Source organism: Coprococcus sp. AF51-11b1 (assembly GCF_027682785.1).
Taxonomy (GTDB): domain Bacteria; phylum Bacillota; class Clostridia; order Lachnospirales; family Lachnospiraceae; genus Allocoprococcus; species Allocoprococcus comes.
The window spans coordinates 230,685-288,355 of the sequence record NZ_JAQCZB010000002.1; the positions used below are offsets into that span (position 1 = coordinate 230,685).

Annotated in this window: 43 protein-coding genes and 3 pseudogenes (2 of these 46 cut by a window edge); 40 read left to right on the forward strand and 6 right to left on the reverse strand. The window is 41.9% G+C overall.

The genetic code is table 11. From position 1 onward, the window contains the following. The 8 genes from PGY05_RS03515 to PGY05_RS03550 form a co-directional block, all read left to right on the forward strand. Window positions 1-461, forward strand: partial view of an ABC transporter permease gene (locus PGY05_RS03515; protein ID WP_055247451.1) — the 3' portion only. The gene continues 481 nt to the left of window position 1, outside the view; the window shows 461 of its 942 coding nt (coding positions 482-942); its start codon lies beyond the left edge, outside the window; its stop codon occupies window positions 459-461. A 35-nt stretch (window positions 462-496) separates the two neighbouring features. Next, window positions 497-1,687, forward strand: coding sequence for a sugar ABC transporter substrate-binding protein (locus PGY05_RS03520; protein WP_055247453.1), 1,191 nt, complete (start codon window positions 497-499; stop codon window positions 1,685-1,687). A 35-nt stretch (window positions 1,688-1,722) separates the two neighbouring features. Then, window positions 1,723-2,709, forward strand: a complete 987-nt coding sequence (locus PGY05_RS03525; RefSeq protein WP_055247455.1) for an ABC transporter permease — start codon at window positions 1,723-1,725, stop codon at window positions 2,707-2,709. A 116-nt stretch (window positions 2,710-2,825) separates the two neighbouring features. After that, on the forward strand, window positions 2,826-4,418 hold the full coding sequence (locus tag PGY05_RS03530; RefSeq protein ID WP_055260329.1) for a response regulator transcription factor: 1,593 nt from the start codon (window positions 2,826-2,828) through the stop codon (window positions 4,416-4,418). Window positions 4,419-4,426: 8 nt separating this feature from the next. Next, entirely contained in the window at window positions 4,427-6,217 is a 1,791-nt protein-coding gene (locus PGY05_RS03535; protein ID WP_173685257.1) for a sensor histidine kinase, read from the forward strand. A 235-nt stretch (window positions 6,218-6,452) separates the two neighbouring features. Beyond that, window positions 6,453-7,481 (forward strand): transglutaminase domain-containing protein, encoded by a 1,029-nt coding sequence (locus PGY05_RS03540; protein ID WP_270475363.1) that lies wholly within the window; start codon window positions 6,453-6,455, stop codon window positions 7,479-7,481. Then, on the forward strand, window positions 7,482-8,504 hold the full coding sequence (locus PGY05_RS03545; protein ID WP_270475364.1) for a DUF3878 family protein: 1,023 nt from the start codon (window positions 7,482-7,484) through the stop codon (window positions 8,502-8,504). It abuts the gene before it with no gap. An 85-nt stretch (window positions 8,505-8,589) separates the two neighbouring features. Then, window positions 8,590-9,207, forward strand: coding sequence for a DUF4317 family protein (locus tag PGY05_RS03550; protein WP_270475365.1), 618 nt, complete (start codon window positions 8,590-8,592; stop codon window positions 9,205-9,207). A 365-nt stretch (window positions 9,208-9,572) separates the two neighbouring features. Here PGY05_RS03550 and PGY05_RS03555 read toward each other — a convergent pair whose 3' ends face one another. After that, window positions 9,573-11,228 (reverse strand): DUF885 family protein, encoded by a 1,656-nt coding sequence (locus tag PGY05_RS03555; RefSeq protein ID WP_270475366.1) that lies wholly within the window; start codon window positions 11,226-11,228, stop codon window positions 9,573-9,575. A 167-nt stretch (window positions 11,229-11,395) separates the two neighbouring features. Between PGY05_RS03555 and PGY05_RS03560 the strand changes: the two genes are divergently transcribed. The 9 genes from PGY05_RS03560 (at window position 11,396) to PGY05_RS03600 (ending at window position 27,538) form a co-directional block, all read left to right on the forward strand. Beyond that, entirely contained in the window at window positions 11,396-14,179 is a 2,784-nt protein-coding gene (locus PGY05_RS03560) for a translation factor GTPase family protein (protein WP_270475367.1), read from the forward strand. Then, entirely contained in the window at window positions 14,169-14,954 is a 786-nt protein-coding gene (locus tag PGY05_RS03565) for a hypothetical protein (RefSeq protein WP_008373342.1), read from the forward strand. The genes PGY05_RS03560 and PGY05_RS03565 overlap by 11 nt, the downstream gene beginning before the upstream one ends. Window positions 14,955-15,435: 481 nt before the next feature. Beyond that, window positions 15,436-16,848, forward strand: coding sequence for a family 43 glycosylhydrolase (locus tag PGY05_RS03570; protein WP_195434652.1), 1,413 nt, complete (start codon window positions 15,436-15,438; stop codon window positions 16,846-16,848). 11 nt (window positions 16,849-16,859) lie between these two features. Further along, window positions 16,860-18,221, forward strand: coding sequence for an MFS transporter (locus PGY05_RS03575; RefSeq protein WP_195434654.1), 1,362 nt, complete (start codon window positions 16,860-16,862; stop codon window positions 18,219-18,221). A gap of 144 nt (window positions 18,222-18,365) precedes the next feature. Beyond that, a complete protein-coding gene (locus PGY05_RS03580; protein ID WP_173690579.1) occupies window positions 18,366-19,286 on the forward strand; it encodes a helix-turn-helix domain-containing protein in 921 nt (306 codons plus the stop codon). Next, entirely contained in the window at window positions 19,279-21,351 is a 2,073-nt protein-coding gene (locus tag PGY05_RS03585; RefSeq protein ID WP_270475368.1) for a beta-glucosidase family protein, read from the forward strand. The genes PGY05_RS03580 and PGY05_RS03585 overlap by 8 nt, the downstream gene beginning before the upstream one ends. Window positions 21,352-21,844: 493 nt before the next feature. Beyond that, entirely contained in the window at window positions 21,845-22,981 is a 1,137-nt protein-coding gene (locus PGY05_RS03590) for an exonuclease SbcCD subunit D (RefSeq protein WP_175305759.1), read from the forward strand. Continuing rightward, window positions 22,978-25,770 (forward strand): AAA family ATPase, encoded by a 2,793-nt coding sequence (locus PGY05_RS03595; RefSeq protein WP_270475369.1) that lies wholly within the window; start codon window positions 22,978-22,980, stop codon window positions 25,768-25,770. The genes PGY05_RS03590 and PGY05_RS03595 overlap by 4 nt, the downstream gene beginning before the upstream one ends. 283 nt (window positions 25,771-26,053) lie before the next feature. After that, window positions 26,054-27,538 (forward strand): AAA family ATPase, encoded by a 1,485-nt coding sequence (locus PGY05_RS03600; RefSeq protein ID WP_173686354.1) that lies wholly within the window; start codon window positions 26,054-26,056, stop codon window positions 27,536-27,538. Window positions 27,539-27,796: 258 nt separating this feature from the next. Here the strand turns inward: PGY05_RS03600 and PGY05_RS03605 are convergent, their stop codons facing one another. The 3 genes from PGY05_RS03605 to PGY05_RS03615 all read right to left on the reverse strand — a co-directional run bounded on the left by PGY05_RS03605 (window position 27,797) and on the right by PGY05_RS03615 (window position 31,400). Then, window positions 27,797-29,395: an aminotransferase class I/II-fold pyridoxal phosphate-dependent enzyme gene (locus PGY05_RS03605; protein ID WP_022220038.1), complete on the reverse strand. Its 1,599-nt coding sequence runs from the start codon at window positions 29,393-29,395 to the stop codon at window positions 27,797-27,799. Between the two features lie 208 nt (window positions 29,396-29,603). Continuing rightward, window positions 29,604-30,935: an MATE family efflux transporter gene (locus tag PGY05_RS03610; RefSeq protein WP_055247477.1), complete on the reverse strand. Its 1,332-nt coding sequence runs from the start codon at window positions 30,933-30,935 to the stop codon at window positions 29,604-29,606. Between the two features lie 3 nt (window positions 30,936-30,938). Next, window positions 30,939-31,400, reverse strand: coding sequence for a MarR family winged helix-turn-helix transcriptional regulator (locus PGY05_RS03615; RefSeq protein ID WP_008373367.1), 462 nt, complete (start codon window positions 31,398-31,400; stop codon window positions 30,939-30,941). 497 nt (window positions 31,401-31,897) lie between these two features. Between PGY05_RS03615 and PGY05_RS03620 the strand changes: the two genes are divergently transcribed. The 6 genes from PGY05_RS03620 to PGY05_RS03645 all read left to right on the forward strand — a co-directional run bounded on the left by PGY05_RS03620 (window position 31,898) and on the right by PGY05_RS03645 (window position 38,578). Beyond that, window positions 31,898-33,058 (forward strand): sugar ABC transporter substrate-binding protein, encoded by a 1,161-nt coding sequence (locus PGY05_RS03620; protein WP_008373370.1) that lies wholly within the window; start codon window positions 31,898-31,900, stop codon window positions 33,056-33,058. Window positions 33,059-33,160: 102 nt separating this feature from the next. Then, window positions 33,161-34,111, forward strand: a complete 951-nt coding sequence (locus PGY05_RS03625) for an ABC transporter permease (RefSeq protein WP_022220034.1) — start codon at window positions 33,161-33,163, stop codon at window positions 34,109-34,111. Between the two features lie 19 nt (window positions 34,112-34,130). Then, the gene (locus tag PGY05_RS03630) at window positions 34,131-35,630 is read left to right on the forward strand and encodes a sugar ABC transporter ATP-binding protein (protein ID WP_008373376.1); all 1,500 of its coding nucleotides are present in this window, start codon (window positions 34,131-34,133) and stop codon (window positions 35,628-35,630) included. A gap of 10 nt (window positions 35,631-35,640) precedes the next feature. After that, entirely contained in the window at window positions 35,641-36,612 is a 972-nt protein-coding gene (locus PGY05_RS03635; protein WP_008373378.1) for an ABC transporter permease, read from the forward strand. Between the two features lie 140 nt (window positions 36,613-36,752). Next, window positions 36,753-37,856 (forward strand): GntR family transcriptional regulator, encoded by a 1,104-nt coding sequence (locus PGY05_RS03640; RefSeq protein WP_022220032.1) that lies wholly within the window; start codon window positions 36,753-36,755, stop codon window positions 37,854-37,856. Between the two features lie 140 nt (window positions 37,857-37,996). After that, window positions 37,997-38,578, forward strand: a complete 582-nt coding sequence (locus PGY05_RS03645) for a cation:dicarboxylate symporter family transporter (RefSeq protein WP_330672942.1) — start codon at window positions 37,997-37,999, stop codon at window positions 38,576-38,578. Between the two features lie 64 nt (window positions 38,579-38,642). Here PGY05_RS03645 and PGY05_RS03650 read toward each other — a convergent pair whose 3' ends face one another. Further along, the gene (locus tag PGY05_RS03650) at window positions 38,643-39,743 is read right to left on the reverse strand and encodes an endonuclease/exonuclease/phosphatase family protein (protein ID WP_270475371.1); all 1,101 of its coding nucleotides are present in this window, start codon (window positions 39,741-39,743) and stop codon (window positions 38,643-38,645) included. A 258-nt stretch (window positions 39,744-40,001) separates the two neighbouring features. On the opposite strand from PGY05_RS03650, the gene PGY05_RS03655 reads away from it, so the two are divergent. The 7 genes and pseudogenes from PGY05_RS03655 (at window position 40,002) to PGY05_RS03685 (ending at window position 45,825) form a co-directional block, all read left to right on the forward strand. Next, on the forward strand, window positions 40,002-42,125 hold the full coding sequence (locus tag PGY05_RS03655) for a CocE/NonD family hydrolase (RefSeq protein WP_270475372.1): 2,124 nt from the start codon (window positions 40,002-40,004) through the stop codon (window positions 42,123-42,125). Between the two features lie 360 nt (window positions 42,126-42,485). After that, complete coding sequence (locus PGY05_RS03660) at window positions 42,486-42,647, forward strand: hypothetical protein (RefSeq protein WP_195368611.1); 162 nt, start codon at window positions 42,486-42,488, stop codon at window positions 42,645-42,647. A gap of 33 nt (window positions 42,648-42,680) precedes the next feature. Continuing rightward, a complete protein-coding gene (locus tag PGY05_RS03665) occupies window positions 42,681-42,818 on the forward strand; it encodes a hypothetical protein (RefSeq protein ID WP_173692168.1) in 138 nt (45 codons plus the stop codon). Next, window positions 42,806-43,195 (forward strand): annotated as a pseudogene (locus tag PGY05_RS03670) (HD-GYP domain-containing protein); the annotation flags it as partial. The gene PGY05_RS03665 and the pseudogene PGY05_RS03670, both read left to right, overlap by 13 nt. A gap of 144 nt (window positions 43,196-43,339) precedes the next feature. Further along, complete coding sequence (locus tag PGY05_RS03675) at window positions 43,340-44,737, forward strand: alanine/glycine:cation symporter family protein (protein ID WP_175305748.1); 1,398 nt, start codon at window positions 43,340-43,342, stop codon at window positions 44,735-44,737. 269 nt (window positions 44,738-45,006) lie between these two features. Continuing rightward, window positions 45,007-45,078, forward strand: a pseudogene (locus PGY05_RS16655) (hypothetical protein); the annotation flags it as partial. 6 nt (window positions 45,079-45,084) lie between these two features. Next, window positions 45,085-45,825: pseudogene (locus PGY05_RS03685) on the forward strand (dihydrodipicolinate synthase family protein). 98 nt (window positions 45,826-45,923) lie between these two features. On the opposite strand, the gene PGY05_RS03690 reads toward PGY05_RS03685, so the two are convergent. After that, a complete protein-coding gene (locus PGY05_RS03690; protein WP_195601977.1) occupies window positions 45,924-46,484 on the reverse strand; it encodes a DUF1653 domain-containing protein in 561 nt (186 codons plus the stop codon). 164 nt (window positions 46,485-46,648) lie between these two features. Between PGY05_RS03690 and PGY05_RS03695 the strand changes: the two genes are divergently transcribed. The 10 genes from PGY05_RS03695 to PGY05_RS03740 all read left to right on the forward strand — a co-directional run. Then, complete coding sequence (locus tag PGY05_RS03695) at window positions 46,649-47,059, forward strand: peptide deformylase (RefSeq protein WP_270475374.1); 411 nt, start codon at window positions 46,649-46,651, stop codon at window positions 47,057-47,059. Window positions 47,060-47,121: 62 nt separating this feature from the next. After that, the gene (locus PGY05_RS03700; RefSeq protein ID WP_270475375.1) at window positions 47,122-47,301 is read left to right on the forward strand and encodes a hypothetical protein; all 180 of its coding nucleotides are present in this window, start codon (window positions 47,122-47,124) and stop codon (window positions 47,299-47,301) included. Window positions 47,302-47,536: 235 nt separating this feature from the next. Further along, the gene (locus PGY05_RS03705) at window positions 47,537-48,469 is read left to right on the forward strand and encodes an AEC family transporter (protein ID WP_270475376.1); all 933 of its coding nucleotides are present in this window, start codon (window positions 47,537-47,539) and stop codon (window positions 48,467-48,469) included. A 143-nt stretch (window positions 48,470-48,612) separates the two neighbouring features. After that, window positions 48,613-49,701 carry a hypothetical protein gene (locus PGY05_RS03710; protein WP_044999117.1) on the forward strand — a complete coding sequence of 363 codons (1,089 nt, stop codon included), beginning with the start codon at window positions 48,613-48,615 and terminating at the stop codon, window positions 49,699-49,701. A gap of 44 nt (window positions 49,702-49,745) precedes the next feature. Further along, window positions 49,746-51,017, forward strand: coding sequence for a cytosine permease (codB, locus tag PGY05_RS03715; protein ID WP_270475377.1), 1,272 nt, complete (start codon window positions 49,746-49,748; stop codon window positions 51,015-51,017). Window positions 51,018-51,246: 229 nt separating this feature from the next. Next, window positions 51,247-53,325, forward strand: coding sequence for an efflux RND transporter permease subunit (locus PGY05_RS03720; RefSeq protein ID WP_195548863.1), 2,079 nt, complete (start codon window positions 51,247-51,249; stop codon window positions 53,323-53,325). A gap of 122 nt (window positions 53,326-53,447) precedes the next feature. After that, the gene (locus PGY05_RS03725; protein WP_195255541.1) at window positions 53,448-55,028 is read left to right on the forward strand and encodes a glucose-6-phosphate isomerase; all 1,581 of its coding nucleotides are present in this window, start codon (window positions 53,448-53,450) and stop codon (window positions 55,026-55,028) included. A gap of 91 nt (window positions 55,029-55,119) precedes the next feature. Beyond that, on the forward strand, window positions 55,120-56,232 hold the full coding sequence (locus tag PGY05_RS03730) for an iron-containing alcohol dehydrogenase family protein (protein WP_055247576.1): 1,113 nt from the start codon (window positions 55,120-55,122) through the stop codon (window positions 56,230-56,232). Further along, the gene (locus PGY05_RS03735; RefSeq protein ID WP_270475378.1) at window positions 56,222-57,364 is read left to right on the forward strand and encodes a YkvI family membrane protein; all 1,143 of its coding nucleotides are present in this window, start codon (window positions 56,222-56,224) and stop codon (window positions 57,362-57,364) included. The genes PGY05_RS03730 and PGY05_RS03735 overlap by 11 nt, the downstream gene beginning before the upstream one ends. A 121-nt stretch (window positions 57,365-57,485) precedes the next feature. Next, window positions 57,486-57,671, forward strand: partial view of a DUF3841 domain-containing protein gene (locus PGY05_RS03740; RefSeq protein WP_008373458.1) — the start only. It continues 372 nt past the right edge of the window; 186 of the gene's 558 nt are visible here — the first part of the coding sequence; the start codon lies at window positions 57,486-57,488; the stop codon falls past the right edge of the window.

A 57,671-nucleotide genomic window follows, 5' to 3' on the forward strand; every position in this document is an offset into this window, starting at 1 on the left:
TGGGAATGCTGTTAGGAGTCTTTATTATCTGCTATATTTTATTCGAAAAAACAGCAATTGGAAAAGATAATAAAGCAATTGGAGGAAATCCAGCCGCTGCAAAGCAGGCAGGCGTAAACGTTAATAGAACCAGAATGATCGCTTACATTATCAGTGGTATCACGGTAGGTATTGCAGGATTTATCCTTATGGCAAGAGCCGGAAGTGTAAGTACTTCAACTGGTCAGGGAATGGAAATGAACGTTGTCACAGCATTGGTACTTGGAGGTGTGCCATTGTCCGGAGGTTCTAAAGTAAAAATGATCGGAGCTGTGGTCGGAAGCTTTTCTGTTATCCTTTTGAGAAATGGATTGATTATCCTGGGTGTTAACGAACGTGTGGTTGAAGGAATTCAGGGACTGGTACTGTTACTGTTAGTATTCCTTACATATGTAAAGAACAAAGATGGTGTACTGGAGTAATAGATGAAACAAGGAGAAAAAGAGGAGGAAAAGAAATGAAAAGAATTAAACGAGCAGTAGCTGTTTTATTAGCAGTTATGATGGTATTCTCTGTAATCGGTTGTGGTGGTTCTTCAGGAAGCAAGAAATCAGACAGCAGTTCAAAAGAGACAAAAGATGCAAAGACAGAGGAAGTCTGGGGAGACAAATCAGGTCAGGATGAAATTTGTGGAGATCCGGATGGTAAATACACAATTGGTGTAGTTATCCATACAACAACAGATTTCCTTTGCGCAAAATACAAAGCATACACAGATTATCTTGGAAAAGCATATGGTGTAAAATTTAACTATTACATTATTGAAAACTTTGCAGATGAAACATATCTTTCTGCAATTGAAAACCTCTGTGCACAGGGTGTTGATGGTATTATCACAACAAACTTCTCAGGAACAGCAGTCCTTCAGGGATTAAAAATTTGTGAAGAAAATGAAGTTTATCTTGGTGTAGGCTGGTCACAGATTGATGAAAGCATCAAAGATCAGGTTTACAAGAGTGATTACTTTGTTGGTGGATCTTATGAAGCAGATTACGATGCAGGATATGAAATCGTAACAAGCCTTATTGATTCAGGATGCAAGAACATTGCAGCAATTGGCTATGAACCTGGAATTACCTGCCATGACAGAAGATGGGAAGGTATGATGAAAGCATTTGAAGATCATCCGGAAGTTAAAAAAGCTGGTGAATACAGAGGCCTTGAATTCACAAAAGCAGTAGAAGATTTCCTTGCAGCAGATGATTCTATCGATGGTATTGCAATTACACTTCTTGGTATTGAATACTGCTCAGAACCAATCAAATCAGCAGGACGTGAAGGTCAGGTTAAGATCGCATTCTGTGACCTTTCAGAAAACTGTCAGGGAAGCCTTGACAATGGTGAAACAGTATGTGCAATCGGTGGACAGTATGCTGATGCAGTATTCCCGTTCGTACTTATCTACAATGCACTGGAAGGAAATGCTCTTGACAAAGTAGAAGTACCGGTTAACTTTATTGTATGTAAATCTGGTCAGGAATTCTCTGATTATATGACATACCTTCATAATGATGGTGTATATGCATGGACAACAGATGAAGTTGATCAGCTGATTAAATCAAAAAATAAAAATGCATCTTCTGATGAGCTGCTTGAAATGGGCAAGAACTACAGTATTGAAGATACAATTGCAAGACATGGAAAATAAATTACTACTTTAACGGATATGGAAAGGGAAGGCGTATGAAAACGAAATCAGATACAGTTAAAAATGTATGCAAAGTCGTTATGCTCCCGGTATTTGTATATCTTCTGTTTTTCATATGCTCCGGCGGAGCATTTGGAAAACCGGCGAGTCTTATTATGAACCTGAAGCAAACGCTGGCCCCTACGCTAATTTCATTCGCAATGTGTTCGAACATGTTGTGTAACAGAATGGATCTTAGTGCAGGTGCGGTTGTAATGCTCTCGGCAATGTTCGGAGCAAAAATGGTATATCTTTACGGAATCGGATTGATACCATTTGCATTGATTGTGGTTGGAGCGGGCATTGTACTTGGAACAATCTCAGGTGTTATGTATATGTTACTGAGAGTTCCGGCAATTGTTACAGCACTTGGTGTTTGCATGGTATATGAGACATTATCCAACCTGGCAAGTATTTCATGGGTAACAGCTATTAACGGAGAAATTACAACACTTGGAAGATTTCCGTATTGTTTGATTATTTTTGCGATCATGTTTGTACTGTTCTACATCATTTTCAACTATACAAAGTTTGGATATAATGTAAGAGCATGTGCAAGTTCACAGAGAATTGCAAAAAATTCAGGTGTCAATACCAAGAAAACAGCATTCCTCTGCTATGTAGTTTCATCATTATTCCTTGGAGTTGCGGCACTTTTGAAGATTTCTATACAGGGATCAATTGATACGCCGATGTACATGTCAAGTACGAATATTATTTTCAACTGCATGCTTGGAATTTATGTGGGACTGGCACTTGAACAGTATTGTAATCTGGTAATCGGAATCTTTATCGGAAACTTTATTTTAAATATGCTGACGACAGGACTTCTCAGCATGGGACTTTCAGCTTCGCTGCAGGATACAGCATCTGGAATCTTCCTTCTGGTTATTATGATCTTTACTTACAACAACCAGAGAGTAATGAACTTTATCAGTGAACGAAAGCTGAAAAAAGAGCTTGTGAGAACAAACGCACAATAAAAAATAATTTAAATGACACCCGGAGTATACGCATCCTGTCAGCTTGCGATACTCCGGGTGTCGCTGTATAATCGGAATAGACAGCATTTGACAGGGCATAATGGGAGGAAGAAAATATGATAAAAGTATTGTTAGTGGATGATGAAAAGCTGGCACTGGAGTATTTGGAGCATATTATTGATTGGGAGTATCATGGATTTGAATTGATCGGGGTAACGACAAATCCAGAACAGGCACTTGCAATTTACAAGACACATAGACCGGATCTGGTGATATCAGATGTAAAGATGCCTGGATTAAATGGATTGGAATTAGGGGATGCAATTCGCGAATATGGTGGAAATACACATATTCTGTTCCTTTCAGCATATAAAAATTTTGATTATGTAAAACAGGCAATCCGGTTAGGAATTGATGATTATATCTTAAAAAGTGATCTGGAGGAAGATGGGTTTTTAAGAAAAATACTAAAATTAAAAGAAGAAATTATAAAAGAAAAAGCAAAAAAGCAGTATACAATTACAGCAATTTTAGAGGAATTATTTAGAAAAAATATTTCAGAAGAGGTATATAAAGATATTCTTGATGAAAATGATTATATAGGTTTGCATAAGAAATATTATTATATTATCGTTTCTCAAAGAAAGGTTCCGAAGATTTTAAAGAAATATATTCCACTTGATAACAATCAGATGACATTGGATAATCGGCTCATAAAAAGAGCGTGCGAAAATGTATCTGAAAATACTGGGATTCATGTAGGGGCCAGGTTTCCGGTAAACGAAGATGAATATCTGATTTTGCTTGAATTCGGAAAAGGAATTGTTTCACAAAAAGAAATAAATGACAGAATTTATGATTTTGCAAGAAAGCTGTATGAATATATTAACAGAGAAGAAAAACTGTATCATGTATATTATTGTTTGCATGGAAGTATGGTAAGGCAGTTCCGATCTAATTTTACAAATTATCAAAGACAACTGGAAAATAATATTTTAAAAAATGAAGTAGAGTTACAGGAGCTGCGTTATGACGGAAAAGAGGAAAATGAGAAGAAACTGTCAGGAATTTCATCAGAAGAAATTTATCAGTCTTTACAACAGGGAAAAACAGAAGAAATTGAAAAAATAGAAAACCGATTGCATGAAACAGAAAAAAAACAGAATGTTACAGAATACTTGGAATATATAGAACATATTTTGGAGGCTCTTAGTTTGTTTGATGGAAAACTGATTGGAGAAACAAGCGGTCAGAGATTTTTGATGACCGAGGGATGCAGTTCTTATGATTTTAGAAAAGTAACAGATCTTCAGGCATATATTGAATACAAGATAGAAGAAATTTGTCGAATGAAAAATGAGAAAGAAAAAATGATTTATTCCGATGTGACAATCAATGCAATGGCTTATATCAATCAGAATTATGGTGATGCAAGTATTACAGCAGCGGAAGTTGCGGAGCATGTTGGTGTGACATCTTCCTGGTTATCAACGAAATTTAAAACAGAAACTGGAATACGGGTAAATGATTTTATCAATAATGTCAGAATAGAAAATGCAAAGAAAATGTTCCAGGATAAAGAATATATGGTTTATGAAGTATCAGAAAAGACAGGTTTTACTTCCAGTCAGTATTTCAGTAAAATTTTCAAAGAATATACAGGACTGACACCGAACCAATATCGCAGGAAATTATTAGCCGGAGAGTAGAAGAGGTCATGAAATTAAGAAATAAATTGGTTATAGCACAATTATGTGTGTTTTTAGTAATTATGGGAATATTGCTCACGGCATTACCGGAACTGGTATATAGAAATATCAGTGTGAAAGACAGAGAGGATACTATGATTCTGAATGAGCAGATCATGTCTCAGTTAGATCAGAATTTTGAAGAACTGGTAAGATTTACAAAGATTGTGGCAGAAGAACCAGAACTTATTCAGAAAATAGATCAATATATGTCGGAGCCGAATGAAGCAAATAATGCGAAAATAAGTCTTTTTTTATCCCAGCTTGGTGTAAAAAATAAAATTCAGTCATATGGAATCATCGGGATTTATCTGGATGTCCAAAAGGCGGATGAAATATATGATTTTTCAACAGTAGGATTTTCGAATAAAGTAAAAGAACATATTTGTAGTGAAATAAAAGAATTAGATTTAAAAGGGAAAAAGACAAGTTTTTTGAATCCTTTTGCTTATGACGGGGAATCAGATACAGCATTTGGAAATATATTTAACATGGTTTATGGATATACGATGGAATATATATATCATGGGCAGAAAGGCAATCTTACTGTTATAGCATCTTTTGACCAGTTGTACTATATTGCAAACCAGATGAAAGATTACAGTAACGATTATCTGTTTCTTGATAAAAATAATCAGATTTTACAGCCAAGTGTTAAGGAAACACAAATAGATGTAAACGCAACTCTGAAAAACATGAAGTATGGAAAAAGCTATAAGGAAGGTTATTGGCAGCAGGAAGATGGGATTACTACAGTACGTTTTTCAGAAGAAGATGGGTGGAAGATTATTTGCAGGCAGAGCAGAAAAGATATTCTGGACAATAACCGTTCGCTGATTTTTCTGGTAGAAATACTGATTTTATGTTTTGGGCTTGGAATTGTGTTAGTTATGATTCCGATTGTAAATCATTTTACCGGTCCGCTTACGGATGTATCAAAACAAATGAATGAAATAGCAGAAGGAAATCTGGATGCACGAATCGAGGTGAATTCAACAGATGAAATAGGAGAAGTAGGCGCTTCGTTTAATGTTATGGCAAAACGTTTGCAGGAAAATATTGTTGAAATGGTCGAACAGGAAAAGAGAGAGCAGCAACTGAAGTATGGTTTGATGATTTCGCAGGTGGATCCGCATTTTATTTATAATACCATGAATATGATTACATATCTGGCACAGAAAAACCGGAATGAAGATGTGATTGCAGTGAATAAAGCTATGATTCAGATTTTAAGGGACAGACTACGTATAGAGGTGGATAATGTTTATGATACAGTAGAGCAGGAAATTAAAGTAGTGAGAGAATATTTACTGATTCAGAAATATCGATATACAGGAATATTTAAAAGTGTTATTGATATCGAAGCGGGGGTTGAGCCATATCTGATTGCAAAAAATATTTTGCAGCCACTTGTAGAGAATGCGTTCTTTCATGGAATTCTATGTAATACGGATGAAGAAGGCGAAGTAATAGACGGATGCATTACGATTCGTATCAGAATGGAAGAAGATGAAGTTGAGATTATTGTAAAAGATAATGGTGCAGGGATGTCTCAGGACAAACTAGATGAATTAAGCAAACCGCAGCGTAAACTGTCAAGTATGGAAAGAGGAGAACATATCGGTATAAAAAATATTAAAGAAAGACTGGACTATATTTATGAAAATAAATACAGATTTCAGATATGGTCAAAAGAGGGCGAAGGTACGATCGTCACGATCCGGATTCCGGCAATTGTATCAAGTGAAACTGAGAAATAAAAGAATGGAAGAGGTTCTATGTAGCAGTAAAAACTGTTATATGGAGCCTTTTTATATAAGTAATGAAGGGAATTTATGTGTCTGAAAGAAGCGGAAAAGGGCCAACATTTTGTGATTTCGTTAAGAAACGGGTATAAACATTTTCTATTTTCGTTAAAAACTAGCGTAAAACATTTCGTGTTTTCGTGAAAAAATGTATAATAGGAGAATCGAAACATTGCGCAGGAGGACTTTCATGGAACCATTCTATTATACCAAAATGACGAAACAGCAGCAGGCAGCATACCATGTAATCATGCAGGGAGCGAATGCACTTGCGGATGAATTTCAGATACCGCGCATAGAAAGTGCGGAGCTTTATGATGTCTTTTTCAGGCTTCGGCTGGATCATCCGGAGATTTTCTGGATGACAGGATATAAGTATAAATACTATCAGGACTCTCCGAATCTGATCTTTGTACCGGAGTATCTGTTTGACAAAAATAAAATCCGGGAGCATCAGAGGGCAATGTCCTCCAGAGTAGAAAAACTTGCGCGGGTGGCAAAAGATTTGTCTGAATGGGAAAAGGAGAAATATATTCATGATTTTATCTGTGATAATGTGACTTATGATAAGCTGAAAAAGGCGTATTCCCATGAGATCATCGGTCCACTTGGACATGGAGTTGGCGTATGTGAAGGGATTGCAAAATCTGTGAAAGTACTCTGTGATGCGCTTGGAATCTGGTGCATGATCGCAGTCTGTGGTAACAATCCGGAAAAAGGGATCAAGTACCGTCATACTTGGAATATCGTAAAAATTGGTGGTATATATTATCATCTGGATGCAACTTTTGACAATACACTTGGTAAACACAGTGCGGCAGGACAGGAGATCCGCTATGATTATTTCAATCTGGACGACAAGAAGATTTTCCGGGATCATGAACCGCTGATCGCACCGGCACCGGTCTGTACGAATGGGGATCATTTTTATTATCGGGAGAAGAAACTTTCCTTTACAAAAGAAGAAGATGTCTATAAACGGTCGCTGCAGGCGGCTAAGAAGGGCAGGACATTGACCTTTCAGTGGAGAGGTGGCTATCTGACAAGAGAAGTTTTGGAGAAACTTTTGGATCTGCTCCGGAAAGCCGGAGAAGAGAAGCAGAAGGCTGCCAGGATCAGCCTCAACTGGTCACAGGCAGTGATCCGTGTCAGTTATGTGGAGGACAGAGGACTTGCCTGTGTGGATATGGAAGAGGCAAATGAAGGAGAAAAGGAATAGATGAGTGAACTGGAAATACAGGAAAATATGTCAGCAGAGGAAGCGTTCATGGATACAGAAAGTGCATATGAAGAAATTCCGGAGGCCTTCCAGAAGCTTGCCCAGTTACTTGGTCAGGATCAGTTTGAACTTCTGTTTCCAGACAAAGATGTGGAAAACCAGGATGAAATGCGTCTGGTGTATCTGATGAATGATGCAGTGGAAAGCTTTCTGGTATTCTCTGGTGCAAGAATGACCGGACATTATCAGAAAGATTATGAAGGAGAGCTGGACGCAACTTTAAGCCAGGAGGATGGAGAATATGTACTTGTCGTATATCAGGGCGAAACGGTTGTGACCATTTTCTTCCAAGATCTTTCGCTGGAGATGAATCTCTATAATTACGGAGATATAGGACATTTTTGGTTGAAAGGGTATGAGTATCTGCGGATTCTGGAATATCGTCTGGCGATTCTGAGTGATAAATGTGAATATCTTGGAGAAAAGGCAACAAGTGATACAGAACAGAAACTTGCAAAACTGGTACATTTTCCTCCGCTGAACTATACCTGTTATCCGGCAGTTCCAGCAAAATATATTGTCCCGATGGAAGATCCGTGGAATCCGACCGAAGAGGCAATGGATGTAATGGAAGAGCTCGTTAAAGAAGTAGGGGATAAAAGTCTGTTGTGGTGGTTGCAAAGATACCGGAGATATCATGGAAAAAGAATGAGCAGATGGATTGCCCGACTATTACATCGAGAGAAACATGCGGCGGTTGTAGACTTGCTAAATAAAAAACTTGCCAAAGAAGCGGAAAATTATCCACGGAGGGATTTTGGGGAGAAATTTAATCAGAACTATCAGAACATTTTGAAAAAAGCCGAAAAAAGAAAAGCAGAGCTGGAGTCAAACGGACAGAAAGTTACACTTGTACGTGAGGAGCCATTTGCTGCGGCGAGAGATTCGGTAGATTTCAAAGTGTACCTGATGATTTGGAAAGAAAAACAGGGGAACCGTGTTGCTGAAATAGAAGAATTTTAGCAATGGATGATATGAGAACTTAGAAAATAGAAACAGGTCAACGGAGTGAGACTCAATTGATATTCAAAGAGAGGAACAAATACAAATGATTAACCGAGAAGATATGCTGGAATTGACGCGGCGGATGACGCCTGCAAGAACATCATTCACAAGAATAGCAGGCTGTTATGTAGATGCAGACGGAGATTTTGACGGAAGCTTTAACATCAACTTCCTCAAACTCTCTCCGTCAGAAAAAACAAAAAATCTCGCAATCGCCAAAACAATTCCATTTGCAGAGACAAACACAAAACTGAAAAAATACGAGATCCAGCCGGAAAATCAGAAAGCCGGAAGTATGTGGCAGCTTTTGATGGCGCTCAGAGACTGTGAACTTAAAAACGATGCCCTGATGGATACTCTTTATGATATCATCATGGAAAACATCCGGATCACCACCCCTTACGCGATCTATGTTTTCCATGATAACTACGATATCCCAGCCAAAGCCACCGACAAAGAACGCCTCGGAGAATCCGAAGAGATGTTCCCTTACCTCATCTGCGCCATCTGTCCCCTTGTCGGCGAATACGAACCCGGATCCCCAACATCCGGCTTCCTCTTCCCCGCCTTTACAGACCGCAGCGGTGACCTGAACCACATAAATATCTATGGCATAACTAAAAAGAAACGTGAAGAACTTGGTAGACTTATATCTTTATAATAATGTGTTGTTGGAAATATTTTAAAGATACAAATTTTTAAAAACTAAAACAAATCATTATACTCAAATTTATGAATATGGTTAAAACCCTAGACAAACAAATCACCATTAGCCATGCGCAGCGAGCTGATGTTCCATAAGGGAAAATTTTCAAGTTGCAGGAGTACCAGAAAAAACGGATAAATAAATGAATCGGGTCAGATTCCCTTGAGCACTATGGAGATGAGACTCAGTATATTGTGGAAGCCATTGCTGACACAATATACGCTTTCAGAGGCTCATCGGAATGCCCAGTGCGTGGGAAGCATACCCGATTCATTTATTTATCCGTTTTTTCGTCCCCCTCCAACACCTTAAAACCTACCTTATTCATCCATCAGCAAGCTCCGGAACTCCGTAAAGAAACGTCCCTGCTCTTCTTTGGTCATCTTAACCAGCATCTCCAGGCTTTCCATACTGATCCGCCCGGCTGAGAACAGCAGTTCCGTATAATCCCATTTCGTATATCCATACTCTTTTTCCCAGTCGCAGATTTTCTTCATTCCATAATAATAGCATGTGAAATATCCCGGCGCATTCTGGTGTGCCTGTACCTGGGCGCGGGCAGTTACGCGGTCAAAGCCAAGCTCTTCTTCGTAGATTTTTACAGCATCTTTCAGTGTCGCTCCAAAATAATACAGCTGCAGATCAACCAGGATACGGACAGAGGCATGATGACGGCGGAATGCAACGAACAGAGGGAAGAACGGGTCTTCTGCAAAGATAAAGGTAAATGCGCGTTCAGTCCGAATACAGGTTCCCTCTTCCAGAGGTACACTTTTTGCTCCTATTTTTACAGTTTCCGGTGTCGGATCGATCGCTGCACGGATAAACTGGACATGGTGTCCCGGATAAGTTTCGTGCATGGTATTCATCTTGATCCAGCCATCGGTAATGTTCTGATAATTATACTGATTCAGGAACATCTGGCCGCGGAGCGGTTTGACACGGAAATCACCACCCTCATAACCGCCCCAAGGGTAAGAATCCTTATAGCAAGGCGGAAGAGGAACGCACAGACAGGTTTCATCTTCCGGAAGACGTACATATTCATGAGCGACAGCACGGGTACGTTTCAGATAATTTCTGGCACGTGTATACATTTCCTCGGCACTGTCACAAGGACCGGCATAGCGGAAAAGCACATCGCTGACTTCTTTCATTGTCTTCGGAGTTCCTTCCGGAAGCTCTAATTTGGAGGCGATTTCGAATACTTCAGCACGGGTCTTTTCAATTTCTTCTTTATGCCATGCAAGCAGTTCGTCGAGAGATACACCAAGACGGTTTTTCAGAAGGCTGCGGTAAGCTTCCGGATCCATCTTGATGGTCTTTGAGAGATCATCCTTTAACAATTCTTCAGAGTCAGACTGGCAGTCAGAACCGAGTAAATCTGCCATTTCCTGAAGCTGATCGATAAAAATCCGGAAGGACTGTGATAAAGATGCAATCTGTTCTTCTGTGAAATCCGGGAAATATTCATTTAACAGTTTCTGGTCGCGCTGCATATCCAGCCTTGCGAGGGCAAAGGCAGAAGAAAGGGAAGCTTCATTTTCTCCGTATTGTGTGTGGATCAGATTAAGGATCAAATCCTGATTTTCATGAAATGCCTGTAATTTTCTGGTCAGGACATCGAGACGTACTTCATTAGAACGCCTGTCACAGCGAGCAATTTCCTGAAGATAATAGACAAAATCCAGGAGAGGTGCTTCCGGATTGTGTTCTTTTTCTTCGATAGTAAATTTAAGAGAATCCAGGAAGTCATTCAGATGATGCTTCACCAGACGATAGACATTGTCCGGTGCATCCAGGTTTTCAACCTGTGTTTTTAAATCGTTCCATTTTTCGCAGACCGACCTGATCTTTTCGGGAGTCGGGAGAAAAAGGATATTTTCAAAAGAACGGTGGCTTTCGAGTTGGTCATGCAAAATGGCAAGTTCTCTGTCAAGTTCGCGGTAAGTATTGGTTAAGTCAGTATTTTTCATGAGTAAATGGCACTCTCCTTTTTTAGAAATTTGTTCTGATTGTATCTTACCGCAGAAAATGTCAAATGAAAAGCAGGACAGATAAAAAGATTCGCGTGTCGACTTATGCCCCTTTCTGTGATATGATAATCAAGAGATTATTATGAGCAGAAAGGGGCATTTTTTCGATGGCAGCAACATCTGAAAATAAGCCAAAACAATATATATCTGTCGGGATTCTGGCGCATGTGGATGCCGGAAAGACGACGCTTTCGGAAGGAATCCTTTATCTTACCGGTCAGATCAGAAAGCTTGGAAGAGTTGACCATGGAGATGCGTTTCTGGACATGTATACGCTGGAGAGAAGCCGGGGGATTACCATTTTTTCCAAGCAGGCGAATTTTGTGCTTGGAGACAAGCAGGTGACTCTTCTTGATACACCGGGGCATGTGGACTTTTCAGCAGAAATGGAGCGTACCTTGCAGGTTCTTGATTATGCAATCCTGGTTGTCAGCGGAGCGGACGGTGTGCAGGGACATACACGAACCCTGTGGAATCTTCTTGCAAGGTATCAGGTTCCGACCTTTATTTTCATAAATAAGATGGATCAGGACGGTACGGACAGACAGGACAGATTTACTGAATTAAAGCGGAAGCTCAGCGGAGAGTGTGTGGATTTTACAGAAGCGGGTGAAGAATTCCTGGAAGAGCTGTCTATGTGCGACGAGACGGTAATGGAAAGCTATCTGGAAAATGGAGAGATCACGGCGAGCCAGATTCAGACGCTGATCCGGGAACGAAAGGTATTTCCATGCTATTTCGGTTCGGCACTGAAGCTGGAAGGTGTGCAGGAATTACTGGACGGACTGGGAAAATACATGGACGGACCGGTAAGCGGGACGCATGCTGAAGAGGCATTTGGAGCGAAGGTATATAAGATATCCAGAGATTCACAGGGCAGCCGTCTGACACATGTGAAGATCACAAACGGAGTACTGAAGGTCAAAGAGATCCTGGAATATATGGCAGAGGAAGAACCTATGCAGGAGAAAGTTAACCAGATCCGGATTTATTCCGGGGACAAGTACGAGATGGTGCAGGAAGCAGAAAAAGGCTGTATCTGTGCTGTGACAGGACTTACCCGGACTTATCCGGGACAGGGGCTTGGGATGCAGCAAGGTTCTTCGGCACCGGTACTGGAGCCGGTTCTGAATTACCGGGTGGAGCTGCCGGAAGGCTGTGATGTACACCGGATGCTGCAGAATTTCAGACAACTGGAGGAAGAAGATCCGATGCTCCGTGTAGTCTGGAATGAAGAGGCAGGAGAGATCCAGGTCCAGCTGATGGGCGAAGTGCAGACGGAGATTCTGCAAAGCCTTGTAAAAGAACGGTTTGACGTGGATATTTCTTTTGGAAGCGGGAATATTGTTTACAAAGAAACGATTAAAAATACAGTTGAAGGAGTAGGGCATTTTGAGCCGCTGCGTCATTATGCGGAAGTGCATCTGATACTGGAACCGGGAGAGCCGGGAAGTGGAATCTCGATCGATACGATCTGCAGTGAGGATGTGCTGGACAAGAACTGGCAGCGACTGATCCTGACGCATGTGCTGGAAAGAGAGCATCGGGGCGTTCTGACGGGATCGGTGCTTACTGATGTGAAGATCACACTTGCCAGTGGACGTGCACATCTGAAGCATACAGAGGGCGGAGATTTCCGCCAGGCTGTGTACCGTGCGATCCGCCAGGGACTGATGCAGGCAGAGAATGTACTGCTTGAACCGTATTATGCATTTCGTCTGGAAATTCCGTCAGAGATGACAGGCCGTGCACTTACGGATATTCAGCGGATGAATGGAGAATTTGACGGACCGGAGACGGAAGATGATATGGCTGTGGTCACCGGAAGTGCACCGGTGTCTGAAATGCAGGATTATCAGAGAGAAGTAACCACATACAGCAGAGGAAGAGGGAAACTGTTCTGTACGCTGAAGGGATATTTTCCATGCCATAACCAGGACGAGGTTGTAGAGGCGATTGGTTACGATCCGGAGCGGGATGTGGAGAATCCGACGGGCTCTGTATTCTGTGCTCATGGAGCGGGATATAATGTACCGTGGCAGGAAGTGCCGGAACATATGCATATTGAGGCACAGCTTCCGAAGATCCTGGAAGAGCGGAAAAGGCTGGCAGGAGAGACAGAAAAAAGTCTGGATGAGACTGTACCGGTAAATTTACGCAAGGAGAAAAGCGGATCAGCAGAAGCAGCAGCCAGAGGCGGCAGGCATTATGCGCGTAATGCCAGAGAAGACAGGGAACTGGAAGAGATTTTTATCCGGACTTACGGACGGGTAGAGAGAAAAGCCGATCGTCTTCCAAAGACTGTGACTGCAGGGAAAACGCCAAAAGCAAAGAAAGATGAAGAAGGCGTACAGGAATATTTGCTGGTAGATGGTTATAATGTTATTTTCGCATGGGATGATCTGAAAGAACTGGCAAAAGAGAATATTGAAGCAGCAAGAAATAAACTGATGGATGTGCTTTGCAATTATCAGGGGTTCAAGAACTATCCTCTGATCCTTGTATTTGATGCCTACAAGGTTGAAGGCGAAGCAATGGAAATCTTCAAATACCACAACATTCATGTTGTGTATACAAAAGAAGCTGAGACGGCGGATATGTACATTGAAAAGGTAGTACATGAAGTCGGAAGAAAGTATCATGTGACGGTAGTTACATCAGATGGTGTGGAACAGGTGATCACACAGGGACAGGGAGGTACGATCATATCTTCCCGGGAGTTCCTGGAAGAGGTGAAGATCGTGAACCGGCAGATTCAGGAAGAATGGGAGCTGCACAAAGAGAGTGCGAAAAATTATCTGTTCGATCATATGGACAGAGAGCTTGCCGGTCATATGGAAGAGGTCCGCATGGGCCGGAAAGAATTGGGTGAGAAAGCAAATGATCAATAAAGAGGAATTTCTGAAAACCTGTAATCTGACAGAGGATGACCTTACGGCTGCCCGAATTTCCTGGGAGGAGCTGACAGAGATCTATGAAGATTATATGTCAAAAACGAAATTGTTCCGTCATCTGGGAAAAGAATTTGTAGATGAATATATTTATGATATTGAGCGGGCAGGGATCCATTCCTACCGTTACAGAACCAAGAATCCAATGCACCTTCTGGAAAAGATCATCCGGAAGCGGAAAGAAAATTATGCAAAATTTGAACATATCAACAAATCGAATTACCACAAATACATCACAGATTTGATTGGTATCAGGGTTTTCTTCCTTTACCGGGAGGACTGGATCCATTTTCATAAGTTCATCACTTCGATGTTTGAAAATGATCCGAACAATTATATAGAGGACAGGCTGCGGGATTTTGATGAGGATCCGGAGCACTGCTATATCGCAGAACGTCCAAAAGTATATAAGCGTTCCGGGGATACAAGGATTTATGACAGTACGCAGATTGAAGTGCGGACAGGCGGGTATTACCGTTCACTGCATTATATCATCAAGTATCACGGATACTATCTGGAAATCCAGGGCAGAACGCTTTTTGAAGAAGGATGGAGCGAGATTGACCATGATATTGTGTATCCGTATTACAAGGATGATGAGATGCTGACGGAGTTTTCCGGACTGCTGAACAGGCTTTCGGGAATGGCAGATGAGATGAGTTCGTATTTCAGAAAGATGAAAGAACTCAGAGAAGAAGAACCGGATAAAAAATAAAGGATCTCTTATAAAAAATTAAAAATATCATATCACGTTATGGGTGGTATCTTTTTGTGAACTATGTGCGGAAAGGTACATTCTTTTTTGATATTAAATGATTGGAAATTTGTTTATAATAATGAGAGCGTAAGGATAAAAAGAAAATACTTGCGTATAATTAGCCTAGATTATTCACGGCTATGCCGTGTGAAGTGCGTGTGAAAAAACTCTTGTTTTTTCACACGCACTTTCTTTTTTTGACTTTTTTCAAAATCATCTGATATTTTCTGCTTTTCAAAATGCGATTAGTGAAAATGCATAAAAATAAAACTATAAAATTGTTAAAAACGACCAACAAGCACAAAACATGTCCAAATTTGACAGTGAGAAAGGTCTAAAATGACAGAACAAGATTTAAAATTCAAGATAGAATCATATTGCAAACGAAAAAGAAACGTTAAAACAAAGAAAAATAATAAAAAAGCGAAAGGAGAAGCGTATGAAAACGCAATGTCATAATCCATATCTCCCGTTGTGGGAACATATTCCGGATGGGGAACCGCATGTGTTTGAAGACAGATTATATGTATTCGGAAGTCATGATCTGGAGAATGGGAATGAATTTTGTGAGCAGGATTATGTATCATGGTCGGCACCGCTGGATGATCTGTCTGACTGGCATTATGAAGGCGTGATCTACCGAAAAGATCAGGATCCGTATAACGTAAATGTGCTTCCTTTATATGCGCCGGATGTAGTACAGGGGCGTGATGGAAGATATTACTTATATTATTGCATCAAATTCCAGGATTCCATCAATGTGGCTGTCTGTGATACACCGGCAGGGCAGTATGAATTTTACGGACGTGTCCAGTACAAAGACGGTCAGGCGATGATGGAAAATCAGACCTATGATCCATCTGTGATCTGTACAGAGGAAGGAAATTTCCTGTATTTTGGATTTGCACCATGCATGATCAATATCCCGCGTTATAAAGACCAGGATCTGAAAGGCGGAAGCGTACTTCAGTTGGAAGACGATATGATCACCGTAAAAAAAGGACCGCAAGTGATCATTCCGAGTCTGAATTATGGAAAAGGAACTTCATTTGAAGGAAACGAATACTTTGAAGGGCCATCTATTCGAAAAATAAACGGAAAATATTATCTGATCTATTCTTCCGTAAATACGCATCAGCTCTGCTATGCAATCAGTGACAGGCCGATGGAAGGATTTGAATTTGGTGGAGTCATTGTAAGCAATGGGGATGTCGGATACAACGGAAGAAAAGAAGAAGACAAACTGATGTCTGTTGGAAATAATCATGGTGGTCTGGTGGAGATAAACGGACAATGGTATATGTTCTATCACCGTCATACTTTCCTGAATCAGTATAACCGACAGGGATGTGCAGAAAAGGTGTATTTTGATGAGAACGGACAGATTCCGCAGGTAACGATTACGACAAGCGGAATGAATCCAGGACCTCTTTCAGGAGATGCATCTTATCCGGCAGTTTATTGTTGCAATCTGACGAATGGACACATGGGAGCATTGTCTTCCATTGGAAGAACCAACCAGGAAGTTGATTTCCCTTATATGACAAGTGTAAATGAAGAACGTTATATCACGAACATTAAAGATGGAACGAGAATTGGATATAAGTATATCAATCTGGAAGAAACCGGAAAAATTGAAGTCGTTTATCAGACAGATGCCCCGGGTGAACTGGAAATTTACACAGAAGAGAATGGAGAAAGAAAGGCAGTTATTTCTTTGAAGCCATGTAAATGGTGGAAAACCGCTGAAACAGAAGTAACATTTACCGAAGAAAAGAAATTGTATCTGGTATACAAAGGGGAAGGAGTACTTTCTCTTTTGACATTAAATCTAAAAGGAAAAAGGAACTAGGAGGAAGAAACATGAAAAACAGTAAACCAACATGGAAAGAGATTCTTGCATTTGCTGTCGGAGATGGTGGATGCAATCTGGTATGGACAACAATCGGTTCTTACCTGACATTATATTACACAGACAGTGTAGGACTTGCAGCAGCAGCGATTGGTACGATGATGCTTCTCACAAGACTTCTGGACGGAATTTCAGATCTGATCATGGGAAGCATTATCGACCGTACACATACCAAATGGGGAAAAGCAAGACCGTGGATCTTATGGACTGCAATCCCAATGGGACTTGGACTGGTTCTGATGTTCAGTGTGCCGTCCGGACTGAGCAGCGGAGGAAAGATGGTTTATGCGGTCATTACCTATATCCTGATGGCAGTTGCTATTTATACCGCATGTAACCTGGCATATAATACACTGCTTTCACTGGAAGCACCGGATCCGAAAGACCGTGTAACAATGAGTTCTATCCGTTTCTTTGTTACAATGTCAGTGGTACTTTTCATCAACTACAACTGCAATAACCTGGTAGGAAAATTCGGATGGACCGGAATGGCAGCAATCTTTGGTGTAATTGCTACAATATTGCTTTTGATCACATTTGCAGGAACAAAAGAGCGTACACATGCAGAAGAAAATACTTCTAAGAAACAGAAAAACAAAATCAGTGTCAGAGAATCATTCAAGCTTCTTTTCGAGAACAGATATTTCTGGCTTCTGACGGTTGTATTTGTTATCAACTATACAGTTCTTGGTGTAAATAACGGACTTCGTATTTATTATGCAAGAGATGTCCTTGGAAATGTAGGACTGATGGGAACACTTACATTATGCTTTATTTTACCAAAACTGATCGGTAACCTGATTTACCCTTATATCAATAAAGTACTTGGAAAATGGAAGAGCATGATGATCGGATATGCAATTGAACTTCTTGGGGTACTGATCATGGCATTTACAGGAACTTCATTTACAACAGCAGTCATCGGACTTGTCTGCCTTGGAATCGGTGGAATTCCGCACAATGCAGGACTTTTCGCAATGGTTGCAGACGTTATTGATTATGGTGAGTGGAAGACAGGTGTCCGCCTTGATGGTATGACAAACTCTGTTACATCCTTTGGTATGAAAGTCGGAGCCGGTCTTGGATCCGCAATTGTCGGATGGGGACTTGCATGGGCAGCATACGATGGAAGCCTTACCGCTAAAGGAGTTGCTCAGGCAGCAGTAACCATTTCAGGAATCAAGACTGTATTTACAATGGTTCCAGCAGTTCTGATTGTTATCGGAATGGTTGCACTGTTCTTCTGTAATCTGGATAAGATCTATCCACAGATCGCAAAAGGACTGGAAGAAAAAAGAGCGAACGAAAAATAGAAAATTGTAAAAATTACAGAGGATAGTCGTCAGGATTGGCGGCTATTCTTTGCGCATATATTTCAGTATGGGAGAAAATCCTGTATAATGATTTGTAAGAATGTTTAAGTATATTTTGAGGAGAAATGAACACGGGAGGTCCATATGCCACATTCCATTTATGAGTCAATAACAAATAATCAGAGTTTTCCTGTAAATATATTTGTTGCGCCAATTCAGAGCAGTACCTATCACTGGCATAATGAATATGAAATGATCGGAATATTAAAAGGGAGTATCTGGATGCAGGTGCAGTCGGAGCAGGTCAGATTAAAAAAGGGGGATATCTATCTGGTGAATCCGAATGTGATCCATGCGATAAAAGGAGTAGAAAATGAAGAAAATCTGTGTATGTTCGTGCAGATGAGGCGTGAGCTTTTGGCGTTTGATGAGGAGGACAATAAAGAGGTACGGTTTTATCTTGATAGTACAGACGAGGAAGAGCCGGAAAAAGGATTCGCATATTTTTATAAAAAGATGGCTGAACTGGTATATGAATCTATGCGCGAGGACAGACATCAGGTATTTCGGATAAGGGCACAGGTGTGTACCATGATCGCAGATCTCTTTGATCAGGTTATTTATGATATTAGGTTTAAAGATGCAGCTGCACAGAATGATCAGGAACTGACGGTAAAGGCGATTACGCTTATGGAAGAACATATGGGAGAAGAAAAGGTAATGGATCTGGTATGTAAAAAGATCGGGCTCAGCCGTAAATCTCTGGATCGCAATCTGAAGACAACACTGGATCTGACCGGGAAAGAACTTCTGGAAAATCTGCGTATAGAGCAGGCAAAGAATCTTCTGAAGAATACGGATAAAAATATGAATTACATTTTGGATGCATGTGGATTTGGATCGGAAAAAACGTTTTACCGAGTATTCAGGGAAGAAACCGGGTTTACGCCGAAAGCCTTTCGTGAGAAAGGACAGGTGGAAGAATATGATGAGGCACTGAAGGGGTATCTGAATTATGAGACTTCAGAGGTAAAAAGGATTTTGAGGGAGATTCTGAATGGATAAGAAAATGGACTGGAAGGCATATCGGCTGACATATACAAAACAGGCGAAGGATATTTTGAAAACGCTGTCACTGGAAGAAAAAGTTTCTTTGATGAGTGGGTCAGAAATCCGTTCTGAGGTTCGGGGAGCAATTCGGAAAAAATTAAAAGTACATTATAATGAACATCCATATCGTGCAGGTGGTATAAAAGAGAAAGACATACCGGCAATGCTTTTTGCAGATGGGACGAGAGGTGTTGTATGCGGATGCAAAAAAGCAACATGTTTTCCGGTGGCGTCCATGAGAGGAGCAGCTTTTGACCCGGAGCTGGAAGAAGAGATCGGGCGCGCCATTGCAGAGGAAGTTCTGGACGTTGGTGCAAACTTTTTTGGTGGCGTATGTGTGAACCTGCCCTATCATCCGGGATGGGGACGGGCGCAGGAAGTATATGGAGAAGATCCGTATCTTCTTGGCAGGATGGGAAGTGCACTGGTCCGCGGAGTACAGGAGAATGGCGTGATCGCCTGTGTCAAACATTTTGCCTTTAATTCTATGGAAAATGCAAGATTTAAAGTGTCAATCGAATGTGATAAAAGGACAGAAAGAGAGATTTTTTTCAGCCATTTTAAAAAGTGTATTGATGCCGGAGCCGGTTCTGTGATGAGTGCTTATAATCGCTATCAGGGAGCGATGTGTGGGGAAAATGAATATTTGCTCAGACAAGTGCTTCGGAATGAGTGGGATTTTGACGGATTTACGATCTGTGATTTTGTGTGGGGAGTGAAAGATACCGTTGCAGCGGCTTCAAGCGGGCTTGATATTGAGATGCCGATCACACATTTTTATGGAGAAAAGCTTCTGGAAGCAGTAAGAGAAGGAGAAGTTACGGAGCAGACGATTGATGAATCAGCACTCCGGATTATCCGGACTTTACTGGCACATGAACATTTTATAGAAGAACACAAAAAAGAAGGAAGTTGTGATTACAGAAAGCATCAGGAACTTGCCCTGAGGTGCGCAGGAGAAGGAATTACGCTTCTGAAAAATGAAGATCAGTTACTTCCGATAGATTGTAAAAAGGGAAAGAAGATCGTAGTTTTGGGAAGTTACGCTGACAGAGAAAATATTGGTGACCGGGGTTCCAGTCAGGTCTATGCACCGTATGTGGTGACGATCCTGCAGGGAATTACGGAATACCCTGCAGATGCGGAAGTGATCTATTATTCCGGAGAAAGTGCATCCCATTGCAGGCGGCTTGCAAAAGAGGCAGATGTGGTTGTGAGTGTAGCGGGAAATGATTATCTGGATGAAGGAGAATGTGTGGCAAATGAATCGGTAGATGTGACGGTTCAGAATGAGGGCGGCGACAGGACAGACTGCCTGGGATTAAAAGAGGAACAGCTGAGAATTATTGATGCAGTCGGAAAAGTCCGGCAGGATGCAGTGGTGGTTCTGGTTGGCGGAAGCATGATCCTGATGGATGAGTGGGAAGATCAGGTCGGAGCGATATTGATGGCGTACTATCCAGGAATGGAAGGTGGAAAGGCAGTCGCAGATGTATTATTCGGGAAAACGAATCCGGGTGGAAAACTTCCATTTGTGATTCCGAAGAAAGAAGAAGATCTGCCGGAGATTGACTGGGATGCAGAAGAGTTCCGATACGATTACTATCACGGATATACACTTCTGAATAAAAATCATGTGGAACCGCTTTATCCGTTTGGATATGGACTTTCTTATACAACATTTACGCTTACCGGCATGAAGGCGTGGAGAGATGAAGAAAATCTGTATGCGTCTGTGATCGCGAAAAATACAGGGAAGCGGGAAGGCAGCGAAGTGGTACAGATGTATGTGGGAGCAGCTGATTCCAAAGTAGAAAGACCGGAGTATGTGCTCAAGGATTTTCAGAAAATACGGCTGGATGCCGGAGAAGAAAAAGAAGTGAAACTGGTTTGCCCGATTCGAGAGATGGCATATTTTGATGAGGGTAGAAATGAATTTGTGGCGGAATTTTCAATTCCGTATGAAGTGTATGTGGGAACGAGCAGTTTGAGAGAAGATTTGTGGGTAAGGAAAGTTTGAAAAAGGGATGTGCGGGTTTATTGTACTAATTAGTACAATAGCCCTTTTTAAAACTTTTTGTCAGAATGAAAAATTGAATCATAAATATCTGTTTCCGGTTTAATATTTTCAAAATAAATCCAACATATAGAGAAGTGGGAAGCGAGCGTTGCTTACTTCCCACTTCCCGGTTATAATTGGAATAACAGAAATTAAGTCAGAAAGGATGGATTCAATGGAATATATAACATCTCTACAGGCAGCAGATAAATGGAATCTTTCAAAACGTCAGGTAAATGCGCTGTGCAAAAGCGGACAAATATATGGTGCAGTAAAAAAGGACAGCGTTGGATGATACCGGAAGATGCAACTTTTGAAAAATATCTCAATCATTACGATGTGATTTATCTGGATATTACCTTGTAGGAATTAATTACAAAAAAGCAACGAAAGAACATACCTGTAAAATAGAAGAGATTATTCTTTAATCAGGCATTTATGGAGGAAGAAAACCATGCGATTTCTTCATTTATCAGACCTGCACCTCGGCAAGCGTGTGAATGAATTTTCCATGCTGGAGGATCAGGCATATATTTTAAAAGAGATACTGAACATTATCGATGAGCAGAAGGTGGAAGCGGTTCTGATCGCGGGCGACATTTACGACAAGGTGATTCCGTCCGCAGAGGCGGTGAGGCTTCTGGATGATTTCCTGACAAGGATCGCCGCGAGGGAGCTGCCGGTGTTTCTGATCAGTGGAAACCATGATTCTGCAGAAAGAATTGCTTTCGGTTCAAGACTGATGAGCAGCAGACAGATCTATCTTTCACCGGTATTTGAGTCGGATGTAGAACCAGTAACGATAAGTGACCGGTACGGTGAGATCAATATTTACATGCTTCCATTTGTGAAGCCGTCTTTGGTAAAAAGAGTGTATCCGGAGGAAGAAATTATCACCTATCAGGATGCTGTAAATGCGGCAGTGCAGCATATGCAGATCGACACAGACAAACGAAATATCCTGCTTGCGCATCAGTTCGTGACCGGTGCGGCAAGATGTGATTCAGAAGAACTGTCTGTAGGCGGTGTGGATGATGTGGACGCATCTGTCTTTGACGGATTTGATTATGTGGCGCTTGGGCATCTCCATGGCCCGCAGAAGATCGGGAAAGAGACAGTGCGGTATTCGGGGACGCCGCTCAAATATTCTTTTTCTGAAACCAATCACAAAAAAGCAGCAGTCATCGTTGATGTAGAAGAAAAAGGCAAAATAAATATTCAGCAGATTCCATTTTTGCCGAAACATGATATGCGGGAAGTCAGAGGCACGTATATGGAAGTGACTGCGCTGGATTTTTACAAGGATATGAACACGGACGATTATCTTCACATTACGCTGACTGATGAAGAGGATATCCCGGATGCGATCGGGAAGCTACGATGCATTTATCCGAATATCATGAAGCTGTCTTATGACAATCTGCGGACGAGAGCGGCAGGGACAGTGAGAGGAACGGCGGAAGTAGAGGAGAAATCCCCGATGGAGCTTTTAAGAGAGTTCTATGAGCTTCAGAACAACCAGCCCATGACGGATGAACAGGAAGAGATTGCCAGAGGAATGATGGAAGAAATATGGGAGGATGAGAGATGAGACCGATAAAACTTACGATTTCTGCATTCGGACCGTATGCAAAAGAGACAGAGATCATTCTGGATGAACTTGGTGAGCGGGGGCTTTATCTGATAACCGGCGATACCGGTGCCGGAAAGACCACAATTTTTGATGCAATCGCATTTGCACTTTACGGGGAAGCGAGTGGAAATGAAAGAGAGCCGGGGATGCTTCGGAGTAAATATGCGGATCCGAAGACGCCGACCTTTGTGGAATTGGAGTTCTTCTATCAGGGGCAGAACTACCATATCCGGAGAAATCCGGAGTACATGCGTCCAAAGGACAGGGGCGAGGGCATGACGCTGCAAAGAGCGGATGCGGTACTGGAATTTCCGGATGACAGGCTTCCGGTCACAAAGGCAAAAGAGGTCACGAAAGCAGTGACAGAACTGATCGGGCTCGACCGCGGACAATTTACTCAGATTGCAATGCTGGCGCAGGGAGATTTTATGAAGCTTCTGTTTTCAAAAACTGAGGAGCGGAGCAAAATTTTCCGGGAAATTTTTCATACCAGACCGTATCTTGCATTTCAGGAGAAAATGAAAAATGCAAGCGGCAGACTGCAGGAACAGTATGAGGATGTCAGCAAAAGCATTTTGCAGTACATGAAGGATATCAGCTGTGATGAGGATGACGTGCTTGCTGCGGATGTGAAAAAGATCCGTGAGAGCAAAGCGGTGGTTCATGCGGACAAGGTTCTGGAACTTTTGGAAACTCTGACAAATCAGGATGCAGATTCGGTGAAAGAAAAGAAGAAGAATTTAACGAAGATCGAGAAAGATCTGGAAGAGCTGAACCAGAGAATCGGAAAGGCAGAGGCAGTGATCCGTGCAAAAAAGGAACTGGAAAAAGCGGAGCAGACGATAGCAGAGAAGACACCAACGCTGGAAGAACTGGAAATGGCACTGAAGAAAGAACAGGAAAAAGTGCCGGAAAGAGAGCAGTTAACAGAAGAGATCGGAAAGAGGCAGGAAAAGCTTGCAGAGTATGACGAATTGAAAAAACTTCAGAAGCAGATTAAAGAGCTTGAAAAACAGATTGAGATATTAAAGGGCCGGGAAAGCCAGTATCAGGAAAAGAAAGCGCAGATGCAGGCGCAGCTGGAACAGAAAAGGAATTTACTGGAACAGCTGAAGGATGCGGAAATTAAAGTTCTGAAAGTTACAGCAGAACAAAAAGAGGTTTCAGTAAGAAAAGAAACGGCAGAAGACATTCTTATTCAATATAAAAGATACCAAAGACAGAAGAAAAGTGTGGAAGAGGCGCAGAAAGCATACCTTGTCATGCAGGAGGAATGTACAGAGCGAAAGACACAGCTTGCCTGGATGGAGAAGGCATTTCTGGATGAGCAGGCGGGGATTCTTGCAAAGGTTCTGAAAACGGGAGAGCCGTGTCCGGTGTGCGGATCGGTCCACCATCCATGTCCGGCACAGATGATGGAGGGTGCACCGGAAAAAGAAGAGCTTGAAAAATACCGGAAAGAGACTGCTGATGTGGAGAAAAAGACGAATGATGCAAGCTTTAAGGCAAATGAAAAGCTGGTCCAGTTAAAAGCGCTGGAAGAAGAAATCCAAAAGAGTGTGAAAAGTTTTGACAGCAGCATACAGGAAGAAGAGCTTGAAAAATCGCTGGCGTTGATCGGTCAACAGATGGATGCCCTCGAAAAGTCAGAAAAGGAATTACAGAAAAAGCTGGAAGTAGCTAAAGAAACAGTGGCACAAAAGCAGAAGCTGGAAGCTGAGATTCCGGAACTGGAGCAGATGCAGAAAAAGCTTCAGGAGGAAGAACAGGAACGAAAGAATCAGCTCCTTGTGTCTGAGAGAGATAAAGCAAATGCAGAAGAGCAGGCTGTGAAGGTGCGTGGCAAACTGGAATTTCCGGAGAAAGCAGAAGCAGAACAGAAGATCAAAGAGCTGGATAAGCAGAAAAAAGAGATCGATAAGAATCTGAATGCTGCCCAGAAGGCATTCCAGGACTGCAGTCAGTCGGTAGAAGTGGCAAAGACGAAGAAGAAAACGCTGGAGAAGCAGATTGCAGGTAATAAAGAAACCGATATGGAAGAGCTTGGGCAGGCACGACAGGAAGTATCAGGTGCGAAAAAAGAGCTTCAAAAACAGATGGAAGAGATCAGGATCCGTTATGAGAACAATCTGAAAATCAGGAATGCGATTGACAAGCAGAGTGCGAAACTTCTTGAGCTTGAGCGGAACTGGACACAGGTGCGTGAAATTTCCGATACGGTAAATGGAAAGATCAAAGGCGGATCCAAAGAAAAGATCAAGTTTGAGACCTACATCCAGACCAATTATTTTGACCGGATCATTGCCCGTGCAAATACGCGGTTTATGGTGATGAGTGGAGGACAATATGAGCTGAAACGCCAGACTGATACGGATGACCGGAAGAGTCAGAGTGGTCTGGAACTGAACGTAATCGATCACTACAATGGTTCTGAGCGAAGCGTGAAGACGCTTTCCGGCGGGGAATCCTTTAAAGCTTCTCTTTCGCTGGCACTCGGACTTTCTGATGAGATCCAGGCATCGGCAGGCGGAATCCAGCTGGATACCATGTTTGTCGATGAAGGATTTGGTTCACTGGATGAAGAGTCACTGGAACAGGCGATGAAAGCACTGAATGGTCTTACGGAGGGCAACCGTCTGGTGGGAATCATTTCCCATGTACAGGAATTAAAAGCAAGGATTGAGAAACAGATTGTGGTGACAAAGGAAAAAGCAGGCGGAAGCAGAGTGGAACTTAAGATTGACTGATCTGTGCCGGAGAAGAATTTCATGCTGAGATGAAGCGGAGCACCAATGGAGGTGGGGAAAATTCACCGAAACTGGAAGGAGAAGATGATTTTTATGAGCTGTTTTTTGCAGGACTGGAGCAGAAGGAAAATAAAAATCTAAATGAATAAAAATACTATGAAGAAATGGTTTTGACTTTCAGATATGCAACAAGTGTGTTAAGATAGGTACAGACTATTCATAAAATGTGCAAGAATATACAATTTGAAAAGAGCGAATATAAAAGGAAAAAGGAGTAAAAATCATGCCAGTTTTTGATTTTAAACACACACCAGATGAAAAAAAGGCCCAGGAATGTACTTATACAACATTCCGCTCGAATGAGACAGAAGCGACAGCGGAGAAGCCGATGCTGGTTCTGGATAACAGCAACCGGAAATGGAAGCATCATTCCTGTGGTGTTTTCACCAACCCGATTAAAAAGACATCCTTTGAATTTGACGAGGAAGATGGAACTGTAAGTGCGGACATTCTCCAGATCGATGCGAGATTTGTAAGCCTGATCAAATGGCTGGGCGAGAATCACATCAATGTCCGTCTTTCCGGTGAAAACCGTGCAGACGGCTATGCAGTATACAAGATCCGGGAGATCGCATTCGGTGGGGCAACCAAGCTTTCAGCTGAAGATGGTTTCCTGCAGTTCATGATCGAGCGTCTTTTCGCAAGCAGTGCGCCGACAGAAGAAGCAGTGGATGAGGAAATGGAAGAGGACGGCGACAGCATGAAGCTGACAAGCCTGCAGAGTATCACCGATTTTATGAACTGTGCAGGAAGAACCCTTCCGGACAATATCCGTCTGTGGGCAAGAAGAAACCTTGCTGTTGCAAGATCACACGAAGTGTCACCGGAAGAAAGAAGACATGCGCAGAGAGCTCTTTCAATCATGATGAATATTCAGTGGAAGAGCAATTATTTTGAATCCATTGATCCGGATGAGGCAAGAAGAATCCTGGATGAAGAGCTTTACGGAATGGAACGTGTCAAACAGAGAATCATCGAAACAATCATCCAGATCAACAGAACGCACACTCTTCCGGCGTATGGAATCCTTCTGATCGGACCGGCCGGAACCGGTAAATCGCAGATCGCTTATGCAATTGCACGTATCCTGAAGCTTCCGTGGACAACTCTGGATATGAGTTCCATTAACGATCCGGAACAGCTTACAGGAAGTTCCCGTGTATACGCCAATGCGAAACCGGGAATTATTATGGAAGCATTTGCGGCAGCCGGAGAATCCAACCTGGTATTCATCATCAATGAGCTGGACAAAGCAGCATCCGGAAAAGGAAATGGGAATCCGGCGGATGTACTTTTGACACTCCTTGATAACCTTGGATTTACGGATAACTATATTGAGTGTAATGTTCCGACAGTTGGCGTATATCCGATTGCAACTGCCAATGAAAAAGATCAGATCAGTGCACCGATCATGTCCCGTTTTGCAGTTATCGATATCCCGGATTATACACCGGAAGAGAAGAAGATCATCTTTTCCAGATTTGCACTTCCGAAGATCCTGAAGAGAATGAGCCTTCGTCAGGACGAGTGTACGGTGACAGATGAAGGTCTTGATGTGATAATTGAACTTTACTCCAATACATCAGGAATCCGTGATCTGGAGCAGGCAGCCGAACATATTGCGGCAAATGCACTGTACCAGATCGAGGTAAATCATGTAAAAGAAGTTGTGTTTGACGGAGAAGCAGTGAGAGCATTGCTTTCATAAGAAAATTAAAATATGAAAATGTAAATGATGATACCAGGGTCAAAAGATTCTATTTCTGTTAATATTTATAGATGCAGTAAAATTGCAGAAGGAGCCGGAAAAGAAAAATAGGGTACGGGTGATTTTGCACTATGGAGATGAGATCCAGTCAATTGTGGAAGCCATTGCTGACACAATTGACGGTTTCGGGAGCTCATCGGAATGCCCAGTGCAACGGAACCCGTACCCTATTTTTCTTTTCCGGCGGTGCTTATCATTCTACCCCTGTCTATAATAACTCAGGAAATCAGAAATTTTTCCCACAGCTTCTTTCAGAACTTCAATTCGTGGCAGATATACTACCCGGAAATGATCCGGCTGTTTCCAGTTAAATCCACTTCCCTGTACGATCAGGATCTTCTTATCCTGCAGCAGATCCAGTGCAAATTTTTCATCATTTACAATGTTGAACTTCTTTACATCGATCTTCGGGAACATATAAAATGCAGCCTGCGGTTTGACGGCAGTGATTCCCGGAATGTCAGTCAGTGCCTTGTAAATATATTCGCGCTGTTCGTAAATACGTCCGCCCGGAACGAGGTAGTCGTTGACGCTCTGATTGCCCCAGAGAGCGGTCTGAACGACAGACTGTGCCGGAACATTGGAGCAGAGACGCATATTGGAAAGCATCTTGATTCCTTCGATATAATCTTTTGCGATTGCTTTATTTCCGCTGAGAACCATCCAGCCAATACGGAATCCGGCGATCATATGGGATTTGGAAAGACCGCTGAAGGTGACGCAGAACAGATCCGGTGCCAGTGAAGCAATGGAAATATGTTCTTTTCCGTCCATAACAAGGCGGTCATAAATTTCATCTGAGAAAATGATCAGGTGATGTTCCCTTGCGAGATCAACAATCTTCTGCAGCACCTCTTTCGGATAAAGTGCTCCGGTCGGGTTGTTCGGATTGATGATTACAAGAGCTTTGGTACGGTCTGTGATCTTACGGCGCATATCTTCGATGTCCGGATACCAGTCAGACTGTTCATCGCAGATATAGTGAACAGCCTTTCCGCCGGCAAGTGTGGCACAGGCGGTCCACAGAGGATAGTCTGGTGACGGAATCAGGATTTCATCTCCGTTGTCAAGAAGAGCTGACATACACAGATTGATCAGTTCGCTGACACCATTTCCGGTGTAAATGTCACTGATCGTGACATTTGGCAGCTTTTTGATCTGGGAATACTGCATGATTGCTTTACGTGCAGAGAAAAGTCCCTGAGAAGGAGAATATCCTTCGCAGTCAGAAAGCTGCTGACTCATATCATAGATAACTTCATCCGGTGTACGGAAGCCGAACGGAGCCGGATTACCGATATTGAGCTTCAGTACGTGGGTACCGCGTTCTTCCATACGGGCAGCTTCTTCAACAACCGGTCCACGGACATCGTATAATACATTATCGAGTTTGGACGATTTTTTGAATATATGCATGGCAGAACTTCCTGCATTATCGTTATCATTTTTGTCGGTTATTGTCTTTTTCATCGGTGTAGTTCCCCTTTTTGAAGAGTTTGAAGTTCCGACAGAACCAGAAGTCTTAGTGGTAGACGGAGCTTTTGGGGCAACGGAGTTGTTTTCCCGAGCAGTAAAGTTTTCCTGACTGTCACCGAGCAGCCAATCGGCATCTACGTGAAGCGTATCTGCCAGAAAATGGAGGATATCATTTCTCGGAACAGTTTTTCCGCTCACGTACTGGCTTACATGGCTTTTACCTAATTTTACATTATTTTCTGCGGCGATATGAACCAGATCAATCTGTTTCAGGTTCTGTGCATACATCGCCTCTTTAAGTCTATCTGAGAAAGTTGTCATTTGAGAATCTCCTTTCAAACTAAAAAGTTCAATTTAAGAATAAAACAGTGAAGTTCAAAACTTAAATTGATTATAGCACTTCGAATGATTTGGTTCAATAACAAATATTATTTTTGGTTCAAAAAGTTTGATTCTAGCAACGGCACCCTGAAAAAAGGCGGTATCCCGCCAAAATTCAGATGCTCTGGTAACTTAGTTGCCGAGTAGTTCACAAATAATGATAAGTATTACGTTTCAGGACGATAAAAGTTCCGGTAACGCATAAAGTTAAAAGTTCAGCAATTGCAACCGAGCACCAGACTCCGTTGATCCCGAGAAGCAGTGGAAGTAGCAGAACCACTGCCATCTGGAAGACCAGTGTTCTGAGAAACGAGATCAGCGCAGAGAGCAGACCGTTGTTCAACGCGGTAAAAAATGCAGAGCCATAAATATTGAACCCGTTGATCAGGAACGCAAAGCTGTACAGACGGAACCCACTGCGTGTCAGTTCAAAAAGCCCCTGGTCATAACCGACAAACAATGTGGCGAGTGGCGTTGCGATGAGCTGCGCGATGATAAATAAGGAAACAGCCCAGGTTCCAATCAGCCGGATACTCTTGTGGAAAAGATTCTTTAGTTCATCCTGATTGTTGGCACCGTAGTGATAGCTGACGATCGGGGCACTTCCAATCGCATAACCAAAGAAGATCGAAACAAAGATAAAATTGACATACATGATCGTTCCGTAAGCTGCAACGCCGTCTTCACCGGCAAATTTCATGAGCTGCATATTATAAAGAGCATTTACAACAGAGCTGGAAAGATTGGTCATAAGCTCGGACGAGCCATTGGTACAGGTCTTTAATAAGATTCTGCCATGAAAATGTGTTTTTCCAAGCTTTAATAAGCTGGAGTTTTTCCGTCCGAAGTAGAATAACGGGAAAAGTCCTCCGATAAACTCTCCGCATACAGTCGCAAACCCGGCACCTGGAAGTCCGAGGTGGAGTACAGCTACAAATAAAAAGTCGAGAACCATATTGGTCACACCGGCGATCACGATCACGCGAAGTCCCAGATGTGGCTTTTCGGCAGTTACAAAAAAGCTCTGAAATACATTCTGCAGCATAAAAGCAGGCAGCGAAATGCAAAGAATGCGTCCATATAAAATGCAGTTGTCAAGAAGAGTACCGCTTGCACCGAATAAAATGGCAACCGGTTTTACAAGGAACATACTCAGGATTGCGATAATGATTCCTCCGATAGCAGTGATATAGACGAGCATGGAAAAATACTCATTGGCATTTTCAATCTTTCCTTCACCAAGCGTCTTTGCAACAATGGCACTACCGCCGGTTCCGATCATGAAGCCGAGAGCGCTGATGCCCATCAGAAAAGGCATGATCAGATTAACCGCTGCAAAAGCGCTTTTTCCAACGAAGTTGGAGACAAAAAGTCCGTCAACCACACTGTAAATGGATGTGAAGATCATCATTATAATAGAAGGAAACACAAATTGTAGAAGTTTTTTATAAGTAAAGTGTTCGGATAATTGAATTTTCATAGTTTATAGATCCTCCTCAAGGTTAGAAAGTCTAGAACGTAAGGTCTGATTATATTTGGCATTCAGGCGCAGAAGCTGTTCACATTCTTCGGGACTGAAAGAAGCTAAAGTATCATTTTCAATCTGGATGAGAGGAAGCAGCTTTTCCTGAATAAGCTTCTTGCCGGAAGCTGTAAGATGGATATGCATACTTCGTCCTTTTCCGGGTGAGAGGGTAAGATAACCGTCGGTCTGCAGTTTTCGTATAGATGAATTAACCGTCTGCTTTGGCATGCAGGAAGCTTTGCAGATATCACGCTGCAGGCAGTTATCGCCCATTTCAAAAATTGTATAGAAAATCTCAAAAGCGCTGTCTGACAGATGCAGTCTGCGGGCAGCTTCGTGGTAAATTTCATTTGCTTCTTTATATATGTGATTGTATTCTTTTAAATATTTGCTGATAAGTACAGTAGAATCCGTGCTCATGGTTCACCTCATTTAAATAATTATGTAGATTTCGAAATCAGATGATAGTAAGTCTGAAATCGTACTCGATATATTGTAGTCTGAATTCGGACTTATGTCAAGTGGATAATAAAAGGAAATAAGCTGTGCATAATGCATAAAATCTATAAATTTTTAAGGAAGGATTAAGGCTGTGTATGTATAATATCAAAAAAGAAAAAAAGGTATGTAATCATGTGATTTGTATACATTTACAATACAAGTATAGAGAAAATGAAAGTTGTATTGTCAGTTCATGAAAATTTTACACATAACGCACAAAAATCTAGTTTTCACTGAAAAAAAACGATCACTATAAGGACATAATGCACAAAATGAATAAAAACATTACATTTTTGGTGGATAAAATACACGTTTAAAATACAACTTTGAACAAAAACTTTCTTGTATTTTCTTGAAAAGCACAGACTCAAATAATATAATCAAATCATCAAGAAAACGGAGATGGAGGAGAAGATATGAAAAAAGTTTTCAAAAAAGTAACAGCAGCTACAATGGCAGCTACAATGGTAGTCGGACTTGCAGCATGTGGTGGTAGTGGAAGTGGATCTTCTGACAAGAGTGCTTCAAAATCAGGCAAGATCAAAATTGGTGTTTCTATTTGGTCTTCAACAGACGTACTTGGATCACAGTGTAAGAAGATCCTTGATGAAGCAGCAAAAGCTCTTGATGTCGAAGTACAGTATGTTGACCAGGGACATGTTTCTGAAAAAGTTACAGCATCTGTAGAACAGCTTGCAGCAGCAGGATGCCAGGGAATCATCATCTGTAACTCATCTGATACAGAAATGACATCTGCTATCAAGACATGTAATGACAACAAAGTTTATCTTGCACAGTTCTTCCGTGTGATCAGTGAAGAGAACAGCGCAGATATTTATCAGGTAGCTAAAGATTCTGATTACTACATCGGAGCTGTACATGAAGATGAACCGGCAAACGGTGAAGAACTTGTAAACATCCTTCTTGAAAAAGGAGATCGTAACATCGGTCTTATTGGCTGGGAGCAGGGAGATGCTACATGGCTTGGAAGATGGGAAGGTTACAAAGCAGGCGTTGAAAAATGGAATAAAGAAAACCCGAACGATAAGGCAACTCTTTCTGAACCACAGTATGCAGGTACAACTTCAGAAGGTGGATCAAAAGCAGCAGAAGCTTTAATGGCAGCAGATCCAGATCTTGATGCACTGATCCCAGCTGGTGGTGGTGGAGATCCACTTCAGGGAGCAATCGCAGCAGTTGAACGTGCAGGCAAGACAAGTGATATTGATATCGTTTCTACAGACTTCCTCCCAGACCTTGGAGAAAGACTTGAAAATGGATCTATGGCTGGTGAATCTGGCGGACATTACTGTGACCCGCTGATTTCCTTCATGATGGTTTACAATGCAATCAAAGGAAACTACAAAGACTTCGGTGGCAAATTCGAAGATGTTCCATTCCCATATCTGTATGTATCATCACCAGATGACTACAAAGCATATGAGAAATATTTCGTAGACCAGCTTCCATACACAGATGAAGAACTGGTTGATATGTCTAAACTCAGCATGGAAGACTTAAAGGCAACAGCTGCTAAGTTATCTATTGAAGATGCAGCATCACGTGCAGGTAACTAGGATAGACAAATAGTAACGACTATTAACTCAGAAAGGGTGACGTCGCAAAGGCGATGCCACCTTTTCTAAATCAGAAATGACAATTATGAAGAGGTAGATAATATGGGCACTAGTAAAAAACTTTCAGGGAAAGTGATGGGATATCTGATCTTAATCGGTCTGGTCGTACTTTCCTGGCTGATCTTTAAAATCTTGACACCACATAACTTCGGTTCCTTTTCCAATATGCTCAATTACTTTCAGGCGAGCCTGATTGCTACCGTAGGTGCAGTTGGTTTTTATTTTGTAATGGTAATGGGAATGTTCGATTTCTCAATTGGTGCAAACATCATGCTTTCCGCAATCGTTGGATGTGTATTTGCAACCAGATTCAACATGGGCTATTTGGGACTTATTATTGGATGCGTTCTTACAGGCGCAATCGTTGGAATACTGAACGGTATCTTCTATGTAAAGCTTCGTATTCCATCAATGATCGTAACAACCGGTCTGGCTCTTATTTATGAGTCAATCGCAAACTATATTGCAGGCGGTGTTGAGCAGACGCTTCCGGCAAATATTCGTGCATTTGGTCAGATGCCATGGGATATTATTCTTGCATTAGTGGCTTGTGTAGTAGCTTACATATTCTTAAACTATACTAAAATCGGAACTTATACCTATGCAATCGGAAGTGATGAATTCGTTGCAAAGAATATGGGTATTAACGTAAATAAATATAAAGTACTTGCATTTATCTTAAGTGGTGCGTTCCTTGGGGTTATGGCAATCCTGACAATCAGCTATGGTTCATCTATGGTAGCTGTTACCGGAATGGCATCTATGAGCCGAAACTTCGTTCCGACCATGGGATGTTTCTTCGGTCTTGCATTTAAGAAATACGGAATGCCGCTTCCGGCAATCATCATCGGTGAGTTCGTAATCAACATCATTTTCTTCGGTTTCATTGCTCTCGGAGCACCGACTGCAATTCAGGATGTTATCACAGGACTTGCACTGCTTATTATCATTACTGTGACAACAAAGGCTACTAAGGGCGAAATCGTCAAGTAATGAAGGGAGGAAGACAGCAATGAGTGAAGTAAGATTACAGGTAAAAAATCTTTGTAAAAACTTCGGTATTACAAAAGCAGTTCAGAATGTATCCTTCAATGTAAATAAAGGAGAGGTTCATGCACTGATCGGAGAAAATGGTTCTGGTAAATCAACTCTGACCAACATGCTGACCGGTATCTACAGCATTGGAAGCGGACAGTTCATTTTGGACGGAAAAGAAATCCATCCGAAGAATCAGGTAGAAGCAAATAATGAAGGTGTATCTATCATCGTACAGGAACTTGGAACTCTGTCAGGGCTTACAGTTGCAGAGAATATTTTCCTTGGACATGAGGATCAGTTCGTACATTTTGGAATTAAAAATACAAATGCTATGAACAAGAAAGCAACAGAGCTTTTAAAGAAATATGGTTTTGACAGAATCAAAGCAGCTGATATGATCGATCATTACAATTTTGAAGACCGTAAGCTGGTTGAGATTGTAAAGGCTACATACTTTGATCCGAAGATTGTTGTTATTGATGAGACAACAACTGCTCTTTCACAGGAAGGACGTGAAGAGCTTTACAAACATATGGAAAGAATCAAAAAGAGTGGAAATACAGTTATTTTCATTTCTCATGACCTTCCGGAAATTCTTGACAAGTCTGATACAATTACAATTCTTCGAGATGGTGTTTACATCGATACCGTTAAGAGTAAAGATGTAACAGAAGATGATCTGAAGAAGCTGATGGTAGGACGTGAAGTAACAGGTGATTATTATCGTGCAGATTATGGCGAAAAAGTATCTGACGAAGTTGTATTATCAGTAAAGAATGTTACTGTTCCTGGATTGATCGAAGATGTAACATTTGATCTTCATAAAGGTGAAATCCTTGGATTCGGTGGACTTTCAGAATCTGGTATGCATGAAATCGGAAAAGCTATTTTCGGTGCATCTTATGACCGTACAGGTAGCGTAACACTGGCAGATGGAACACAGATTAATGATATTCCGACTGCGATCAAACACAGCATTGCGTACACATCAAAAGACCGTGATAATGAATCTGTTGTTCTGAATCAGAGTATCGGAGACAATATCTGCCTCCCATCACTGGATGAACTGGCAGGAAAGTCACATCTTTTAAGTGATAAGAAGCGTAAAGAATTTGCAGACAAATATGCAAAACAGATGTCTGTAAAGATGGTAGATGTAAACCAGTTTGTATCAAATCTTTCAGGTGGTAACAAACAGAAAGTCGTTCTTGCAAGATGGATCGGAAAAGATTCTGACATTGTTGTACTGGACAGCCCGACACGTGGTATTGATATCAAAGTTAAACAGGATATTTACCAGTTAATGAATCAGATGAGAAAGAATGGAAAATCCATTATCATGATTTCGGAAGAGCTGATGGAGCTGATCGGTATGTGCGACCGTATCGTAATTATGAAAGATGGAAAAATCAGTGGTCAGCTGGATAGAGATAAGAACCTTGATGAAAACGGTCTTATTTCTATGATGGTATAAGGAGGCAGCTATGGGAAGTCAAGTAAGTGCAAAAACAAATGATAAAGAGCAGCAGCTGAAAAAGGCATCTAAAATGGCCTTAATTCGTTCGCTCCTGCCAATCGTAGGATTGGTTGTTATTTTCCTGTTATTCAATGTCCTGACAGATTTCCGTATGATGGGAAATATGTCACTGGTACTTTCACAGGTATATGTAACTATGATTGCAGCTATGGGTGTTTTCTTCATTATGACAATGGGAGGTCTGGATTTCTCTCAGGGATCTATCCTCGGTATTTCATCCATCGTTGTATGTATTCTTTCACAGAAAAGCATTCCACTCGCAATTATCGGTGGCATTGCATCTGGTGCGGCAATTGGAGCTCTGAATGGTTACTTCTATGTATTCCGTAAGATTAAATCCTTCATTGTTACAATTTGTACCATGTTCTTATTCCGTGGATTTATCAAATACTTTACAACAAATGCACCTGTTGCGGGTTCTGCAAAACTGATCAACTATGACAGTACAGGACTTAAGATTGCATGTACGGTAGTTATTTTGATTATTGGATTCATTGCATTCCGTTATACAAAGTTCGGAACTTATCTGAAAGCAATCGGAGCCGGTGAAAAAGCAGCAATGTTCTCTGGTATCCGTACAGATAAGATGAAATTCCTCATCTATGTACTTGCAGGTGCAATTACAGGATTTGCGGCATTTATCAATGTAATCAAAGTCGGATCGGTTACATCTTCAGGTGGTAACCAGCTGGAAACACAGATTCTGATCGCGCTGGTATTAGGTGGTATGCCGATTTCCGGTGGCGCAAAGGTTCGTTTTGAAAATATTGTTGTTGGATCTTTACTGTACATCGTACTGAACAGTGGACTGACAATGATGGGATTCACAACACAGATGATGCAGCTCATTCAGGGTGTTGTATTCCTGATCTTCGTGGCAGTATTCGCAGACAGAGAATCTATCCAGGTAATCAAATAATAATTTACATATTGGGGAACTGACAGTTCTCGTTTACGAGAAGAATTTTCCGGATGTATACAGATCGGAAGTCAGGATTTGCAGTCCAAATAAGATTGCGGATCCTGATTTTTGGTCTATGTGGCAGAAATGGAGAGTTTATGCATAAGACAGAACAGGAAGGACTTAAATACCAAAAATTATATAATTGGGCACACACACTGATCACCAGTGGTGTGATTAAAAATATGGATAAATTTCCGTCAGAGACAAGCCTTCAGAAGAAGTTTGGATATTCCAGGCAGACGGTAAGGACTGCATTGCAGCAACTGGAGGAAGAAGGCCTGATTACCCGTGTGAGGGGAAGCGGAACCTATGTTTCTTATGACAGCAGTGGAGTAAATGGAGAAAGACCACAAATAGGTCTTCTTTTGAGCTATTATTCTGATTATCTGTTTCCGCGGGTATACGACGGGATTGAAGCTTCGCTGACAGAAAAAGGATATGGAATTGAGGTTGCGGTAACGAAGAACCGCCTGAATGATGAGGCGATTTATCTGGAAGGTCTGCTCAAAGGAAATGTCAGTGGTCTGATCATTGAAGGATCGAGATCGGCATTTCCAAATCCAAACATTCGTCTTTATAAAGAAATCAAAAGAAGAAATATTCCGACACTGTTTATCCACAATCATTATGAAAATATGCCATTTGACAGTGTAGAAATGTCGGATTCCAGATCAGCTTACGAGTTGACCAGGATTCTGATCGAGAACGGGCACCGAAGGATTGGCGGAATCTTCAAGTATGATGACAGGCAGGGGATTGAGCGGTACAAAGGATTTGTTCAGTGCCTGTCAGATTACGGCGTGAAATTTGATGATGACTGTATTCGTTGGTATTCGACGAAGGATATGGAGGAGAAACTGAGCAAAAAGGGACTGCTTAGGATGTACAGACGGACGAAGGATTGTACGGCGATGATGGTCTACAATGATGAGGTGGCGGATTATTACATGGAGTTCCTGGAAGAGAGAGGGCTGCATGTGCCGGAGGACATTTCGCTGGTATCTTTTGATGATGCAGAGCTTCAGGATTCGAGTACCAGTATCCAGCTGGTGACAGCGGTGCATCCAAAGTATCAGCTCGGACGTATCACAGCAAAACATCTTCTGCGGATGATGGAGGATCCGGAATGGCAGCAGAAAAATTATTCGTACCGGTTTCCTGTAAAGATTAGAGATGGAAATTCAGTGCGGAAAATATAGAAAGAGTGAAAAGCAGGTGACGAAATCCGGAAGGACTGTCATCTGCATTTTCAATATAAAATTTTATCCCATAATCGTGAAAAAAGTAAAAATTATTTCAGACAGTACTTGAGATTTGTCAAAAGAAAGGAAGACAGATCATGATCTATGAACAGATCATTCGGATTGCGATCGGAGAAAAGGGAGAGCCATTATTAAAGGTGATTGATTCCTGTAACGAGGTGTGTCTGAAGGTAATCAGTACTGTTATGTATTTTACACTGATCGGTGTATTTTGTACCATTGTTCCGGTTGTAGAAGCAAATGGAACGAGTACGATCGTATCACTGGCAACACAGCTGATCATTCTGTATGTTGCATTTTATGGATTTGCATTTATTGTGTACGGCGGTGCAGTAAAATTTTTTGGAAAGACAAGTCCGTTTAAGTTTTTCCGCGCGATCATGCCGGCAGCACTGAATGCATTCGGAACCTGTTCAAGCTCAGCAACCATTCCGATCAGTAAGAGTTGTGTGGAGAATGAACTTGGTGTTTCCAACCAGATTTCCAGTATTGCAATCGCATCCTTTGCGGCACTTGCTACGATGGCAGGACTTCCGGCAGGTGTTATGGGCGTTTATATCAGTATCAATACGCTTTGCGATATGGGAGCAACCTGTGTAAATGTTATTGGTGATATGGCAGGCTGTGTGGTATTGCAGGAGAAGATTGATCTGGAGTAGGACGAAAGAAAATAGACGAAAACATAGGCAGCTGGTCTGAAAAGATCAGCTGCCTTTTTACATATTATTCATTTAATAATTTGAATTTCATATACACCGGATCGTGATCCGAGTAGCTATATCCGGTATTTACATTTTTATATTCTGTGCATTCAATATTATCGGAAGTAATAAATCCGTCCAGCGTCACCGTGTAGGTCACACCAGGTACATATTCCATATCTGCATTCCGTGCACTGTCCCAGAGAGCATCCTTTTCACTGTCAGAAAGATTGTCCAGGCAGAATGAAAAGTGTTCCGGAAGCTCTTCGCGTGGGAATGGATAAGCCCAGGACTCACAATTTTCTGCATCTTTTTCGGATGCCTTAAGGTCATGGTTGAAATCACCACCGCAAAGTACATAATTACCGGCTTCGTATTCCTTTTCCATATCTGCACTTAGCATACGGATCTGTGCTTCGCGAATCGCATCACTGTTGCCGTAAGCAGACATGTGCAGCAGGAAGATAACCAGTTCTTTCCCGTTATCTACAGGGACTCTGGAAATGCTGTAACAGCGGTCAAGGTCAAAGAACTTGCTGAAGCTTGTCGATATCGGAAAGCTTCTTCTCAGAGAATCTGTAACCGGATATTTGGAGAAAAGAGCAAGTCCGGAACGGCTGCGACCATGCGGCTGTGTGAATGGATAAAAAAGGAATGCGGAATCGTAATTCTGTGCAAATACCGTAGTGTAACTTGGAATCGTATCCTTTAAAATTGAATATTCATCTACATGGTAGCTTCGTGTAGAGTTCAGATCAACTTCCTGGATCAGTGCGAAATCCGGATCTTTGGAAGCAACCAGTTCTCCGGCACCCTGAATATCAGATTCGACACTCTCCTTACTTTTTGCCCAGGAAGATTTTCCGCCGTCCATAAAGAAGCTGAAGTCCGGCGTGTAGGCTCCGAAACCAACATTGTAGGTCAGAGCGGAATATTCTTTCTCGGTTGTCAGTGTGTCAGCTGCGGCTGTTCCATCGGAAGTTTTCTCGATCTTCAAATCCTGATTATCCGGAATGCGGTGATAGCTTGCAAAGAGATAGATCAGATATGCAATCAGCGCAACCAGAATGATAAGCAGGAAGATTCCGAGAACTTTTAATATCTTTTTTATGTTCTTTTTCATAATATCCCCTTTTTGTTTGTTAAATTTCAGATAAATCTATGTAAAATATAAGTTTACTATAGCATGTCTAAAAGATTATTTCTATAGAATTGAGAAAAGAAAACAGGTATAGTAAACTATAAAATAAAGCGAAATATCTCATTGAAGTTCTTCTTGCATCCCGTTATAATAGGAAATGGAGAAATGAAATCACAATAATATTGGGGAAATAATATGTGATTAGATCCGAGTATTTATTTAATGTTTGGGAGGTTTACCATGAACGAAAAGAATTACAGCAAAGTACCAGTATTTGAGAACGGACTTGCACAGCCGGTATTTCCACTTACAGATGGAAAGACAGGAGAAAAGTATGATCCGGCAACATCCAGTATCGTAAGATATTGTGTTTATGTGGAAACGGATTACGATGTGGACGGAGATGGAAAAAGAGATCTTGTGAAAGCTGTTGTCCAGGTACCAAGAAGTGCAGTAGAGGGGAATTATAAGGCTGCAACTTTATATGAGGCACGTCCATATGCGGCGGGAGTCCAGGAAGATGGATATCCGCATATGAAAGAAGTGGCAGAAAAAGAATATCATCCGGTTAATTTTGCAGATCTTGACAAAAAAGTGGATGCGCATGTTCCGCAAGGATGTATCAGTGCAATGGATCTTTCTTTAAAAGCAGATCCGGCAGACTGGTATTATCCGGATAAAGGAAATAATAACATTATGGTTTTTGAAAATATCGACACCTTTGATTATTATCTTGTACGTGGATTTGCAGTTGTTTTAAGTGCGGGATTTGGTTCAAAAGGATCTGACGGATTCAATTATGTTGGTTCAGACTATGAAAGAGACGCTTTCAAAGCAATTGTAGAATGGCTGCATGGAGACCGTATCGGATATGCAGACCGCGAAGGAACGGTTGAGACAAAGGCAGACTGGTCCAACGGAAAGGTTGCCATGACAGGAAGATCTTACGCCGGAACCATGCCGTTTGCAGTGGCAACAACAGGAGTAGAAGGACTGGAGACAATCGTACCGATCGCAGGAATCGCGGACTGGTACAGCCAGCAGAACATGCAGGGCGCACAGCGGTACTGGCCGAAAGAAATGCTGAACAGCTTCCTTGCCTATTTTTGTTCCAGCCGCTACAATGATGAGACATTAACCGAGAAGCAGCGGGAGGATATGGCAGCATTCCATCATGAGATGAGTCTTCAGCAGATCAAGGGTGGATTTGACTATAATCCGGAATTCTGGGGTATGGGAAATTATCGTCTTCATGCAGACCGGATCAAATGCAGTGCACTCATCGTACAGGGACTGAATGACGAGAACGTGTCTACCAAGCAGTATGAGATGATGTACAAATCTTTCCAGAAGGCAGGAAAGAATGTAAAAGCAATCCTTCATCAGGGTGCACATATTACACCAACGATGCCGAAGCGATATGGAATCCTTGTGGATGGTAAATTCTATGATGATATTATCAATGAATGGATTTCTCATTATTTATACGGAGTTGAAAATGGTGCAGAGAACAGACCGGCAATCCTGGTGCAGATGAACTATGACCAGAGAAAATGGGAGACAGCAGATTCCTGGGAGACAGCATATAAGATGAATCTTACGTGCGAAGAACAGGGAACAACTGTAATCGATACAGACTGGGAAACAGCGGGTGTCAGTGCAGAGAACTTCGATGATGTGATGGGTGTGAGATCAAGCAATATGGCACAGCGTTATGTGACGGATCCATTTAAAGAGGCAGTGACATTACAGGGAACAACCTGCGTAAGATTAAGAGCAGCGTTAAAAGATGGAGATGCAGAAGCAGATTTCAATCCGGTAAACAGTAATGATGCAGATACTCTGACGATGAAGCTTGGAATGCATGAAATGTCAGGACGTATGGATGATGTGAAGCTTACTCTTCTTCTTTGTGACGTGTGCGATGAAGAATTTGACAGCATTCAGTCTGTAGATCCGCAGAGAAATACAATTCCGGTCAATGTGGTAAAAGAAGGCGGAATTATCAGCGGAGGAGAGGTTCCGGCATGGAATGAAGCGGAGTTTGCTACTGTACATAAGAAATACCGTGTGATCACACGGGCATTTGCAGATCTGTGCAATCCGGAAGCAGGATATGAACCGGAGACAGCACAGAACAGTATCGAACTGAAAAAGGGTGAATACCATGATTACCATATTTATCTGAATGCGACAAGATATACGGTAGAGCCTGGACATAGTCTGGCACTGGTCATTACGACAGAAGATCCGATCAACTGTCTGATCCACAAGACCTATTCTGTGGAAATCGAGAATGCATCAGTGACAGCGGAAGTTCCGATGACTGAAGCGGTAGAAAATCGCGTGATGACGAGAAAATAAATTACATAAAAGGATAGTTATATAAGTATTTCATGAAGGATCACCAATTCCCGGAAACAGGTTTTGGTGGTCCTTTTTTCATTTCATAGGAAATTCTGAAGAAACTTCCTATGAAACAAAAGGCACTGCGTGCCGGAAATGCGCACTCGCACGAAGGTGAAGAATGTCGCAAGAGACTGTGCTCGGCGCGAGAATGTGCCGAGGCACAGTCTTTCTTACAATAATGCAGATGTAGCCTATGCTTCACAAAAATTTTTTCACATATATCGGGATAATTCTTTTTATTTTTTGTAAATATTGTAAAATAATTAGAAATGGAAATAACAGGAAACTGCGTAGTAGAAGTCTGGAGGAAAAGACATGAATGCGGAAGAACGAATGACAAAAGGACAATTAGAAGAAGAAATCCAATATTTTCGGAAGATCTTTCAGGAGATCCGTCTTTTCCCAATTGGAAATATATCAGATATTGATGAAGAATGGAGAAAAATCAACGAAGGGCAGAGCTGCTATCATTATTGAAAACGGGAAACACCCTGTGATAACTGTGTAGCGATGCGTGCAGCGACCACGAAAGAAGAAAAAGGAAAGCTGGAGATTGTAAATGGCAGAATTTATCAAGTGATCGCACGTTATATAGAAGTGGATGAGAAGCCATATGTGCTCGAGCTGATCCGTTGCCTGGAAAGCTGACTAAAGAAGAATTTGAGACTATGAAAGAGCATACGCTGATTGGTGCTTCTATGCTGGATAAGCTGGAGCATTATAAGGATGAGAAGATGATCAAGATCGCGTACCAGATCTGCAGATGGCATCATGAACGTTATGATGGTAAAGGGTATCCGGATGGTCTGATCGGAGAACAGATTCCAATTGCGGCACAGGTTGTATCTGTGGCAGATGTTTATGATGCACTGGTGAGTAAGCGTGTATATAAAGATGCGTATTCACATGAGCAGGTGATGAAGATGATCCTGAACGGAGAGTGCGGAGCGTTCAATCCGCTTTTAATGGAAGTTCTTGTGGAAATCCAGGATAAAATAAAAGAAGAAATACGTTACGAGGCATAAAAAAGAAGAAACGTCCGCCATGAAAAAGCAGTTGTATTTCCTTGACGAATTGTGTATAATAAATAAAATATTCATTTTATATACCAAAAATAAGAAAATGAAAGATGAAGAGGAAAATCTTTCAATCCTGGAGGGGAATAAGGGATGTTATCTACAATTGAGTCGGTCAATAATGTAGTCAATAATTTTATCTGGGGTGTGCCGGCAATGATCTGTATCATCGGAGTAGGACTTCTGCTCAGTGTCAGAACCGGATTTATCCAGATCAGAAAATTTCCATACGCTATGAAGGTGACGATTGGGCGCATGCTTCGGAAAAAAGATGCCACAGATGGTGCAATGACACCATTTCAGGCGGTCTGTACCGCGCTTGCGGCGACAGTTGGAACCGGGAATATTGCAGGAGTTGCAGGAGCGATCGCAATCGGCGGACCGGGAGCAGTCTTCTGGATGTGGATCTCCGCACTTCTTGGAATGTGTACTAAATTTTCAGAAGTAACACTTGCCGTACATTTCCGTGAAAAGAATGCAGAAGGGGATCTGGTCGGTGGGCCAATGTATTATATTAAGAATGGTCTGAATAAAAACTGGCACTGGCTTGCATATTTGTTTGCTGCATTCGGTGTGCTGACAGTATTTGGAACTGGAAATGCGACACAGGTCAATACGATTACGACAGCAATTGATTCCGCATTATTCAATTACGGGGTGATTGGAGTGGATGCAGCAAAGACGGTCAATCTTGTGATCGGAATTGTGCTTGCGGTGTTGATTGCACTGATCCTTCTCGGTGGAATCAAGAGAATCGGACAGGTAACGGAAAAGCTTGTACCGTTCATGGCGGTTATCTATGTTCTGTTAGCTGCCGGAGTGGTTCTGTTGAATTTAAAAAATATACCACATGTATTTGTTTCAATTTTTGAAGGTGCATTTACACCGACATCTGTTACCGGAGGGGCAGTCGGAAGCTTCTTTATCAGTATGAAAAAAGGTGTGTCCAGAGGAATTTTCTCTAATGAGGCAGGTCTTGGTACCGGATCGATTGCACATGCATGTGCAGATACAAAAAAACCGGTGAAACAGGGATTCTTCGGAATCTTTGAGGTATTTATAGATACGATCGTAATCTGTACACTGACCGCACTGGTAATCCTGTGCAGCGGAGTTCCGATTGGTTACGGGGAGGCAGCAGGTGCGGAGCTTACGATTCTTGGATTTACTTCTACATATGGGAGCTGGGTATCGATCTTTACCGCGGTTGCAATGTGCTGCTTTGCATTTTCAACGATTATCGGATGGGGACTTTATGGAACCAGATGTATTGAATTTTTATTTGGAACGAAGATCAACAAACCGTTTATGGTGCTGTATTCACTGGTTGCGATCGTCGGAGCAACGATGGATCTTGGACTGATGTGGAATATTGCAGAGACATTTAACGGACTGATGGCAATCCCGAACTTAATTGCAGTCTTTCTGTTATCAGGAGTTGTGGTAAAACTTGTAAAAGAATATTTTGCAGGGGAAGGAAAAGGCGTATAGAAAAATGAAATACCTGGCAGAAAGTGAATTTTGCTTTCTGCCAGGTTTTTTTAATTTCCCAAATTAACACCATACACTTGAAAGTGGGCTTCAATTCGGTGTTTGGCTTCCCATAAAATCTGAACAACTTCTTTTTCTTTTTCCCCAGAAATACGGAAAGTTGGCATGGATACACTTAAAGCTGCGATTGGCGTATTATTGTAATCCAGTGGTAAATGGTGATCCGCAAAAAGCAGCACAGATGGATCGGTACATAGAATGGAAGAGCAGAAGAATATGTATTTGGATATTCCGTATTTAATGATCTTTCTTCAAGAGATCTGCAGACCAGACATGGATAGTGGCTGATTGCAGAATTGTCCAAAGGAATTACTCTGGAGGCTGGTGACATTATTGCAACCGGTACACCAGTTGTTACAGTTTTTGATGAAAAAGAAAAACCGGATTATGAAGGGAATAAAAAGGTAATTGATTTCCTGATTGAAGGAGGCGTTGATGGAATTTTTGTGTTGGGATCGTCCGGTGAATTTACAGGACTTACGAAACAGTAGAAACATGATTTCTTCAAATTCTATGTAGGTTATACTGCAGGGCGCACAAAGCTTTATGCTGGAACCGGAAGCCTTAATTTTGAAGATACTGTGGCGTTGTCAAATGAAGTGAATGAAATGGGCTATGAAGGAGCAATGGTTATCGGACCATGTTATTATGCACTGGATCAGGAAAAGATTTTTGTATATTATGATACGCTTGCAAAGTCAATAAAAGGAAATCTTTATATCTATAATTTCCCGGTAAGAAGTGGACATTCCATCGCTCCGGAAACCTTGAAAAAACTGGTAGAAAATAATACTAATATTAAAGGTTTAAAGGACTCCGTGTCAGAACCAAATCATACACATGAACTGATGCCACTCTATGACATGGATTCAAATTTCTCGCTCTTGTTCAAAAAACTAATGCAACATAGAGGAGTAGAAATTTCGGATCGCGCAATTTTCCCATACAATCAGATGGATGAAGAAGTGTATAAAAAAGCAGAAAGCTTGATGGATAAGGTGATTGAGGAGTATCAGAACCTGAAATAAGAAGAAACAAACAAAGCAGACATTCTGAAATGGAGAATCATCCGCTCCGGTATCAGCCGGGGACTGGGAGAGATTCTCCATTTTTATTTAATCATGATTTATTCATTTACTTCAAAACGCCAGTGCTGTCTGACACCTGGATATTTCTGGTGATCGACTTCGCTCATAAACATATCATATGGTCTTGCACAGATTTTGAATGGTGCATACATGGCCTGGTATACAACCAGCTTTTCGCCTGTTTCGGTATGTTCAGCAAAAGCCAGTACCTTGTAGAGGTATTTGGTGCTCTCTTCTGATACCCATTCTCTTTTGAAATGGCGCACAATATCTCCGACATGGATTTCACGGAGAGGTTCTGTGTCATTTTTTCTGGTGTCGGCAGAAAGCGTAAGAGCAGACTGTGCTTCTGGGATAACCGTACTGGTTTGTGTTGAGGCAGACGATTCCGGGTGGGAAATTACAGACGAAGAATCTATTTTATTTTCCGGATCTGCATCCAGATAAATATACTCATCTTTATCAAGAGAAACCGGTGCGCCGGTCTTGCCGATGATATGAACACCACCATACCAGGTGCCCTCGATTTTAAAAGTATCTCCGATCTGATATTCGGAAGAATATTCATCGTTCTTTTTTATGATTTTGATTTTATTCATAGATAATACACTCCTGTTTGTATTTGAAAACTAATCTAATTATATGTGCATTTTCCAATTTTTCCAACCTAAAAATGGGAAAAATCGTGTATACTGGAAAGTACTAGTTGCTGGTCACAGATACTGTGAACAGTAACTAGTACTACGGAAAGGGGAAAGATAAAATGGTAAAACCAATTATGAGAGATCTCTTTTTTCTGCGCCAGAAGGCAGAGAAAGCAACGAAAGAAGATTTTCCAGTTGCAATTGATTTACTGGATACATTAAAAGCGCACGAAGATGGCTGTGTGGGAATGGCAGCAAATATGATCGGGGTAAATAAAGCGATCATTGCAGTCAATATGGGATTTATGAATGTTGCGATGTTCAATCCGAAGATTGTAAAGAGAAACGGAAAGTATGAGACAGAAGAAGGATGCCTGTCTCTGGATGGTGTAAGAAAATGTGTGCGCTATCAGGAAATAGAAGTAGAATATGAAGATATCAATTTTAAACGGCAGAGACAGAAATACAGCGGATGGACGGCGCAGATTATTCAGCATGAGTGCGATCATCTGAATGGGATTATTATTTGATGGTATCCCAAAATCAAAGATCCGGCATTATGGTTTCGCGTTTTATGGAAAGAAAGTCTTGATTGGAACAGATAAATCGGAATAATGTTGTTATTACAACAGAAATGAAAATCCAGAAACCGTATACTTATCCACACAAAAAAGAAGATATGAGGAATGAAAATATGAGTAATACAGCGACGATTTCGCAGGAACTGGGTGAGATGAACCAGAAGTGCAGAGAGCTTCTGGGACAGGTGTAGCAAGAGAAAAGTCTGAAAAATGAGATTTCTTGACAGAGAACAGGGGATTTGGTATTGTTTAAAGGATGGAAAAATCTGACAGACGAGAAATAAACCGATAGAAAAGAAATGAAATAATAGGAAGCGAGTTGCGTCTGGCAATCCGCTTCTTTTAAAATTGGAGGTTGGACAGTGGCGTAGCGAGTGTAACGTAGCTATGCTTTTAGATTTTAACGAAAAGGAAAAGAGGGCAAAAATGGAACTGAGTATACTTCTGATGGAACAGATTGCAAAATTGTTTATTATGATCTTTATGGGATATGCGGTAGTAAAAATGGGATTGTTGAAAGATGAAGACAGTAAAGTACTGTCAACATTGGTGCTCTATTTGATTGTACCATGTGTGATTCTGAATGCATTTCAGGTAGACTATACGCCGGAAAAAGTGAGTGGACTGGAGCTGGCTTGCATTGCATCGTTATTGCTTCTTTTTATATTACTTCCAATCGTCAACCTGATTGGAAAGGTTCTTCATCTGAATGAAGTGGAAACGATGTCCATTTACTATTCCAATTCTGGAAATCTGATCGTACCACTTGTTGCATTTATGCTTGGAGATAAATGGGTATTTTATGCGTGTATATTTATGGGACTTCAGACTATCTTTTTCTGGACACACTGTAAAAAAGTACTTAGTCATGAAAAAGGATTTAATCTGAAGAAAATATTCTTTAATATCAATATCATTACGATTATCATTGCGATTACTTTGTTTTTTGCAAAAATACGTCTGCCGGAAATCATTACAGGAACGCTTAGTTCAGTCGGAGCAATGATTGGACCGGCAAGTATGTTTGTAATTGGGATGCTGATCGGTGGAATGGATTTAAAGAAAGTATTGACGAATAAGAAAGCATATTTTATTTCGTTTATGCGACTGATCGTGATTCCGCTTATTGCGTTGCTTATCCTGAAGGTAAGTGGTCTTGTGGGATGGAATAAAGAAGGAGAAGAAATCCTTTTGATTGTATTTATGGCGGTAATTTCGCCGGTTGCTTCAACTGTTACACAGATGTGTCAGGTATATGACAATGATTCCAGATATGCCAGTACGATCAGTGTGCTGACTACACTTGGAGCGATTGTGACGATGCCTTTGATGGTATTGGTGTTCCAGATGGTGATGTAAATAGAGAAATGGAAAAGAATGTTCTTGGAAACAGGGGCGTTCTTTTTTAATTTCCACTTGACATTCCCCCACTTTCAGCATAACATTTTGTAGAATGTTTATTGTTATGAAAAGTGGACTTACAGAAAAGGGGAAAATCACAGATGAAAAATTGGAATCAGGTTAAGCTGGTGCCGGAATTTAATGAACAGGGTGTAGCCTGTTATAAACTGGCCGGTGGGAACTATGTAAATGAATATTATGTTGTATCGGAAGCAGAGACAAGAAAGCTTCTGAATACACCGGAGATCGTCGGATATGAGGTATATGACTGCCTGATTCCTTCTACATCTCAGATGCTTTACTATTTTAAGGAACAGAAGAAAGTGACAACTGCAAATATTCTTTCTATCTTGAGAGGAGCGTTGAACTATCCGTTGGAGGAAAGCTGCTACAGAGAGCACATCCGTGTACACGATATCAGTTTCTTATCCAGTGAACGTGTATTTGCGGATGAAGAGATTGCAGGGCTTGAAATCAAATATAGTAAGCTTACCATGGTTCCGGACAGTACACTGATGATCGGAGATATCATTGCAAGTGGGGAGACTCTGATCCACTGCCTGCGCTATGTGACAGATTTTTACAGGAAGAACGGAGCAAAGCTTCGTAATATTATCATTTTCACAATTGGTGGAACAAAGGGAATTGAGATTCTTGAGAATCTTACCAGAGAGATCCGTGAGTTCTGGCCGGAATTTGAAGGGTTCATTACCGTGTATTATGAAGGAATTTTCAGTACTTATCAGGATAAAGGTGTGTCAGGAATCAACCTTCCGGATGTGGACTTCTACTGGAAGGATGGAATCATCGCGCCGGAGTTTAGAAGAGAGACACTTTCCATGTGCAGTCCGCTTTTTGAAAAATGTATCATCTACGATGGCGGGGCAAGACGCTATGAGATTCATGAGCATGTAGAGGAAGTTCTGGAATTCTGGGAAGGAATCAAAGAGAGAGCAGATAAGATTGATTTTAAAGAACTGCTTGATGAAAAGATTGGATACCCGACACCGATCAGTTATGAGGACTGGATCGAGAAGAACCACTATGAGAAGATCCGTCCGGCAGACACCAAGTGGCTGTACCGTCAGGAACAGGGATATATCGAGAGTATGAAAAATATTACATTAAAAGAACTGGCAGATCAGAGAATTACCGAATTTACCGATTCTTTGAAGAAATATATGCTATAAAAAGAATGAACTTGTTGATCACAGAGAATGGAATGAGGTAAAAAATGAGCAAAAACACGAAAGATACAACTGTTGATATTGACTATGCGGACCAGGCAGTTCCGAAAGAGGGCAGAAAAGGTTTCCTGACCATGTTTATGATCATGCTGGGATTTACATTTTTCTCGGCAAGTATGTGGGTTGGGCAGCAGATGGCAGCAGGACTTGATTTCTGGGGATTTATCAAGTCCCTTCTCCTTGGAGGAGCGATCCTTGGTATGTATACAGGACTTCTGGGATATGTAGGTGCAAAGACCGGACTTAGCATGGATCTTCTGGCAAAAAGAGCGTTTGGAGAAAAAGGATCTTATCTTTCTTCTGCAATGATCAGCTTCACTCAGATCGGATGGTTCGGTGTGGGTGTTGCGATGTTTGCAATCCCGGTATCAGGAGAACTTCTCGGTGGAAGTAAGGCTGCGATGTGGGCTCTGGTATTGGTTGCAGGAGGCTGTATGACCGCTTCTGCATATTTCGGAATTGATTCCCTTACGGTGGTAAGCTATATTGCAGTTCCGCTCGTTGCGATTCTTGGAACGGTAGCAATGGTGATGGCAGTTCGGCAGGGAAATGGAACGATCGTTGACCAGTTTGCAGTATCCAGTGGATCTGTGACCGTGATCGGTGGAGCGGGTATGGTAGTCGGTTCCTTCGTATCAGGCGGAACGGCAACTCCGAACTTTGCAAGATTTGCAAAGGATGCCAAATCAGGTACAATTGCAACGGTTGTAGCATTCTTTATCGGGAATTCACTGATGTTCTTTTTTGGGGCGATTGCCTATATTTTCGTTGGCGGAAATGATATCTTTGAGGTTATGATCCGTCTGAATCTGTTCTATATGGCGATTCTGGTTCTGGGACTCAATATCTGGACCACCAACGACAATGCGCTGTATTCAGCAGGTCTTGGACTGGCAAATATTTTCCGGCAGAAGAAGAAACCGATGGTTCTGATTTCAGGAATTATCGGAACACTTCTTTCTGTATGGCTGTATTACAATTTCTGTAACTGGCTGAACGTACTGAACTGTACCCTTCCGCCGGTAGGGATCATCCTGGTGCTCTCGTACTTCATAAATAAGAAGGAGTACGACAGTGATAAAGTAGAAATCAAAACTGTGAACTGGTTTGCCGTGATCGGTGTAATCGCAGGTGCAGTGGTAGCAAATCTTGTGTCATGGGGAATTGCTTCGATCAATGGTATGGCAGTTGCAGCGGTCTGCTATGTGGCTGGACAGGTGCTTTGCAAAAATCATAATGAAGTGACGGAAAAGGCATAAATGAATAGCGTAAATGAACGGGCGGATTCGGGGAACAGAGTCTGCCCGTTGCCATATTATGGAGCAAGATTACGCATAAGGTTACCGGTCTAAATAACATTATAAAAAAACTGACCATAAGTCAACAAACAAATTGACTTATGGTCAGTTTTGTTGTATATTGGTTTTGTAAAATAAATGACCAATAGTCATTAAAGGAGAAAAAATAAAAAGAAAAGAGGAATAAAGTATGGTAAAGGTTGGCAAAAAGATTGTTAAATTCAGAGTACCGATACTGATACTCAGTATTATCCTTTTGATTCCGGCTGTGTGGGGGTATGTGAACACCAGGATCAACTATGATGTGCTGACTTATCTTCCGGAAGACATTGAGACAATGCAGGGACAAGAGATCATGACGAATGATTTTGGGATCGGGGCATTTTCGATGCTGATGGTAGACGGCATGGAAGATAAAGAGATTGTGAAGCTGAAAGAAAAGGTAGAGAAGGTAGACGGAGTAGAGAATGTACTCTGGTATGATTCACTGGCTGATATTTCGGTTCCACAGAGCGTGCTTCCGTCAAAGCTGTATGATGAGTACAACACAGAAGACGGAACAATGATGGCGGTATTTTTCAAAGACGGAACTTCATCCGATGAAACCATGAAGGCAATTACCGAGATCCGTAAGATCACCGGAGAGCAGTGCTTCTTAAGTGGAATGTCTGCGATTGTAGAGGACACCAAAGAGCTTGCCGAAAAGGAAACACCGCTTTATGTACTGATCGCAGTCGCACTTTCTGCACTGGTTCTGGCAATTACGATGGAATCGATTTTTGTTCCGGTATTGTTCCTTTTGAGTATCGGAATCGCAATCGTATATAATCTTGGAACGAATGTATTTTTTGGAGAGATTTCTTATATTACGAAGGCACTGGCAGCGGTACTTCAGCTCGGTGTCACTATGGACTATTCTATTTTCCTGATGCACAGTTATCAGGAGCAGCAGGTGCGCTATAACGGAGATAAAGAGCGGGCGATGGCACACGCGATTTCCCAGACCTTTTCATCCGTAATCGGAAGTTCAGTTACGACGGTTGCCGGATTTATCGCACTCTGCTTTATGAGCTTTACGCTTGGAAAAGATATCGGTATCGTTATGGCAAAAGGAGTTATCTTCGGAGTTCTGGTTTGTGTAACCGTTCTTCCGTCCATGATCCTGTGCTGTGACAAGCTGATCGAGAAGACGAAACACAAACCGCTGCTTCCGGATATTGGAAGGATTTCAGATAAGGTGACAAAGCGTTATGTGATTTATGTAGTAGCATTTGTGATCCTTCTGTTTCCGGCGATTTACGGAAACAATCACACAGGTGTTTACTACAATCTGGACGAATCGCTGCCAAAGAATCTTCCGAGTGTCATTGCGAATACGAAATTAAAAGAAGATTACAATATGAACACCACACATATGATCCTAGTGGACAGCTCGGTTGCAGGTTCTGATGTTAAGAAGATGTCACAGGAGATTGAAAAAGTAGATGGTGTTAAATGGGTACTTGGACTGGATAATCTGGTCGGCTCCGGTGTCCCGGCAGATATGCTCCCGGAATCTGTCACCGGTATGCTGAAAAATGACAAGTACCAGCTGCTGATGGTAAATTCTACGTACAAAGTAGCAACGGATAAAGTAAACAAACAGATTGAGCAGATTGATAAGATCATGGATAAATATGATAAGGGTGCAATGCTGGTAGGAGAAGGACCATTGACAAAAGATTTGATCAACATTACAGACACGGACTTTAAGCGTGTAAGTGCAGTGTCTATTGGAATCGTATTTGTGATTATTCTGCTTCTGTTCAAATCAATTACTATTCCGGTGATCCTGGTCGGTGTGATCGAATTTGCGATCTTTGTGAATATGGGTATTCCGTTTTACACTGGAACAAAGCTGCCGTTTGTGGCATCAATCGTAATCGGTACGATCCAGCTTGGCGCGACTGTGGATTATGCGATCCTGATGACCACCAGATATCAGAGAGAGAGAAGCCGCGGCGCAGGCAAATTTGACGCGATCACAACAGCGCATAAGTTCTCTGCACAGTCGATCATCGTCAGTGCGCTCAGCTTTTTTGCTGCAACGATCGGTGTCGGACTTTATTCCAATATCGATATGATCAGTTCACTGTGTATCCTGATGGCGAGAGGTGCACTGATCAGTATGGTGGTTGTTGTGCTGATCCTTCCGTCCTTATTCATGGTATTTGACAAGATTATTGTAAAGACGAGCAAAGGTTTCCGACCGTCAGGCTTGAAATCATAACCACATCATAGTATAATTTTCTTGGATTATTATATGATACAAGGAACGGAGAAAAAGATCCGTGCGTATCAAAAGGGCTGATACAATCCTGCTATCATAAAAGAAATAAGGAGGAATCCACTATGATTAATTGGAACAATTTGGATACACTTACATCATTTAAAGAACTTTCGGAAGTAGAACGTGTCAATCTTGCAGAAGTGATGTCCGGTGCGAACGGAGCAGAACGTGTTAAGGATTACAGCGTTCCGATGACAGAGGATCTTACTTACAATTACGCTGCAAAAGCAGTAGATGATAAAGTACTTGCAGCACTTGCAAAGCTTGCAAAAGAAGCGCAGCTGACAGAAAAGTACGCAGCACTCTACAATGGAGAAGTGATCAACACAGGAGAAAAGAGACTGGTTCTTCATCAGCTCACCCGTGGACAGCTTGGAGATAAAGTAGAAGCTGACGGAGTAGACAAGCGAGAATTCTATGTTAAGCAGCAGCAGAGGATCGCAGATTTTGCCAATAAAGTACATGCCGGCGAGATCACAAATGCAGCAGGTGAGAAATTCACAACAGTCGTACAGATCGGTATCGGCGGAAGTGACCTTGGTCCTCGTGCAATGTATCTTGCACTTGAGAACTGGGCTAAGAAGAACGGCACATTCAAGATGGAAGCCAAATTCATCAGCAATGTTGACCCGGATGATGCAGCAGCAGTACTGAATTCAATTGATGTAGCACATTCTATTTTTGTTCTGGTATCAAAGTCAGGAACAACTCTTGAGACTCTTACCAATGAGTCATTTGTAAAAGATGCCCTGAAGAATGCAGGTCTGGATGCTTCCAAGCATATGATCGCTGTTACAAGCGAGACATCACCACTTGCAAAGAGCGATGATTATCTTGCAGCATTCTTCATGGATGATTATATCGGAGGACGTTACTCATCTACTTCAGCAGTCGGCGGTGCCGTACTTTCGCTGGCGTTCGGACCGGAAGTATTTGCACAGTTCCTTGCAGGAGCAGCAAAGGTAGATGAAGTTTCCAAGAATGAAGATTTATTGAAGAACCCGGCAATGCTGGATGCGATGATCGGTGTATACGAGCGTAATGTACTCGGATATCCGGCAACAGCCGTTCTCCCATATTCACAGGCACTGAGCCGTTTCCCGGCACATCTGCAGCAGCTGGATATGGAATCCAATGGTAAATCAGTTAACCGCTTTGGCGAGCCGGTAGATTACCCGACAGGTCCGGTGATCTTCGGAGAACCAGGAACAAACGGACAGCATTCCTTCTATCAGCTTCTCCACCAGGGAACCAACATCATACCGCTCCAGTTCATCGGCTTCAAGAACAGCCAGATCGGAACCGATGTTGTGATCCAGGACAGCACAAGCCAGCAGAAGCTCTGCGCAAACGTAGCTGCACAGATCGTAGCATTTGCATGCGGTAAATCAGACGAGAACCGCAACAAGAATTTTGAAGGTGGACGTCCGTCAAGTATTATCATCGGTAAAGAACTGACACCAGAGACACTCGGTGCACTTCTTGCACATTTTGAGAATAAGGTTATGTTCCAGGGATTTGTATGGAATGTGAACAGCTTCGACCAGGAAGGTGTTCAGCTTGGGAAAGTACTTGCCAAACGTGTACTTGCCCATGAGACAGACGGAGCACTGAAAGTATACAGTGATCTTTTAGATATCTAATCAGAATTAATGAAAGAGACCAGAGTCGGTGCGGATTTTAAGTATCCGTACCGGCTTTTTGAGTTATCTTTATAAGGGAAAGAGTGTGAATATGAAATTAGAAAATTACGAGGTGCATCTTCCGAATTATTCAATTGGAGATGCAATTTATGATAAGATCGGTCCGGTCTGCGAATCTTATGGAAAAACGGTACTTGTGATCGGCGGAAAAAGGGCACTTGATGCGGCTTTTGATAAGATCAAAGCGGCGGTCGACCAGACGAATCTGGAGATTATTGGAAAAGAACTTTATGGGAAAGACTGTACCTATCAGACGGTAGAAAAGCTTCGCCGGATGTCGGTTTATCAGAAAGCAGATATGGTATTTGGAGTAGGAGGGGGCAAAGCACTGGATACGGTAAAATGTCTGTGTATTACAGATGATAAGCCGGTGTTCAGCTTCCCGACAATCGCATCCAACTGTTCGGCATGTACATCGGTGTCGATCATGTATAACGAGGATGGTACATTTCTGAAACCGAATTTCTTCGTGCGTCCGGTCATGCATGCATTTATCGATACAGAAATCATAGCAAAAGCACCGAGTCAGTATATGTGGGCAGGAATTGGTGATACCTATGCAAAATACTATGAAGCAACAATCTCATCAAGGGATGAAAGACTGGAACATTTTACCTCACTTGGTGTAGCAGTCAGTCTGATGTGCAGGAATCCGCTTCTGGAATATGGACCGAAGGCATTTGCAGACCATAAAAAGGGACTGTGTACATACGATGTAGAGCAGGTGGTTCTGGCGATCGTTGTGACAACCGGAATTGCATCCATTTTCCTTACAAAAGATTTCACACCGGATTATAACAGTGGACTTGCACATGCAATTTTTTATGCTCTGACGAAGTATCCGGTGATCGAGCAGCGGCATCTGCACGGGGAAGTAGTTGGATTTGGTGTGCTTCTGGCACTTCTTGTAGATGGACAGGAAGAAGAATTTGAGAAAATATATCAGCTGAATCGCGAGATAGGGCTTCCGGTGTCTTTGAAAGAAATTGAGATTACAGAGGATGAATGGAAAGAAAGTATGGGACATATTCCGAAAATGTCGGATGTAGCACATTACCCATATAAGGTAACCCGGGAAATGCTGGAAGATGCAATGCAGAAACTGAAAGAAAGAGTCAGAAAGGATCAGAGCCATGAAGAATAAGAAATCCGCAGCTTCCTCTATGATTCTTGGGGTAGCGTTTGTTTGGTTTACAACACATTTCGGAGGTGGATTTGCCTCGGGTGCGCAGATCTACAGTTATTATGTGCGTTATGGAATCTGGTGTCTTCTGATGCCGGTTTTGGCCATGGGATATAATGCTTTATTTTTCGCGTACTGCCTCCGGTTTGCGAGAAAGCATGAGGTATATGATTACCGGTCTTATAACAATGCGTTTTACGGGAAGTTTGCGCCGGTATTTTCCAATTTGTTTGAAATACTGTATATTTGTGTGATGTGCGTGGCTCCCGCAGTTGCATTTGCGACAGGCGGAGCGACTTTAAGTACCCTGACCGGACTTCCGTATCTGCTGTGTACGTTGATTATCGGCATATTTATCTTCGTTGTGGCAGTATTTGGAACAGACCTGGTGCGTAAGGTGGCTTCTGTCCTGTCTGTCTGCATTATCGCAGGTCTTCTGATCGTGTATATTCCGAATATCATCGCAGGTGCAGGGCAGATTGCAGATACAGCTTCACGGATGACTGCAAATGGCGGATCCTTTGGGAAAGCACTCTATTCAGCATTTATTTACGGAACATTCCAGCTGGCAAATGTGGCTGTTTTTGTGCAGCATGCCAAGAGCTTTGAAAAGCCGGATGACGCGGTGCAAAGTATGGGAATCGGATGGATCATCAATGCACTTATGATGATCATGGTTGTGCTTGGGATTATGACTGTTTGTACCAAGCCGGAGATGAGCGAGGCGAGCGTCCCGACACTTTTTATGGTGCAGTGCGGTGTTGGAAAAGGATTTATGGTGCCGCTGATTTCTGTTTTGATTATTCTTGGATCGGTATCTACGGCGGTTAATATGGTGGCTGCAATGGTCAAGAGAATCTGTAGTGATCTTGATAAGATGAAAAAAGAGACAGGAACGGATGAGAAAAGAAAAATCGGTACAAAGGAAATTGTGGCAGCATTTATCTGCTGTGTTGTAGATTTTGGAATCGCACAGTTCGGGCTTCTGACACTGATCCAGAAGGCGTATAGTGTGCTGGCGTATCTGGCGATTCCGGTAATCCTTATTCCATATCTGATCCACATGGCAGTGACCAGATTTGATACGAAGTAATGAGAGAATAAAGGGAAAAGAGGACAAAAGATGCCAATCGGTGTTATAGTAAATGTAAGTATGGTGATGCCGGTTAGTTATCTTTGGAGTACTTATATTTTACCATTAGTGAGGTGATGGAATGGCAAAGATTACAGTGTGGTCAAAGCAGCATGAAAATGTCTGGAAAGTTCTTCAGGAGACCGGACGATATACGGTAAAGCGAGAGTATATCATAAAGGATCTCAAAGAACATTCGGAGCTGGTTCTGGATACTTATGAATGGCTGGTCAAGAACGGACCGGACTACGGGAATAAACCGGCGGAT

What these genes read in the sequence shown, in the direction of transcription:
- PGY05_RS03520 (WP_055247453.1), top strand. Translation starts at nt 497, where the DNA reads ATGAAAAGAATTAAACGAGCAGTAGCTGTTTTATTAGCAGTTATGATG.
- PGY05_RS03525 (WP_055247455.1), top strand. Translation starts at nt 1,723, where the DNA reads ATGAAAACGAAATCAGATACAGTTAAAAATGTATGCAAAGTCGTTATG.
- PGY05_RS03530 (WP_055260329.1), top strand. Translation starts at nt 2,826, where the DNA reads ATGATAAAAGTATTGTTAGTGGATGATGAAAAGCTGGCACTGGAGTAT.
- PGY05_RS03535 (WP_173685257.1), top strand. Translation starts at nt 4,427, where the DNA reads ATGAAATTAAGAAATAAATTGGTTATAGCACAATTATGTGTGTTTTTA.
- PGY05_RS03540 (WP_270475363.1), top strand. Translation starts at nt 6,453, where the DNA reads ATGGAACCATTCTATTATACCAAAATGACGAAACAGCAGCAGGCAGCA.
- PGY05_RS03545 (WP_270475364.1), top strand. Translation starts at nt 7,482, where the DNA reads ATGAGTGAACTGGAAATACAGGAAAATATGTCAGCAGAGGAAGCGTTC.
- PGY05_RS03550 (WP_270475365.1), top strand. Translation starts at nt 8,590, where the DNA reads ATGATTAACCGAGAAGATATGCTGGAATTGACGCGGCGGATGACGCCT.
- PGY05_RS03555 (WP_270475366.1), bottom strand. Translation starts at nt 11,228, where the DNA reads ATGAAAAATACTGACTTAACCAATACTTACCGCGAACTTGACAGAGAA.
- PGY05_RS03560 (WP_270475367.1), top strand. Translation starts at nt 11,396, where the DNA reads ATGGCAGCAACATCTGAAAATAAGCCAAAACAATATATATCTGTCGGG.
- PGY05_RS03565 (WP_008373342.1), top strand. Translation starts at nt 14,169, where the DNA reads ATGATCAATAAAGAGGAATTTCTGAAAACCTGTAATCTGACAGAGGAT.
- PGY05_RS03570 (WP_195434652.1), top strand. Translation starts at nt 15,436, where the DNA reads ATGAAAACGCAATGTCATAATCCATATCTCCCGTTGTGGGAACATATT.
- PGY05_RS03575 (WP_195434654.1), top strand. Translation starts at nt 16,860, where the DNA reads ATGAAAAACAGTAAACCAACATGGAAAGAGATTCTTGCATTTGCTGTC.
- PGY05_RS03580 (WP_173690579.1), top strand. Translation starts at nt 18,366, where the DNA reads ATGCCACATTCCATTTATGAGTCAATAACAAATAATCAGAGTTTTCCT.
- PGY05_RS03585 (WP_270475368.1), top strand. Translation starts at nt 19,279, where the DNA reads ATGGATAAGAAAATGGACTGGAAGGCATATCGGCTGACATATACAAAA.
- PGY05_RS03590 (WP_175305759.1), top strand. Translation starts at nt 21,845, where the DNA reads ATGCGATTTCTTCATTTATCAGACCTGCACCTCGGCAAGCGTGTGAAT.
- PGY05_RS03595 (WP_270475369.1), top strand. Translation starts at nt 22,978, where the DNA reads ATGAGACCGATAAAACTTACGATTTCTGCATTCGGACCGTATGCAAAA.
- PGY05_RS03600 (WP_173686354.1), top strand. Translation starts at nt 26,054, where the DNA reads ATGCCAGTTTTTGATTTTAAACACACACCAGATGAAAAAAAGGCCCAG.
- PGY05_RS03605 (WP_022220038.1), bottom strand. Translation starts at nt 29,395, where the DNA reads ATGACAACTTTCTCAGATAGACTTAAAGAGGCGATGTATGCACAGAAC.
- PGY05_RS03610 (WP_055247477.1), bottom strand. Translation starts at nt 30,935, where the DNA reads ATGAAAATTCAATTATCCGAACACTTTACTTATAAAAAACTTCTACAA.
- PGY05_RS03615 (WP_008373367.1), bottom strand. Translation starts at nt 31,400, where the DNA reads ATGAGCACGGATTCTACTGTACTTATCAGCAAATATTTAAAAGAATAC.
- PGY05_RS03620 (WP_008373370.1), top strand. Translation starts at nt 31,898, where the DNA reads ATGAAAAAAGTTTTCAAAAAAGTAACAGCAGCTACAATGGCAGCTACA.
- PGY05_RS03625 (WP_022220034.1), top strand. Translation starts at nt 33,161, where the DNA reads ATGGGCACTAGTAAAAAACTTTCAGGGAAAGTGATGGGATATCTGATC.
- PGY05_RS03630 (WP_008373376.1), top strand. Translation starts at nt 34,131, where the DNA reads ATGAGTGAAGTAAGATTACAGGTAAAAAATCTTTGTAAAAACTTCGGT.
- PGY05_RS03635 (WP_008373378.1), top strand. Translation starts at nt 35,641, where the DNA reads ATGGGAAGTCAAGTAAGTGCAAAAACAAATGATAAAGAGCAGCAGCTG.
- PGY05_RS03640 (WP_022220032.1), top strand. Translation starts at nt 36,753, where the DNA reads ATGCATAAGACAGAACAGGAAGGACTTAAATACCAAAAATTATATAAT.
- PGY05_RS03645 (WP_330672942.1), top strand. Translation starts at nt 37,997, where the DNA reads ATGATCTATGAACAGATCATTCGGATTGCGATCGGAGAAAAGGGAGAG.
- PGY05_RS03650 (WP_270475371.1), bottom strand. Translation starts at nt 39,743, where the DNA reads ATGAAAAAGAACATAAAAAAGATATTAAAAGTTCTCGGAATCTTCCTG.
- PGY05_RS03655 (WP_270475372.1), top strand. Translation starts at nt 40,002, where the DNA reads ATGAACGAAAAGAATTACAGCAAAGTACCAGTATTTGAGAACGGACTT.
- PGY05_RS03660 (WP_195368611.1), top strand. Translation starts at nt 42,486, where the DNA reads ATGAATGCGGAAGAACGAATGACAAAAGGACAATTAGAAGAAGAAATC.
- PGY05_RS03665 (WP_173692168.1), top strand. Translation starts at nt 42,681, where the DNA reads ATGCGTGCAGCGACCACGAAAGAAGAAAAAGGAAAGCTGGAGATTGTA.
- PGY05_RS03675 (WP_175305748.1), top strand. Translation starts at nt 43,340, where the DNA reads ATGTTATCTACAATTGAGTCGGTCAATAATGTAGTCAATAATTTTATC.
- PGY05_RS03690 (WP_195601977.1), bottom strand. Translation starts at nt 46,484, where the DNA reads ATGAATAAAATCAAAATCATAAAAAAGAACGATGAATATTCTTCCGAA.
- PGY05_RS03695 (WP_270475374.1), top strand. Translation starts at nt 46,649, where the DNA reads ATGGTAAAACCAATTATGAGAGATCTCTTTTTTCTGCGCCAGAAGGCA.
- PGY05_RS03705 (WP_270475376.1), top strand. Translation starts at nt 47,537, where the DNA reads ATGGAACTGAGTATACTTCTGATGGAACAGATTGCAAAATTGTTTATT.
- PGY05_RS03710 (WP_044999117.1), top strand. Translation starts at nt 48,613, where the DNA reads ATGAAAAATTGGAATCAGGTTAAGCTGGTGCCGGAATTTAATGAACAG.
- codB (WP_270475377.1), top strand. Translation starts at nt 49,746, where the DNA reads ATGAGCAAAAACACGAAAGATACAACTGTTGATATTGACTATGCGGAC.
- PGY05_RS03720 (WP_195548863.1), top strand. Translation starts at nt 51,247, where the DNA reads ATGGTAAAGGTTGGCAAAAAGATTGTTAAATTCAGAGTACCGATACTG.
- PGY05_RS03725 (WP_195255541.1), top strand. Translation starts at nt 53,448, where the DNA reads ATGATTAATTGGAACAATTTGGATACACTTACATCATTTAAAGAACTT.
- PGY05_RS03730 (WP_055247576.1), top strand. Translation starts at nt 55,120, where the DNA reads ATGAAATTAGAAAATTACGAGGTGCATCTTCCGAATTATTCAATTGGA.
- PGY05_RS03735 (WP_270475378.1), top strand. Translation starts at nt 56,222, where the DNA reads ATGAAGAATAAGAAATCCGCAGCTTCCTCTATGATTCTTGGGGTAGCG.